This is a genomic window from Streptomyces hainanensis, from assembly GCF_004348415.1.
Lineage (GTDB): Bacteria > Actinomycetota > Actinomycetes > Streptomycetales > Streptomycetaceae > Streptomyces > Streptomyces hainanensis.
Window position 1 is genome coordinate 1 of record NZ_SMKI01000001.1, and the last position, 57,671, is coordinate 57,671.

A 57,671-nucleotide genomic window follows, 5' to 3' on the forward strand; every position below is an offset into this window, starting at 1 on the left:
CCACCAACCCGCCGCCACCCCCCGCTGGGACCGCGACGCCGGCCGCTGGGACATCGCCCAGGGCTGGGACATGGTTGTGAGCGGTCTGGAGTTGCTTGGCCTGATCGAGAACGAACCGTACGTGCCGGACCAGTTGCAGTCAGAGGATCCACAAGGTGGAAGCGGGCCGGGAAGCGGCACTGCTCAGCGCACTATCCCCGACTGCCGGCGGTCCGGAGAAGGTTGGGTCGACTATCAGCCCAGGGACACGGCGCATGGCGGCCGAGCGGTCGGCGTACAGGCCTGCCTTGACGACACCTACCTCAACACTCACGAAGGTAGTCCGGCCGGAAGGCGGAAACCTCCTGGCTACTATTGGGCGCAGAACGAGGCGAGATCCAACAATCTTGTCCCCCAGCAGTCCATAAATAACTGCCATCTCTTGGGGGACCAACTCAGCGGAAGTGGCAAAAATCTGGACAATCTCGCCACGTGCTCGCGGCAGGCGAATGCGGCGGTTCGGGGCGATGGGAGGATCGGCGATTATATGGCGAGCATCGAGACGCGGGTCAGAAGTGCAGTTGAATCGGGGCAGATTGTTCAATACACCGTGACGCCTCAGTATCTTGGGCCAAGAACGGTTCCTGTGTCGTTCGAGATCTCGGCGCTCGGGAGTTGGCCAGGTGGGGCTCCGGGGGTCAGGATTCATGAAGCCGTGCCAAATTCCATCTACTACCCTGGCGTTGGATGGCGAAATCTAGGACTCCGTGATGTCAACGGGAGTCCGGTGCCCGTTGGTGCGATGCGGTGAACCTGCGATAGGAGCGAGTGATCGATGTCGGCAATCGAAGATCTGTCGCGCATTATGCCGCCGCATGACGGTGCTGGTGATGAGATCGACTGGGATCGAGCAGAGCGAACTTGGGGTGTCGCCTTCCCGGCCGATTATCGAGAGTTTGTGGGTGCCTATGGCGAGGGGGTCATCGAAGATTTTCTCGCGCTCTTGATCCCCTATTCTTCACGATTCAACCACGATCACTATGGTATGGCGTACGAAACGGGAAACGCTCGCGAGGCGTGGAGGGCCACCCGTGCCGGTGAGGAGCCTCAGGGTGTCGAGAGGTCTTCGCTCATTGCGTGGGGCGTTGACAGTGGTGCAGACATTCTCTGCTGGGGTGCTGTGTCTCCTGATCCGAACGAGTGGCCCGTTGTCGTATACAGGCGTCAGGGGCGGGACCCGTGGAGGGTTTATCGGTGCGGTATGGTCGAATTTCTATTGAAAACGATCCGAGGTGACCTGGAGGGGTGCCCGCTGAGCGGCGATGATATTTGGGAGTGTGACAACCCGCGTTTCCTTCACTGGCGCGAGGAGGCGAGAATTGTGGAAGCCGGAGAGATCCCCTGGCTGTATTGATCGCGGCGATGGGCGGCGCTGAGTGATGGATCTGAGCGTATTTGTGAGGCTTATTGGGGCGCCGCTCTATGTCGATCGCTCACTCCGGGAGGACTGGAGCGAATATGAGGAAATCGTTGGGTGTGTGCTGCCCTCGGATTACAAACGGTTTATGTCGGCATATGGGCCCGGCTGTATTGGTGACACGCTGCTGCTATTTCATCCGAAAGTGAATCGCGGCGATAGCGACCTCAACTTGTTCGATGAGCTGGAGGGGGTTGCTGGCACCTATGCTGAACTTCGACGTCAGGGAAACTTTGCACATCCCTTTCCGGTGTACCCCGAGAGGGGGGGTTGCCTTCCAGTGGGGCGCACTTCGGGCGGGAATCAACTATTCTTGCATCCGTCCACTTCAGAAAGTGATAACTGGGGCATTGTTCTCGATCTGGGTGAATGGGTGCACTACCCTTGGGGCTTCGCTTATTTCCTTCACCAGGCGTTGAGTGGGTGCTTGGACGTACCGTTCTTGGCGGAGCAGGAGTTGTCCTTTGAGCCTGTGGGAGTCCTGCTGCCGCAAAGCCGCAGTCGATAGGGCCGGTTGGTGATCCGGTGGAGCGTCGGCGACAGGGTCAACGCCAGCCCCGTTTTGGTGCGCCGTAGACTTCGCCAGCGCGGGCTTGACGCAAGATCTGAGTGGGAGTCTCCACGGCTTGGCGGTCACGGTTGTTTGACCGGCTTTTGCCCGCAGATGAACACATCCACACAGATCGGACCCACCGGAGAGAAGCTGCTGCCGCTGCAGGTGGTGAAATGGGGTGCTGACCAGGGGAAATAGACCTGGAGGCCGCGGTTGGTGAGTGTGATGGACGTCACGCTGCTGGTTGGGCGGCGCGTCCGCTGAACGGGTGACGGTGGCGCCCCGCCTCGTAGGGGGCACCATCGCGGCGTGGGGAAGCGGGTCGGATCAGTGCTCCCCACTGCGGAATATGCTCGGGACGTTCTTTGGGCCTTGCTTCTTGGATCGCCGTGGCTTGCACCTCGAACCCACCTCGGTTGATGGCGGGCCTGGCCCGCCGGCGTAGCGGTCCTGGCCGGATACCTATTGTGAACCTGCCTGGGTTGATGACGGACGCAGTATCGCGACCGGCATCATGCAGCGCCGGATCGCGTTGCGAACCCTCCGGGGTTGATGACGGACCCCGGATTGGCGGTGCGTAGCGTCTCCTCGGCGAACGGGTGTTGCGAACCCTCCGGGGTTGATGACGGACACGGCGCCAACACCCCCAAGGAGACCAGCTCATGACGTTGCGAACCCTCCGGGGTTGATGACGGACCCACGGTGTTCTGGTCGCGGGCGCCGTCGAGGTGCAGTTGCGAACCCTCCGGGGTTGATGACGGACAGCGGCCGGCCGCCGAGTACGTCGCGGCGGCGCTGGGTTGCGAACCCTCCGAGGTTGATGACGGACTCCTCATCGAGGGCCCGCTGGCCCTGCCGCCCGGGTTGCGAACCCTCCGGGGTTGATGACGGACCGGAGAGGCGGCGGGGCGGCGACGAGCTCGAGGTCGTGTTGCGAACCCTCCGGGGTTGATGACGGACCCGCTCCTTGGGGCTCAGCCGGAGTTCGTCCTCCGCCTGTTGCGAACCCTCCGGGGTTGATGACGGACCGAGGATCCGGACCGGACGATGTGTGAGTGGTGCGGGTTGCGAACCCTCCGGGGTTGATGACGGACTTGCGGATCAGGTGCAGGTCAAGGGCGAGCAGTACCAGTTGCGAACCCTCCGGGGTTGATGACGGACACAGACCCGCCCGCCCGTCGGCTCCGTCGACCAACCGACGTTGCGAACCCTCCGGGGTTGATGACGGACCTCCACGCGCGCCCTGCGGGCCTTGCCCCGCACGTGTTGCGAACCCTCCGGGGTTGATGACGGACTTTCACCGCCGGTTCGAGACCGGCGGGTCAAGCAACTGTTGCGAACTCTCCGGGGTTGATGACGGACCGTCTGGTTCGAGAGCGACCACCCGGCCAGGACCGCGTTGCGAACCCTCCGGGGTTGATGACGGACACGCCAAGGCCGTGGCCCGCGCGATGGCAGCGCTCGAGTTGCGAACCCTCCGGGGTTGATGACGGACGTCGGCGGCGAGGACGACCCCGGGGAAGCTGCCCGCGTTGCGAACCCTCCGGGGTTGATGACGGACCCGACGGTAAAGGTGCTGGTCAGAGTACTGGCGGGGATCGCTGTGACGCGGCTTTCTGCAGCGACTCGACGGTAGTGCATCGTTGCAGGTCAGAGCGGGTGGGCCCGGTGGCCAGGTGCGGGCACACGAGCCATTGGAATGGGACGGTTCAGGCGTCTCCGTCGGCCCGAAGGGCTTCGTCTTCCAACTCCTCCCACCGGTCGTCGTCGGCGTCGAGCATGCCGGCCTCGTCGTTGACGAAGAAGATGCCCTCGCCGTAGCAGCGGTTGAAGACGCTCAGCATCTGTTCGATGCTCTGGTAGGCGAGGCGCGGTGGGTAGCCGGTCATCACGGAGAAGACGCGTGAGTGAGTTCCTTCAGGGGCAGGGACCGCGGCGTAGAGGTCGCCGCCGCCGGTGGCCAGGAGAGGGAACCAGGTCTTCTCCGGTAGGGGCGGGGAGTCGCCGAAGTCCGCGCGGATCGCTGCGGCTTCCTGGAGGGACAGCGGCTCGTAGCCGGGGATGAAGGCGGCGTCGTCCTGGGTTTGGTCCGGGGTGTGGGTCACGCCGTTGCACAGGGTGAACCACGTGGTGACGTCGGCAGGGACTTCGCCGCTGAAGGCGTCGGCCACCTCCGTTGGGGCCGCTCCGGGGGCACGGTGCCGGATGATCGGGCGGTCGAGTCTTTCCAGGTGGGCCCAGATCTCCCGCATCAGTGTTTCGACCGTGGGTCCGCTCACGACGTCACCTCACCCTCACGAGGTACCGGTCTCCGTCCGCGAGGCCGGCGTTCTCGTAGAACTGTCCAAGCGCGTTTCCGTGGCTGGAGTTTACCGAGTGTGGGCTGAGAGTGAGGGTCGCGCCGGCGCCGCCCTCGTAGGTGCTGGCGAATGGGTACTCCTCCCAGGTGCCGTCCGAGGCGAACCTTCGGGGACGGGGGCGTCCGGCCTGGGCCTGTCGTCTGACCGACCGTGCTTGCCGCTCGGTCAGTTGGCGATAGGTCACCAGGGCCGGTGCCCCGTTCTCCGTGGCGCGGAGGAAGTTGCTGGCCTGTGGTCCCCATCGGGTCGAGTCGATGACGTGGACGGGAAGTGATTCGGCGACGCCGGCGGAGTTGACCGCGAACTCCCGTGGGACGTGAGCGGCGAGGCCGAAGGGGTCGCACCACAGCAGGGGGTTGTGCGGGTACGTCCACGGGTTCGGGGCTGGCAGCAGGCCCAGGGGGTCCTGAGTGACGTACCGCCCGGTGGTCGGGTCGTAGTGGCGGAAGTAGTTGTAGTGCCAGCCGGTCTCGTCATCGATGTACTGGCCCGGAAAGCCGAGGGGGGCCGGTACGGCGTCGTCGTCGGGGCCTGCTCGGAGGCCCCACAGGCTGGTGCCCGCCGTCCAGGCCGCCGTGCCCCGCTCGTCGACGAGTTCGACGGGGCTGCCGACGAGGTCGGTGACGATCGCGAAGAAGCGTCGGTCGATCTCGTCCTGGCCGGAAACATGGTGGGACTGGGTGAGGGGTTGGGCCTCGTGGTGGTTCCAGGTGATCGTGGCACCGGCAGTGGTCTGCTCGACCAGCTCACCGTCGTGCCACGTGAACCACACCTCGTCAAGGATCGTGCCGTCCTCGGGGCGGACCTGGCGCTTGGCCACGCGGCGGCCGAAGGGGTCGTAGAGGTAGCGCCAGACGCTGCCGTCAGGGGTGGTGGTCTCGGTGAGCTGGTTCCGTGCGTTCCAGGCGTAGCGCCAGGTGTCGGGCTTGCGGGAGAGGCGGGTCACCTGGCGGCGCGTCGGTCGGCCGGCGGCGTCATGGGAGTAGCGGGTGCCGCCGGCGCGGGTCAACAGGGTCCCGGCGTAGTCGCGTTCGCCCTCGGCCGGGGTCCCCGTCGCGGTCCAGCGCGCGCTGGTCTGGTTGCCGGCGAGGTCGTAGGCGTAGGTCTCGTGCCGGCCGGAGGAGTGGGTGACGGCGGTCGGCCGGCCGACGGGATCGAGGGCGAAGGTGCTGGTGGTACCGGTCCGGTGGTCGGTGACGGCGGTCGGGTAGTGGTCCTGGCGGTAGGCATAGCTGCGCCCGCTCAGGACTCGTCCCGTGGGGTCGGAGAGGGCGTGCTGCTCGAGTGCGCCGGCTCCGTTCCACTGGTGGGTGAGGGTGAGGTGTTCGCCGATGTGGCGGGCGATCTCGCGCCCGGTGGGGTCGTGGTCGAAGGTGATGGTGCGGCCGTCGGTGCTGAGGGTCGCGGGCCGGCCGTTGGGGGCGTGGGTCCAGGTGCTGGTGTGACCGGCCGGGGTGCGGCGGGCGAGGAGCTGCCCCTCGGAGTCATGGGTGAGGGTCAGGGTGCGTCCGTTGACGGTTTCGCTGACGAGGTTGCCGAGGGTGTCGTGGACGCGGCTCAGCTCGACGCCCGGCGAGGTCGCGGAGACGACGCGGCCCATCGGGTCGTGGACGTAGGCGCAGGTGTCGCCGTCGGAGGTGGTCGTGGCGGTGAGCCGGCCGAGCGGATCGTAGGAGCACGACACGGTCTCGCCGGCGGGGCCGGTGAGTTCGGTGAGCTGGCCGACGGCGTTGCGTCGGTAGGTGGTCTCGCGGCCGTCGAAGTCCGTCTCGGAGGCGAGACGGCCGGTGGCGTCGAAGGTGTAGGTCCAGGTGGCGCCGAGGGCGTTGGTGACCTGGACGAGGTTGAGTTCCGTGTCCCGTGTGAGGCGGTGCGTGGCGCCGTCGGGCGTCGTGTAGGAGGTGAGCAGGTCGAACGGGCCGTAGGTGTGGCTGGTCTCGGCGCCCCTGGCGTCGGTGTGGGTGAGGAGGTTGTCCTCGCCGTCCCAGGTGAAGACGTCGGCGGCTCCGGTGGGGTCGGTGCGGCGCAGCAGCCTGCCCTCGACCGACCAGGTGAACGTCGTCTCCGCGCCGTTGGGGTCGGTCAGGCGTGAGGGACGTCCGAAGGAGTCGCGGACGACGGCGGTGCCGCCACCGAGGGGGTCGGTGACCTCCAACGGCAGCCCGGCGGCGTCGCAGCGCACGTGGGCGGTGTGGCCAAGGGTGTTGGTGACGGAGGTGATGCCGCCGTGCGCGTCGTAGGTGAAGTGGGTGCGCCGGCCGGCCGGGTCCAGGATGGCGACGACGTTTCCGCGGGCGTCGTACGCGCGGCTCCAGGTGCCGCCGTCCGGGTGGACGACGGTGCTGGGCAGTCCGAACTCGTTGTACTCGGTGCGCTGGCTGCTGCCGTCGGGGCGGATGACGGCGACGAGGTTGTCCTGCGGGTCGTAGTCGTAGCGGGTGGTGTGGCCGAGCGGGTCGGTGACGGAGAGCAGGTCGTGGTACTCGGTCCACTCCTTCCGCGTGACGTGTCCCAACGCGTCTGTCTCAGCGACCAGTTGGAAGAAGTCGTTGTACTCGTAGGTCGTCGGGTGCCCGAGGCTGTTGGTGGCGGTGGTGCGCTGGAGCTCGGGCTCGTAGTGGTAGCGGTAGGCGAGGACGCCGTCTGTGCCCGTGGTGAACACGCACCGGCCGCCCTCGTCGTACTCGTACCGGTACCAGGTGCCGTTGCGGTCCTCCCAGCGGGTGATCCGGCGCTCGTGGTCGTACTCGTAACGCAGCGGCAGGCCAGAGGAGTTGTAGACGCCGGCGAGGTTGCCCGCCGTGTCGTACGCGAAGGCGCGCAGGAGCGGCCGGTCGGGATCGTTGAGCAGGGTGAGGGCGGTGACGCGGCCTTCGCGGACCGCGACGCCGATCCGGTAGCCGCCGGAGTGGGCCACCTCGGTCGGGGCACCGTGCTCGTCGTAGACGAAGGTGATCCGGTTGTCGTTGCGATCGGTGATCGCGGTGATCGGCAGTTCGGTGCCCGGCCGGCCGGGGACAGGGGCGAAGTGGAGTGTCAGGCCCGTGTCTCGTTGGCGGATGGTGAGTTCACCGGCGTGGCGACCGTCCCAGGACAGGCCCCAGCGCGGTCCCTCGACCGGCATCACCGGCCGGTCGGGCTCCTTGCGCGGCACCGGGTAGTGGAGGCACATCCCGTCGTCGGCGTAGTAGTCCACGCCGTAGTCGTCGAGCACGAGCCGCTGGTCGAGGGTGGAGGCCCAGGACGGGCCGAACCAGCGGCCGGCACGGTGGGTGCTGAGGTGTTCCCTGGCGAGGGCCAGTGGGAGGACGCCGGGGAGCTCGACGTCGGTCTCGCGCAGGGTCATCTCGCCGGTGATGACGTCGATCGGGTCGCCGATCAGGACCCGGCCGATGCCGCGGATGCCCTGCTGGCGGAACATCGGGCCGAGATTCCTGAAGTTGGCGGCGTACCGCCTGATGCCGGTGGCCAGGCCCGCGGCGGTGGTGAGGCCCTTCAGCCCCGGGATGCAGTCGAGGGCGGCGAACGCGACGTCCCACAGGGTCGCCTCGCCGTTGGCGTAGCGATAGAGGGTGTCGGCGAGGACGACCAGGGCGGCGGCGACGACGACCCAGGCCAGGGGGCCACCGATGATCAGGACGACGATGCCGAGGACGGCGACGACGACCTTGCATACCTCGACGATGGTGTCCCAGTTCTCGGACACCCAGTGGACCGCGTCCTCCCACCAACTCCGGTTCTGAATACCGGCGTCGGACGCTTCGTCGATGTCGCGGGCGGCCTGACCCGCGGCCTCCTCCCGCATCTCGCGGGCCTGCTCGGCCAACTCCCGCGCGGCGGACAGCCGCTGTTCGGCGTCGTCCACCCGGGCCTGTGCCGCCGAGGCGGCCTCGCCGGCGGCGTTCGCGTCGCGGGTGGCCGCCCGCACCTCGGCCTCGGACGGCGGTTCGACCTCGTCGTGTTCGCCCTCGCGCTCCAGGCGCTCGGCCTCCTCGCCGGCCCGGGACACCCAGTCCTGGGCGTCGGACAGCGCACCTTGCGCGGAGCCGAGGTCGGCCTGCGCGGCGATGGCCCGGTCGAGGGCCCGATCCGCCATGCCCTGGGCCGTCTCGAGCTTGGGCCAGTACGTCTGGAGTGCCTGCGCGCATAACGCGTACGATGTCTCCAGCTTCTCCAGATTGCCGGGGACGCCATCGAACTCGCTGCGGAAGGCATCTGCCGACAACCCCGCCCAGTCCTGCACGGCACGGTCGCTGGCCATCCCCCGAACCCGACCGAGCGCCTCACCGACATCGTCGGCGAAGGTCTGTAAGTCGTCGGCCAGGGACCTGACCTCTTCGGGATCCCCTGGCGTCGGATCGGAGTCCATGCCTACGGGACTCCAGTCAGTCGGTCGCATCATCTCGTTCGCCCCCCCCGGGCTTCCGCAGTGACGATCAGATCGTGCTGACTACGCGTCATTGACCATAGATGGGCCGGTTTTGCAGTTCAACAGTCGTGAAGATCGAAATTCCCGCGTTGTCCGACCGGTGGGCATGGATTCTGCGACGCGCCTGCTCGCCGGTTGTCGGACTGGCGTCCTCCCGCAGGCGGCTCAGCCACCATGTGATGAGTGCGGCTTCTAGCGGCTGCCGCTTGCGTGGGGACTGACGGGGCTGCTTGCGGGGGGCGTGGGCTTTTGCGCCCCCTGGGTTGATGACGGACACCTCACGGACATCGTCGGCGGCGGCGCGTTCGCCCGGGCCATGGCTGCCGTGGATGAGAAGCCGCTGCTCGTCGTGCTGAATTCCTGCCACTCCGCCGCCCAAGCCGAACGCCTCGTCGAGACCGTCCCGTTCGCCATCGGCATGGCCGAGTCCATCGGCGACGTCGACGCCATCACCTACGCCGCGCGGTTCTACGCCGCCATCGCCGAAGGGCAATCCGTGCAGGGAGCCCACCTGCTGGGTCGGGCGGCGGTCGAGATGAACGGGCTGCCGGACCACGAGGTCCCCACCCTCACCTGCGCCCTGGACGTCGACCCCAGCGCGACGCGGTTGGTGACGCCGCCGGCGACTTCGGAGATCGCGTAGCGCACCCGACGGTCAGCGGAACCGTCGGGTGTACGCGGCGAGGTCGTGTTGCTCGAAGTGCTGCAGGTTCCAGTCGGTGGGTAGGACGTCCGCGTCGATCGTCCAGAGGTAGGCCATGGCGTGGCTGCCGCTGGCCAGGGTGACTGGGCTGAGTTCGTAGGGCTGGCCCTCGAAGTCGTCCAGTACCCGCCACTCGGCCGGCGTGAGGTCGCTCAGCACGGCGCCTGCGGCGGCGCCCGGGCCGGGAACGAGCCCGGGGTAGACGCGGCCGGCGAGGTTGGCGGCGCGCCAACCCGGTGCGGAGTCAGGGACGCCGCGGGGCGTCCGACCTATGAGCCCACGCAGGACGGGCGCGCAACGCAGCGTGCCGTAAACGAACAACTCCGTGGGCACTTCGCCAAGTGCCCTCACACGGTCATACCGACCTGACGGTGTGGCGTCGGCCTGGCTGGGCTGGTTGGGCACGAGTTCGCTCCTTCGTGACGACGCGTGCTGGCCAGCGGGGACAGGGGCATTGGGCCTCATTGCGCCGCCGGCCTTTCTCCACCGGCCCCGCGCATGTCGACGGGACGCCCGACACGAGCACTGTCTACCCGGCTGAGCGATGCTTCGCGCCAGTAGGCGAGGCGACGGTGTGCTGGCTTCTCGTGCCGGGGAGACAGCGGGTATGTCCCTGGACCTCTTCGGTTACGAGGCTCTGATCTTCGACTTCGACGGCACGCTCGTTGATTCGCAACCGCTGAACCATCGTGCCCTGGTTGCTGCCCTGAGCGGGCACGGCGTCACCGTCGCCTGGGAGTGGTACGCCCAGCGGCTTGGCACCTCCGGCCTCGATCTGCTGGCGCAGCTCGGCGTCTCCCAGGAGGTCGCCGTGGAGGTGATCGAGGTGTGGAGCGAGCTGATCATCCGCGAGGCCGCGACACTGCGGCCCCACCTGACGGTGGTGGGCTGGGCCGAGGAATCGCGTCGAGCTGGTCTCCGATGTGCTGTCGCCTCCGGAGGCGGCGGACCCGTCGTGCGAGCCGGGTTGGCTGCCACGGGACTGGCTGACCTGTTCGATGTCGTGGTGACCCGGGAGGCGGCGGCGAGGGGCAAGCCCGCGCCTGACCTGTTCCTGCTCGCCGCCAGCCGGCTGGGCGTTCTCCCGAGCCGGTGTCTCGTCCTGGAGGACGCGGACGAAGGGCTCGCCGCGGCGCGGGCCGCCGGGATGGACGCCATCGATGTCCGGGCTTGGGTGGGCGACCTCCCGCACGAGACCGGTGATCGTCCCGTCGCGTGAGACGGGAGGAAGGGCAAGGTGGGGCGTGAACGGGCTCGGTCGGACGAGCACCGAGGTGACGGTCGTCGGCGGTGGGGTGATCGGGATGACCACGGCGGTGGTGCTGGCCGAGAGCGGACACCGCGTGCGGGTCGTGACGCGGGAACCCGTCGGACGCACCACGTCAGCGGTTGCCGGCGCTCTGTGGGAGCCCTACCTCGCGGAACCACGGCAGACCGTTGCCGAGTGGGCTCACCGCTCCTATCGGGTCTTCGCCGAGCTGGCGGAGGAGCCGGGCACAGGTGTACGGATGGCGGGAGGAACCAAGGCACACCCGCGGCCTGGGTTGCCCGCTCCGTGGTGGGCAACCAACCATCCCGGCACGGTCCGTCCCGCGGCGCCGGACGAGTTGCCGGCCGGCTACCAGTCGGGTTGGAGCGCGAGGCTCCCACTCGTGGACATGCCCACCTACCTCGACTACCTGACGCGGCGACTGGTTCGAGCCGGGGGCGAGATCGGCCTCGGCACCGTCTCGTCGTTGGCCGAGCTCGACACACCGTTGCTCGTCAACTGCACCGGACTGGGAGCGCGGGAACTGGTGCCCGACCCGATGCTGCGGCCCGTGCAGGGGCACCTCGTCGTCGTCGCCAACACCCCCCGGATCGACCGCTGGTTCGTTGAGGCGGGGGGAGGCGAGGAGACGACCTACATCTTCCCGCAGCCCGGGGCGGGGGTGGTGCTGCTGGGCGGCACCGCCTTCGCCGACCAGTGGGACACCGATCCGAACCCCAAGGTCGCGGCCCGCATCGTCCAACGGTGCGCCCGAGTGATTCCGGCACTCTCCGACGCCCCGGTGCTCGACCATCGTGTCGGACTGCGTCCCGTGCGTTCGCAGGTCCGGATGGAGCGAGAGATCATGCCGTCCGGCGCGATGTGTGTGCACTCCTACGGGCATGGCGGCTGCGGTGTGACGGTGTCCTGGGCGTGCGCCGCCGACGCGGCAGACCTCCTGACCACCCAGTGACGCGGCGCCGGGTGAGGCACGAGTTCGGATCCGAAGGGACGCCCGTAGCTCATCGGGCCGCCAGTACCTGTTCAGGACCACGGCTTGACCAAATGCTCCGGGCTGTCAGGCTGCCAACGCCGCGTGCAGCGCATCGAACTTCTCACGGAGTTCCGACGTGGCGATCGGATCGATCTCCATCTGTACGTGGCACGCGCCGTCGTCGCCGTTGGGAGTCAGGCGCACAAAGAAGGCGAAACCGTCCCCGACTGGCTCCGCCTTCAGCGTCAGCGGATTGTTGCGACCGGAGGTCACCGCAGCCGAGAAGCGCACACCCGACGGGGCGCGTAGACGAGCGAGCATCCGCGTCACGAAGTCCATGACCTCCGTGATGCTGAGATCCGCAGCGAAATCAGCCGTCAGCGAGGAGCACCAGTCCGCCGTGATCCGCCAGCTGTCCGCGTCGGTCCGAGCCAGTTCCAGCCACACATCACCGTCGCCGAGACGTATCCCAGGCTGTTCCACGATCGCCCTCCGACATCCGTAGCCCGGGCTCAAGATCCTATGGGCATGCCCGAAGGACCAGGGCCCGGCGCCGTGGTGGCGTCGGGGCCCTGCTCGCTGTGAGCCGAGAAGGCCGGCGACGTCCTCAGTCCTCGTATATCGGTGTGAGGAAGTATCGGAAGCCGGCTCGCTCCCCGGGCAGTTCCCGGACGCGTTCTGCTACGGCGGTCGTGCTGCGCTCGGGCTGGGCGTCCGAGCGGTCAGGTTGTGCAGCGTGCCCGGTCGTTATGGGGTGGCACTCTCTTGAGGGTGCGTCGCCTGTGCCGTTAGCTCACCTGGGTTGATGACGGACCCCCGCCCCGGGGCACGAGGACAGCCCGGCGCCAGCGTTGCGAACCCACCTGGGTTGATGACGGACCCACCGCATCGCGGAGGCTCTGGTGGTGTCGCCAGCGTTGCGAACCCACCTGGGTTGATGACGGACTGGGCAGGTCCCATCCCGTGGTGGGGATGAGGATGTGGTTGCGAACCCACCTGGGTTGATGACGGACCGGTCGGCGCGGCTGTATCCCGTGCGGTGGTGGCCGCGTTGCGAACCCACCTGGGTTGATGACGGACCGGCACTGCCCTTGATGCGCGACATCGCAGCTCAGTGGTTGCGAACCCACCTGGGTTGATGACGGACAGGCCAGCCGGCGGGCCGACCCCTGCCAGCCCTCCCCGTTGCGAACCCACCTGGGTTGATGACGGACCCGCTGGGACCCCGAATCGTCCGGGCGAGTGGTCATGTTGCGAACCCACCTGGGTTGATGACGGACCCGATGGTAAAGCGCCTGGTTAGAACGGTGCTGCGACCCGGATGGGCAAGGGACTCTGCAGCGACTCGACGGTAGTGCATCACCGCAGGTCAGATCGGGTGTCTTGGCTGATCAGATTGTGTCTCCTGCAGGTGAATCGCCGTTTCGCAGGCCGACCGAAGTGTCTCACGGGCAGGGCGCGGGCGGCAGGAGACGGCAGTAGCGATCAGCACCCCCCCCGTGGGCAGGTCTGCCGGCCGACCACAGCCACCTGGACATGCCATCCGATGATCGCTGATGGCACTGGTCACGGGCGCCGAAGGACCTGTGAACAGACGAGCCGGGGCGTAGTCTATTTGAAATTAAGTGTTGCCATCTTGCGTGATCCGCATCGGCTTGGAATGCTGGCGCCGGCGGGTGGTCGTGCGGCTGCCGGCGTCAGCGACTCGGTTCGTCTGGTCATGCGTCGTACGCACTCTCCCGATGCCACCACGTCGGCGAGCCTGCTGTCGACGCGATGCATCGACGACTCCACGCGCCGCCCACGCAGTCAGGAGCGGAGACAACGATGACTTCACACCAGATTGACCGGCGGGACCTCCTGCGATACTCGGCCGTCGGAGGCATTGCTCTTGCGCACATCGCGCCTGGCCCCTTCGATGCCAACGCACGCGCTGTTGGTGACGCACCCTCGCCAACTCCGAGGATTCCAAGGCACTACGGCGTCGTCTACGACGTCGGCCTGAGATTCAGCCCGGAGAGCCTGTCCGTCGACCCCTTCGACGCGGCGCTCGCCGAGTACGACATCAACACGATCGCGAACGAACTCCATGCCAACGCGGTCCGTATCGAGGGTGAGGTGATCGATCGGCTCTCGGTCACAGCGAGAATCGCCCACGCGGCCGGGCTGACTGTCTACTTCAATCCGTGGAAGATGAACGCGGGCATCGATGAGACCAGGCGGTATGTCGGGCGGGCGGCGCGAGTCGCCGAGCGGCTGCGGCGCGAGGGCGTGGACATCGTCTTCGTCGTCGGGTGCGAGCTCACGATCTTCACCGACGGCATCTACCCTGGCTCTTCGTACATGGAGCGGGGGATGTGGCTCGCGGAGCAGTTGCGACTCGGGAACACCTCGCTCCTGGCGGAAAAGGCCGAGCTTCTGAACGAGACGTTGCACAGCTACGTCGAGACCGTCCGGGCGCGCTTCGGCGGCCTCGTGACGTACGCGTCCGGGCTTTGGGAGGACGTCGATTGGGGCGCCTTCGACGTTGTCGGACTCGATGCCTATCGTGACCGTCAGACCGAGGAAGAGTACGTCGAGATCTTCGAGCGTCATCGGGTGCACGGCAAGCCGGTCGCCACCACGGAATTCGGGGCGTGCAAGTACGTGGGTGCCGGTGCGCTTGGCGCGGGTGGATTCGCCGTCCTGCAGGGTGCGAACGCGGACGGCACGGGTATCTGGGAAGGCGGCGTTGCCCCGACGCGCAGTGAAACAGAGCAGGCCGATTACATCGAGACGCAGGCTGGTCTGATGACGGACGCCGGAGTCGACGCGCTCCTTGTGTTCGAGTTCTCGAAGCCGGCCTTGCCGACCGGCGAGGGAGCGAAGGACCTGGACATGGCCTCCTTCGCGATCGTGAGCACCTTTCCTGCTGAGGACCCGCGGTCACAGCAGATGCCGCCATGGAAGCGCACGGAGGGATTCCGGCGCGTATCCGAGATCTTCGCCAGGTTCGCCAGCCGGGGCTTGTAGAGCCGGCGACCCTGTCTCGTTTTCGGGGTGCTGTTGGTGATCTTCGTTTGCCCTGGGCACGTTGCCTGGGGCCCGCCGTCGGTCCGCGCGGTGCGCTGAGTTCGTTGTGGTGGCCGTGAGGGCGATGGGTTCGAGGTCGGGGCAGTCGACCCCACCGTTGATGGTGCGGATGGAACGGGCGAGCAAGCCGCGGGCACGTCGGCGATGCAGATGCGCAGTGGGGCTGGCGTGGCCCGAAGGGCACGAAGGGCCGGCTCGCGGTCCAGGAGGCGGGCTGCCGGTGTCGTCCGGTTGAGGCGCACTGGCTGACCCGTCACGGAGCTGCGGCGGAGCCCTTGACATTACCTCTATGTTACGACAATAGTCGGTATCCCGAATCCTGAATCCTGAAACTCGATGTTGAGGAGCCGTTCCAGTGACAGTCGCCTTGGATCTGCTCCGTCACGTGGAGGCGAACGCAGGTGCGCCGCCTGACCGGCGGGCTGTGCGGGATTGGGCCTTGCGCCGCCTCTACGAGGGCATCTTCAGCGGCGAGTTCGGCCCGGGGGCGCCGCTGTCCGAGGCTGACCTCGCCAAGCACCTGGGTGTGAGTCGGCAGCCTGTCCGGGACGCGATGCGTCAGCTCGAGGCGGACGGGCTGATCGCTGAGGCCGCGGGGAACGGCGCCCGCGCGGTCGTGGCGTTCGAACGGCATCACATCATCGAGCTCTACACCCTGCGCGCGGCGCTGGAGGCGGTGAGCTTTCGGGCTGCGTGCAGCCGCATCACCGACGAGCAGCTCGCAGCTCTGGCGGAAGTGCAGGAACAACTTGAGGCTCGGCTGAGCCTCGGGGAACCGGCTCCCGGCGAATACGACGCCGCTCCTGACTTCCGTTTCCACGAGATCGTCGCGGAATCAGCGGGCATGCCGCAGCTGCACAGTTTTCTGGTGAGCATCTGGCTCAAGACATGGGCCCTGCTCAACCAAGTGCAGCTCGCTGGTTCCTATCCCAACCAGAGCGAGATCGCCGACTCCTACAGTAACCGCAGACTCCTCCTCAACACTCTGCGCACTCGTGATGGTGACCGAGCCGCGAGCACCGTGGAAGCCCATGTGACGGCGCGCATGAACCAACTGCTGGCGGCCCTGGATTCCGGGCGGGGGAGTTTCCGCTTCCAACCTGCGGTCCCCTCATAAAGGTCGGAGTCCGCTTCGATGCTGGGCTGCGGTTCTTCAGAGAGCAACATGCTGTCGCGCGAGCACCTCGACCCGGTGCGGGCGGAGCACGACATGCACGATCGCCATTGAATCGAGGAGGGTGACATGCGTGACGGAGTGGTCGTGGTGACGGGAGCCGCCGGCGGAATCGGCGCGGCGATCGTGACCGAACTCCTGGCGACGGGGTACCGCGTTGTTGGTGTGGACCGTCAGCCTCGCCAGCTGGTGGACGAGCGACTGGCCTGGGTCCACGGGGATGTCGGGAAGCCCGGCACCCACCGACTGGCCGTTTCGGCTGCCGCGGAGATCGGCTTGCTCGAGGGCTGGGTGAACAACGCGGGAAGGATCGAGAACACTCCACTGCACGCCCTGTCCGACGCCGAGGCCGAGGACACTCTGCGGTGCAATCTCTATGGAACGCTTGCGGGAACACGTGCCGCGCTGCAGTCCTTCGTGGCCACCGGTGTCCAGGGTTCCATCGTCAACGTCAGCTCCATCCATGCCCGCGGCGCCTTCCCCGGCACTCCGGCCTACGACGCGACCAAGGGCGCGATCGAGGCGCTGACCAGGAACGCGGCGGTCGAGTACGGACATCTCGGTATTCGCGTCAACGCGATCGCGCCGGGCGCGATACGAACGGCAATGATCATCGACGCGCTCAAGGCCGCGGACGAACCGACCCGCCTTGAACGTGACTTCGCCGCACTGCATCCCCTGGGACGCCTCGGAGAGCCCCACGAGGTGGCCCGCGCGGCCAGGTTTCTCCTGTCGGCTGACGCGAGCTTCGTCAGCGGAGCGGTTCTGGCCGTCGACGGTGCGGCGGGAGCGCGCGTGTACCCGTTTCCTCCGCATGCGGACGTCCCGATCCGGGCAGCCGCGGCACCGGCTCCGGAGGAGTGAGAATGACCAGCGGCGGACCGCTCACGCGGTTGCCGGACGATGGCCGGGCCCGCTTCGGGACGACGGTACGGCCGCACAAGGCGGCGGGACATCAGCACGACCAGACCCACCGGCCACCGACTCGTCGCGAGCCTCAGGGCGACCTCTTATCTGGCAGTCGAGCGGCCTGACACCGTGACCGTCCTCGGCGGACGTGCCGTGTATCCCGACCATCGAGGTCACCGCGTTCGTCAGCGGCGTCGAAAAGGGGCGCTCCTCACTGAGTAGCGCGGGACCCAGGCGACCCGTGTCGAGGTCGCATCACGCCCGGACGATCGACATCGCCCGACGCGACGCCGACGGTGGTCGCCGAGGTGGACGGGGCGGCGTTGCTCCAGGCGCTCGGAACCGCACACCTTCCTGCGAACCGCATGACCTATCAGGGCAAGCGCCTGGCACCGGATAGGGCGGATGTTGCTGGCGGAGCCCAGGCCCGGCGTTGCTTTGGCCCCCGCGGGCGGCTCCATGGTCGGACACCGCCTCCAGCTCGCAGAGGAGAAGAACGCCTCGCCCTGCGAGAACAGAGCCGGTCCCTTGTGCTCCGAGCAGGGGTGCCAGTGGGCCCACGCACAGGTCAAGGGGGTCAGGCGTTCGCCCGCCAACGCGTGGAGCCCTTCTCCAACCCCCGCCCATACTTTCAGCATATGTAGCGCACTTTCATAGTGTGAGTATCTGCGTGTAAGGTCTTCGTGTTGCAGGTCCTACCGGAGTCGAATCCGGGAACCGGGAAGCCGACCGAGGAGGGTTGGATGCGCGGCGATGTCGTGGCTACCGCGTGGTCGGCGTGCATCGCTCGGCGCCATCGACCGAACCGCCGGACGGGCGGCATCCCATCGGTCGCTCGGGACGCGGCGGCCGAGTTCGGCGAGTGCGCGGAGGTCGCCACCGTGGCGTGCTTCCCGCTCTCCGACGCGTCGAGGGGTGCGTGCGGTGCCGTCGTCCAGGCGGCAAGGGAGCGGCCGGACGCGTCCATGCCTTCCTACCGCATCAAGACATGCCGGCGACGTTTGTCGGTACCGAACGACAGGAGCCGATGACGTGGCTGTTCGCACGATCTCGACCGGGCACACCTTCCTGGAGAGCCCGCGCTGGCACGACGGGGACCTGTACGTCTCCGACTTCTTCGTCAACCAGGTGCTGCGCTTCCCAGGTGGCGAGGGCGAACCGGAGGTCGTGGCGACGGTGCCGGGCATGCCCTCCGGTCTCGGCTTCCTCCCCGACGGCGAGTTGCTCATCGTGTCCATGGGCCGCCAGACCGTCTACCGCAACACCCCGTCCGGCCTCGTGCCCTACGCCGATCTCCGCGGTCGGGTGCGAGGCAACCTCAACGACATGCTCGTCGACGACGAGGGGCGCTGCTACATCGGCGGCGTCGGCCATTCCAACGGTGACGAGAGCGACTTCGACGGCACCTCGCTGCTCGTGGTGCAGCCCGACGGCGAGGTGCACGAGGCGGTCGGGGACCTCAACTTCCCCAACGGCGTTGTCAAGCCGGATGCCGCCAGCCTGCTCGTGGCCGAGACCTACGCGGGCACGGTGCGCGAGCTGCGGCTGGATGATCGTGGCGTGCCGATCTCCAGCAGCGTATGGGCGCACTGGGGTGCCGAGATCGACTACTTCGACATCGAGCGCGCGCACGCGGTGCTCGATGTCGAGCCCGACGGCCTCTCGCTCGGGCGGGACGGCACGCTCTGGGTGAGCGACGCCAACGGACACGGCATCGCCCGGGTCAGGGAGGGCGGCGCCGTCGAGGAGTTCGTCGACACCGGCGACCTGAGCGTGTTCGCGGCGCATGCCGTCGGCCAGCGCCTGTACCTGTGCTGCTCGCCGCGGAACCGCACGGTCGACTGGAGCACCCTGCGCAGCAGCGAGCTCCGGGTCGCGGACATCTCCTGATCCGCCCGCACACGGACAACCGAAAGCATCGAGAAGGACGAATTCCCATGGTCGGAGTCAGTGAAGGGCCCGTCGCCCTGGTGATCGGCGGCGCGAGCGGGATCGGTGAGGCGACGATCGACGAGCTGGTGCGGCAGGGCTGGCGTGTGGTCGTGGCCGACCGAGACGTCGAGGGAGCCGAGCGCGTCGCCGCCCGCATCAACGCGTCGGGAGCGGCGGCCCATTCGGTCGCCGTGGACGTCACCGACACGCCGTCGGTGGAGGCCGCGACGCGCGCCGCCGCGGAGCGCTGGGAACGGCTGGACGCCGTGATCCCGTGCGCCGGCATCATCGACCCGTCGCCGTCGGACACGCTTGAGGATGCCGCGCTGCTCCGGATGCTCGACATCCACCTGGTCGGGACCGTTCGCTGTGTGCGTGCGGCCTTCCCCTATCTGCGCGAGGCCGCCGAGCCGGCGATCGTCGCCGTCTCCTCGGTGGCGGCCCACATCGGCACGCCACACCGCCTCTCGTACACGGCGGCCAAGGGCGGTATCGAGGCGGTCGTGCGCACCCTGGCGGTGGAATGGGCGCCCTACGGAATCCGGATCAACGCGGTCGCTCCGGGGTGGGTCAGGACGCCCATGATCGCCCGGGCGATCGGCGAGGGCCGTCTCGACGCCGGGACGCTGGAGAAGCTCAGCCCGTTCGAGCGGTTCGCCGAGCCCGTGGAGGTCGCGGGGGCGATCGCCTTCCTGGCCTCGCCCGCCGCGAGCTATGTGAGCGGCACCACGCTCCTCGTCGACGGCGCACTCACCGTGCGCGGGCCGTGGCCGCAGGGGGTCGTGCCACCGCCAGTCCGCGGCCGCGAGAACTGACCAGAGCATCCACAGAGAAAGGTAGTGAGGGTGAAGTACTACGGAGTTGTCTACGACGTCGGCTTTCGCGTGCTCGGGGAGGATCCGTCGTCGGTCGAACCCTTCGTGCCGGAGGTGGTCCGCAACGACATGCGGATCATCGCCGAGGAACTGCACGCCAACGCGGTGCGGATCGAGGGCGAGAACATCGAGCGGCTGCTGATCGCGAGCCGGGCGGCCCTTGACGCGGGACTCGCGATCTTCTTCTCGCCGTGGAAGATGAACGTCGACCTCGAGACCTCAAAGGAGTACATCGCCGAGGCGGCCGCCGTGGCCGAGCAACTCCGCCAGGACGGCGCGGACATCGTGTTCGTCACCAACTGCGAGTACTCGATCTTCTGCGACGGCGTGTACCCCGGCTCGAACATCTTCGAGCGCAGCGCGTGGGCGAAGGGCTTTTTCGAGGGCGGGGCGCTGCCGCTGACGCCGGAGGGGCTGCACAGCGATCTCGACGCCCCACACCGGCGGCTCAACGAGGCCCTTCGTGAACTCGCCGGCACCGTGCGGGAGTCGTTCCACGGCCCGGTGACCTACTCCGCCGCGTCGTTCGAAGACGTCGACTGGACCATCTTCGACCTCACAGGACCGAACTTCTACCGTGAGCGCCAGAACGACGAGGAGTACCTCGCCGGGCTCGAGTACTACCGCTCTTTCGGCAACCCGGTGACCGTGCCGGAGTTCGGATGCTGCACCTACGTCGGCGCGGCGGACCTGGGCGCCCGAGGCTGGCGGGTCGTGAAGGACGTACTTCCCGACGGCACCGGTGTGTGGGTGGACGACGTCGTGCCGACGCGCAGCGAGCAGGAACAGGCCGACTACATCGAGCGCCAGCTCACCTTCTTCGAGGAGCACGACGTTCACGCGGCGTTCGTGTTCATCTTCTCGCAGATCTCCCGACCTGGCGGCGAAGGGCCGCGGGACCTCGACCTGGGTTCCTACTCACTCGTGCGGTTCTACCCGCCCGAGGATCCGCGGTCGCTGGGTACCCAGCCGTGGCAGCGCAAGGAGTCCTTTCACCGGGTGGCCGAGATGTTCCAGAAGCTGGGCGCCGCGAGCGACTGACGCTCGCAGCACACGTGGAGGGTGGGCCGGGCCCGATCCCGGTCCACCCTCCACGTCACCCACGCCTGGCGTTACGACACCGCGATCCGCGCGAGGCCTTCCGCGACGCGGTGGAACGACTCCTTGGGCTCCCACGGCGGCATCTGCCGCGAGCGTGAGTCCTGTGCGGGATACGTCTTCACGATGGCGAAGTTGACCATGTCGAGGTCGTTCGGCCCCTCGCCGAGCGGATAGGTGGGAAAGGAGAAGACATAAACGAACACGCCGTCCACCTTCCCCTTGAGCAGGTCGAGTTGACGCCCGACGTAGTCGGCCTGCTCGCGCTCGCTGCGCGTCGGTGCGACGCCGTTCTCCCACTGGGCGGTGCCGTCCGCGTTCACGCCCCGCAGGATGGCGAAGCCCCCGTCGCCTTTGACGGCCGCGCCCTCGTAGGCGCAGCAGCCGACCTCCATGACGATGAGTTCCTTGCCAGCGCGGCGGTAGGCGTCGAGGGCGCCGACGTACTCCTCCTCGCTCTCACCGCGGCGGTAGTGGTCGATGCCGACGATGTCGAACGGCTCCCAGTCGACGAACTCCCACGCGCCGGCCGAGTACGTGACCCGGCCTTTGAAGCTCTTGCGCGTGGTCTCGACGAACCTGCGCAGCGCCGCGTTGAGCTCAACCGACTTCTGGACGAGCTCCTCGCTCGGGTCGGAGTGCGCCCCGCCGAAGGAGAACTGGCCGCCCAGCCACGCGCCGCGATCCATGTAGGAGTCGCCGGGGAAGATGCCGTTGGCGAAGAAGGAGATCTCGCATCCGGTCACGAACACGATGTCGACGCCCTCGTCGCGCAGCTTCTCGGCGACGACTGCCGCCTCGCCGAGGTAGGCGTCGATCTCGTCGAGGCCCGTATCGATCAACCACGGGTTGAAGAAGACCTTCAGCCCGGCGGCGTGCGCCAGGCGAGACGCTGTCTCGAGCCGATCGAGCTTCTCGCCCTCGATCCGCACCGTGTTCGCGTGCAGGTCGCTCGCGATGACCTGCATGTCGTGCGCGACGAGAGCCGGGTCGAACGACTCGACCGACAGTTGGTCCGGGACGAATCGAAGACCGACATCGTAGGCGACACCGTAGTGCTTCATCGCGTTCTCTCCTCGTTGAGCGATGGCGTCAATGATCACTATTTGAAGCAGCACTCGACTATTTGTCAATGCTGCTGGTAGGTTGAGGGCGTGACATGGGTGATGGGCTGGGTGTATGACTCACAGTGACAGGAAGGTGGCGACTCGCGCCGTCGAGCGTGCGGATTGCCGCGTGGCGTTCGCCGAGATCGCGGTCTGCTCGCTCGAGCTCCCGGCGCCGGTACGTCTCGGTGACTCGATCTATCCCACTCGCGACTACGTCGTCCTGCGGCTTGTCGACGGCGAGGGCACGGAGGGCTTCGCTTTCGGATACTCGCGGGGCACACCCCTCGCGGCCACTCTCGAGTCGATCCTCGGCTCCGTGGTCGGAACACGGGCCGGTGCCCGGGCGGGAACGGTCCAGCGGATCCTGTCCGCGAGCCCGGCGGTGCGGCCGTTGCTCGTCCGCGCGGTGAGTCTCGCCGACATCGCGCTCTGGGATCTCACCGCGAAGTCCGTCGGCGCCCCGCTCGTCGAACTGCTCGGCGCGACGCGCGACCGAGTGCCGGTGATGCCGGTCGCCGGATACTTCCGCGACGTCCGTGGTGATGACGCCGTCATCGAGGAGATCGCGGAGTTGGAGCGGCGCGGCCACCGCCAGATCAAGCTCATGGTCGGTGCCGTGGGCTCTCCGCAGGCGATCGCGTTTCTCGGCCGTGCCCGTGAGGCGCTCGCGTCGGAGACCCGGCTGGCGGTTGACGCCCACTACTCCCTCTCGACCGTGCCCGAGGCCGTCCGCACCGCCCGGGCGCTCGAGGATGCCGGGGTCACCCTGCTCGAGGACCCGTTCGTGCCCACCGAGTGGCGCAAGCTCCGCGAACTGCGCCGGGGATCGCGGATCGAGTTGGCCGCCGGTGAGGACGTCGTCGATCCGGTGCAGTACCTCGACCTCCTGGAGAGCGTCTCGGTCCTCCGGGTCGACCCGACGACGTGCGGCGGTGTTCGCGCGGCGCTCAGCGGGATCGAGGCGGCGAGCCATCGTGGGGTCGAGGTCATCCCGCACGTGTTCACCGCCATCGCCGCACAACTGGCCGGCGCCTTCCCGATCGTCACCAGCGTCGAACACATCTCGGTGGCGAGCGGATCGGACCCGATCGACCGCTACTTCGACGGCGAGCTCGCGATCGAGGCGGGCGAGGTGGTCGTGGACCGCAGACCCGGTGTCGGCATCCATCTGGACTGGGAGCGGCTGCGCCGCGAGGCCGTCTCCGTCGTCCGAATCGACGCGGCATGAGCCGCGAAGGGGGAGCAGCGTCATGAGTTCACCGGTTTTCCGCCACTGCGGGCTCACCGTGTCCGACATCGACCGGTCGCTCATGTTCTGGCGCGACGCCCTGGGGCTCGAACTCGTCGCTCGGCAGTCGCAGGACCGTGGCTACATCGAGGTCATCACGCAGGAGCCCGGCGCGCACGTGCACCAGGCGCACCTGCGGTTCCCCGGCAGCGACGACTTCATCGAACTGCTGCAGTACGTCACCCCGCGGGGCGAACCCAGGAAACTGCTGCCGCGCGACCCGGGTGGCGGCCACGTGGCGGTGACCTGCGACGACCTGCCGGCGCTGCTCGCCCGGCTCGAAGCGGCCGGCGGCCGGCGGTTCGCCGACCCCGTCGCACTCGATCACGGCATCAACGCCGGCGCCCTCGTGGTCTACCTCCGCGACCTCGACGAGCACATCGTGGAGCTCGTGCAGCCCCCGCGCCCGCGGGCCGAACCGGATCACGGCGGGAGGAAAGCCGCGACCGGCTCTCCATCCGACCCGGCGGAGCCGGAAGCCGTCCGCGATGTCAAATGATGAACGCTACATTTGAGAGTATGAGTGAACGAGGGGCGATCGACGAGCCACGGAGTCAGACTCGGATCCAGTCCGTCAGCCGGGCGGTCGGGCTGTTGCTGGCGATCGCCGAGAGCCCGGACGGCGAGACCGCGAAGCAACTCGCCGATCGGGCCGGACTGTCGCTGGCCACGACCTACCACCTCCTGACGACCCTGTGGGCCGAGGGCATGCTGACCAAGGACGAGTCACGCGTGTTCCGCCTCGGGCCGAAGGCCATGGTCATCGCCGACGCCTACCAACGGCTCACCTGGGTGCCGGCCGAGTACCGCACGGCCCTGCACTCGGTGGCGCGCAAGACGGGTGAGGCCGTGTACCTGGGTGTCTGGCGCAACGGCGGGGTGCAGGTGATCGACAAGGTCGAGGGGGCCCACGCGGTGCGGGTCGTCGGCCTGGACGTCGGGTTCACCGAGGACGTGCACGCCCGCGCGAGCGGCAAGCTCCTGCTCGCGTTCGCGCCGGACGAGCTCAGGACCGCGATTCTCAACCGGTCCCGCCTCCGGCCGGTGACCGCGCACACGATCACGAAGAAGTCCGACCTGCTCGCCGAGTTCGCGACCATCCGCGAGACGGGCCTCGCGTACGACCGCGAGGAGTTCCAGATCGGGGTCAAGTGCGTCAGCGTCCCGTTGTGGCGTGCGGGCGAGGTCGCGGCATGCCTCACCGCGTCGGCGCCCAGCCAGCGGTTCGACGCCACCAAGGACGCGGTGATCGCGGCGTTGCGTGAGGCCGCCTCGTCCGTCTAGCGCACGCGAGCGCCCCGCATCAGCCGCGGTCCCCGCCATCGGCGGGGCCGGGGTGCCTGTGCCCTTTCGGTCGACGGCCAGCATCGACAATATGAAATGCACTATCGCTATCTTTTCTTCCGAGGTAGGCTGTCGGCGCTGGTGGTGATCGTGCGCCATGCGCGGTGGTGAGCGGTGCCGAGCCGACGTGCCCGCGTGACCTCCGTCGCAGTCCTCGCGTCGTCGACCACCGGCCACCGCGTCGAACCGATGAGTTCGACGCGGCCTCTCGAAGCCGACCGTGTGGCGTCAACCAGGGAATCGCGTGACCAGAGCGTCGCTTGGCCGCGCCTGCTCGCGCGGCAGGAAGGAGCGCGTGGGGCATGCGCAGCATCATCAGTCTCGACGGTGTCTGGAAGGCGGCCGAAGGAAACCTCGCGGAGGTTCCCGCGAACTTCGCCCACACCGTGCCGGTACCAGGTCTGCTCGACATGGCGTCGCCTCCCTTCGCGGAGATCGGACTGCGGAGCACCCTGCGTGAAGCGTTCTGGGTGCGCCGTGAGTTCGACCTCGATCGCGATCCCGCGCCGCTGAATCTCCTGCGGATCGGCAAGGCGCGCTATGGCACGAAGGTGATCCTCAACGGTGTGGAGATCGGCGAGCACCGTCCCAACCACACCGTGGGTGAGTTCGACCTCGGTGGTGCGCTCAAGCGCGGCCGCAACGAGCTGCTCGTGCGGCTCGGGCCGTGGCGCGACGACGAGCCGACTTCGGTGCCCGATGGGCGCGACATTGAGAGCTACCTCGCCGTTCCCGGGCTCTACGACTCGGTCGAGCTCGTTCTCGCCGACTATCCGTACATCGACGTGGTGAAGACCGCGCCCGACCTGGATGCCGGGTCGGTGCGTGTGCTCGCCCGGCTCCGCGCCGGGGCCGAGTCGACCGTGTTCGCGCTGGACGCGGTGGTCCACGAGGTGGCCTCCGGTGTCGAGCGCGGCAGTGGGAGCAGCGGTGAGCTCACGCTCGCCCCGCACGAGACGCGCGAGGTCGAGTTCGAGGTGGCGCTGGAGTCACCGCGACTGTGGAGCCCCGAGGATCCATTCCTCTACGAGCTGCGACTCAACACTCCCGCCGACTCGCGAAACGTCAGGTTCGGCATGCGCTCGTTCGCCTTCGACAAGGCGTCCGGGCATGCGCTGCTCAACGGGCAGCGGTACCCCATGCGCGGTTCGGCGTCGGCGATCTTCCGATTCTTCGAGGATCCCGACCGAGGCGACCGGCCGTGGGATCCCGCGTGGGTTCGCAAGCTGCACCGTCAGTTCAAGGCGATGCACTGGAACACCATCCGCTACGCCATCGGGTTCCCACCCGCCTTCTGGTACGACATCGCCGACGAGGAGGGCCTGCTCGTCATCGACGAGTTCCCACTCTTCTACATCTACCTCGCCGATGACGCCCCCGCCGTCGAAGCCGCGCTCGCTCTCGACCCGAGCGTGCGCAACTACGGTCTGCGCAGCATCACCGCCGGGCAGCCGCGCACGACCGAACCGGCGCGGGTGGAATGGCCGGCGGCGCTGACGGCCGATGCGCTCGAAACCGAGTTCTCCGAGTGGGTCGACGGCCACTGCAACCACCCGTCGGTGGTGATGTGGAGTAGCAACTGCGAGGGCCGGTCCCCCGAGACCGGGGTGCTCGTCGAGCGGATCCGTAAGCTCGACCCGCAGCACCGGCCGTGGAGCGACGGCTGGAACGGTCCCCCTACCGACGCCGACCCGTACATGGTGCACTGGTACCTCCAGTGGAACGCCGCGATGCGCGGGGAGCCCACCGGACTCGGGATGCTGTCCGCGATGCGCAAGACCGCGATCGGCTATCCCCTCGGTGGGGCCCCTGAGGAGTTGCTCCCGCACCTACGCACGCCGAACAAGGACTTCGACGGAGTGCCGGTCAACACCGGCGGCAACACCGTGTTCCTTGAGGAGTACGGCTGGCTGTGGCTCACCCGCGACGGCAAGCCCACGCGGCTCACCGAGCCGATCTATGAGTCGATGCAGGGCTGGCCGGTCGCCACCGCCGACGAACGGCGGTACACCCGCGCGCGCCTCACAGCCGCGGAGACCGAGTTCTTCCGCTGCAACCGCACGCTGGCGGGTCTGCTGCTGTATTGCGCGCTGTCGAGTTCCCACGATCGGGTCTCGACCGCGGACGCGTTCACCGACCTCGACTCGCTGGACTACGAGCCGCACTTCTGGGAGTACGTGCGCGACGCGTTCGCACCCGTCGCCCTGATGGTCGACGTCTGGGATCGCGAACTGGCCGGCGGCGTCCTCCACGAGATACCGGTCACCGCCATCAACGACCTGCCCGACGACTGGAACGGCGAGCTGGTCGTGCGTGTGGTTACTGCCGTCACCGGCGTGGTGGTCAGCGAGCACCGGCGCGCCATCCGCATTCCGGCGCTCGGTCAGGAGCGCCGGTACTTCGGCCTGACGACCGTGATCCCCGACGGCGAGCACCAGATCGTCGCGGAACTCACCGACGGCGACGGCTCCTCGGTGCGGAGCGTGCGCGATGTCCGCGTCGTCTCGGGCTGAGGTCGGCACCCGGTCGCTGATCGTGCTGCGGTACGACCCCGCCGTGTCGTAGAGCCCTCCACACATTCTGTCGTCGACGCTCCCCCGGCCGCGAATGCGGCCGGGGGCCTCCGGCGACGGCCTGGCCGAGCGTGTCGCCTTCGGCTTTGGCGACCAGTGCGCCGTCGGCTGCGGCTTCCGGCCAGCGGCGCCGCACATCCAGACTCCAAAGACTTGAATAGTATGAACTGTTCCTTCATAGTGTTGAAGGCCGCGAGCGCTGTGTGCGCCGTGTGCGCCGGCCCAACGTCGTCGTGGGCGAGCGAGGAAGTGGAGCGATGGTGATCGAACGGCTCGAGATGTATCGGCGTATGGCCTTCATCCGGAGGTTCGAGGAGCAGGTCCTCGAACTCGGGCGGGAAGGACACGTCGCCGGATCCATCCACCTGTGTCTGGGGCAGGAGGCGATCCCGGTCGGCGCCATGGCGGCCCTGCAGCCGGGTGACCGGGTGCTGTCGACCTACCGCGGACACGGCTGGGCGCTCGCGGCGGGTGCCGATCCCTTCGCCGTCATGGCCGAGATCGCCCAGCGGGCGGAGGGCACCAACGGCGGTCGCTCGGGTTCGCCGCTGCTGAGTGCCCCCGAGGTCGGATTCCTCGGCGAGAATTCCATCATCGGCGCCGGCCTGCCCATAGCCGACGGTGTGGCGATGGCCTCCCAGTTCCGCGGCGACGGCAAGGTCGTGCTGACGTCACTCGGCGACGGCGCCATGAACCAGGGTGCTACCACCGAGGCGATGGTGTTCGCGGCGGCGAAGAACCTCCCGGTGATCTTCGTCTGTGAGAACAACGGGTGGTCGGAGATGACTCCGATCACCACCACGACCCGCGGCGAACACCTCGCGACCCGGGCCCAGGGAATCGGCATCGAGAGCCACGTCGTCGACGGCAACGACCCGGTCGCGGTGTACGAGGTCGTGCGTGAAGCCGCGCAGACGTGCCGCGAGGGCCGCGGCCCGGTGTTCATCGAGTTCAAGACGGCGCGGCTGTCCGGTCACTACAACAAGGACATTCAGCACTACCGTCCCGCCCAGGACATCGAGGCGGCCCAGGCGGTCGACCCGCTGACACGGTTCCGCGAACTCGAAGGGTCGTCGGAGGCTGACATCGCGCGGGTCGACGCCGAGGTGGCCGAGCGGATCGCCGCGCTCGCCGAACGCACCCGACAGGCGCCGGCGCCGTCCGGCGAGGCCGTCTTCGAACACCTCTACGCGCCTGACCTTCCTTCGCCTGCCGTGACCGCGTCGGTCGAGCCCAAGGAGGTCCCGTACTTCCGTGCCGTCAACGAGGCGCTCAAGGACGCGATGACCCGCCGCCCCGAGGTGCTGTTGTACGGCGAGGACGTCGGGGTCGCCGGCGGCATCTTCGGCGTGACCCGCAAGTTGCAGAAGGAGTTCGGCTCCGAGCGCGTCTTCGACACGCCGATCGCCGAGGCCGCGATCCTCGGCTCGGCGGTGGGTGCCGCGATGGAGGGGATGCGCCCGGTCGTCGAGATCATGTGGGCGGACTTCGTCTTCGTCGCGCTCGACCAGATCGTGAACCAGGCGTCCAACGTGCGGTACATCAACCGGGGCAAGGCTTCGGCGCCGTTGGTGATCCGGATGCAGCAGGGGGTCACGTCCGGTTCGTGTGCCCAGCACTCCCAGAGCGTCGAGGCGATCCTCGCTCACGTGCCCGGCATCAAGGTCGGCCTCCCGGCGACACCACAGGACGCGTACGCGATGACGCTCGCGGCGATCGAGGATCCGGACCCGGTCGTGCTCATCGAACACCGCTCGATGTACCAGGACGTCGGGCTCGTGCGGTTCGAGGGCCCGTCGGAGATCGCCGCGGGCGCGAAGTTCCACCGCGACGGCGACGACGTCGCCATCATCACCTGGGGCTCGATGGTCGCGCCGGCGCTCCAGGCCGCCGACCAACTGCAGGCGGAGGGGCTGAGCGCGACGGTCCTCGACCTCCGCTGGGTACGCCCACTCGACAAGGCGGCGATCGCCCGAGCCGTGGCCCAGTCCGGCGGCCGGGTCGTGGTCGCGCACGAGGCCTTCCTCCACGGCGGGTTCGGCGCCGAGGTCTCGGCGGTGATCACCGAGAGCCACTTCGATCAGCTGCGGCACCCGGTGGTGCGGGTGGGCACGCCGGACGTGCGGATGCCGTCCGCCCCCGCCCTGCAGGAACTGCTCCTGCCCAACGCGGACTCCATCGCGGCGGCCGCTCGGGGAGCGGTGGGCAAGTGACCGATCTCGTCGAGTTCCTCGTCACCATCGAAATCGACACCGGCGCTCTCGGCCCCGACGCGGTCGACTACCTCCGCGCCGCGGAGGGCCGGCGTGCCCGCGAACTGACGGCGGACGGCAGCATCGTCGCGCTCTGGCGGATCGAGGGACGGTGGGCGAACGCGGGGATCTGGCGCGCTCGCGACGAGGCGGCACTTCGGCGAATCCTCGACAGCCTGCCGCTACGGCCGTACATGCGGTTCGAGTGGGTCCGGGTCACCGAACATCCGAGTGATCCCCGCCTCGCGCGCCAGGACGTGACGGATACGAACCCGCGCGGCCGGATCGCGCTCGACCCCATGCCGTCACTGAGTACGGAGGCGCGCGGCAACGGCACGCGGCGCGGCCGCGTCGAGCTGCGGGAGCTCCCCGGAGCGCCGGTCCGCGCGCGGAACGATCGGACATTCGGCTCGCCGGCGGTGACCGCGCCCGGCCGCCGCGCCGACACGGCCGATCGGATCACCGCCCGCGTCGAGGTGGATGTCACCGCGGCGGCCGATTCCGCGAGCGCCGTCTCGGCGATCGCGCGGAGCATCGAGGCCACGGCGCACGCCCTGGGCGAGGCCCGTATCGAATCCTCCGGCCTCGCCTGCTGCGCCGACCAGACCACGCCGGTCGTGGTCGCACCGGCCGACGCCGCGATCGTGATCGGCCTGGCACATTCGGGGTGCCGCGACGGCATCGAGATCCGCCAGGAGCACGCCGACCGCGACCTCGACATCCACATCGGCCCACTCACCCCGCGCGTCGTCGCCAGGGCGCTCGACGGTCACGACGACGTCATGCGGATCCGTCGCCTCATCACGATCGACGTGACCGCTCGAACGGCGCGGCTCTCCGCCGACCAGGTCCGGTCGTTCCTGCGCGACATCACCTCGCGGGTCGACACGTGGGCGGCCGGCGGTCATCCGTAGACGCCTGCGTGATGCCCACGGAGCCCCCCCGCACACACCACTCAGCGAAGAGTAGGAGAACCCCATGAGACGGCAGCAACCGTCGTGGAGCTCGGTCACCAGTCTCACCGACAGGGTGATCGTCGTGACCGGCGCCGCCTCGGGCATCGGTCGCGCCACCGCCAAGGAGTGCGCGCTGGCCGGAGCCCGGGTCGTCGCCGTCGATCGGAACGCGGAGGGCCTCAAGGAGACCCGCGGGATGATCGAGCAGGCCGGTGCCGCGGCACCCATCGGTGAGGTCGTCGCCGATCTGGCCGATCACGCCGCGGTCGAGTCAGCGGTCGCGGACCTCGCGCAGTATGAGCCCGACCATCTGTTCCACGCCGCCGGCATCGTCATCCGTCGCGACGACATCGAGGACGTCACCCTCGACGACTGGGACACCCAGGTCGCGGTCAACCAGCGCGCGTCCTGGTTCCTGACGCGCGGATTCTGCCAGCAACTCGTCGCCCGGGAACGCATCGGCTCCGTCGTGCTTGTGTCGTCCATCTCCGGCCACCTCGGGGTCATGTCGGGTTCGTGGGTCTACGCGTCCACGAAGGCCGGCGTCACGTCGATGACCAAGGGTTTCGCGAAGACGTTCGGTCCACACGGCATCCGGGTCAACGCGGTGGCCCCGGGGCTCGTCGAGACGCCCATGGTGCGCGGCGGCGTGCGCGGCCAGGAGGTCGACGACCTGATCAACACGAACGTTCCCCTACGTCGCACTGCCGATCCTGTCGAGATCTCCCGGGCCTCCATGTTCCTGCTCTCCGACGCGGCGAGCTTCGTCACCGGCGCCACGCTCGAGATCGACGGCGGGTGGCTGCGCCGATGAACGCCGACACCGGGATGTTCGCCGACGTACTCCACGTCGGCTTCACGGTCACCGACATCGAGCGCTCGGTCGACTGGTACGGGCGAGTACTCGGCCTCGAACTGATCCATCGCCAGCGCAGCGACAACGAGTACACCCGCACCCTCGTCGGCGTGTCGGATGCCGTTCTCGAGGTCGCGCAGTTCGCCCTGCCCGGATCGCCGCCGCGCTTCTCCACCCACGTTCTGGAGCTGATCCAGTACGTCGAGGGGCCGGGCGAGCACGCTGTCGAGCTCGGAGTGAACCAGGCCGGCACCGCCCACCTCGGCTTCGTCGTGGCCGATATTCACACCAAGTGTCGCCAACTGCTCGCGGAGGGAGTCGACTTCGTCAACCTGCCGGTACTCGTGACCGAGGGCGCGAACGTCGGCGGCTACGCCTGCTACCTCCGCGACCCCGACGGCATCGTGCTCGAACTGATGCAGTTCGCCCCGGAGCGAGCGCAACGCCTGGGGATCGCGCTGCCGCAGTCCCCCTGAGCGGCCGATGCCGCTCTCGAACACCACCTACTTTCACTTTATGGAATATCGACTCAAACAGCTCAACTGCTGACGCATCCGTCAGCGACACGATGACGTGGAGTTAGCGATGCACATTCCGAGCCCCCTCAACGTGACCCCAGTGCGCGGCGAGGTCAGCGCATGATCCCGTTCCTCCTGCGCAGACTCGTGAGCGGGATCGTCGTGATCACCGTCGTCACCTCCATCGTGTTCTTCCTGACCTACGGCACGAGCGTCCAGATCGCCCGCAACATCCTCGGCCCCTCCGCGTCCGACGAACAGGTCGCGATCCTCAACGAGGACCTCGGTCTCGACCGACCGCTGGTCGAGCAGTACCTCGACTGGATCACGAGCGCGGCGCGCGGCGACCTGGGCGCGTCGTACTTCACCTCCGAGCCCATCACCGAGGCTCTGGCCAACCGGCTACCGGTCACGTTCTCGATGGTGATCGTCGCGGTCCTGATCACCCTGATCGCGAGCCTCGCACTGGGCATCACGGCGGCCGCCCGGGGAGGCGTCGTCGACCGCGTACTCCAGTCGATCGGCACCGTCTCGTACGTCTTCCCGGTCGTCATCATCGCGATCGGCATGGTCTACCTGTTCGCCATCGTGCTGCGGTGGGTCCCCGCCATCGGGTTCGTACCGATCACCCAATCCCCCGGCCACTGGCTGGCGTCGATCATCCTGCCCTCCATCACCCTGGCCATCGGCGGTATCGCCGGTCTCGCCGCGCAGATCCGAGGCTCGCTCGTCGACGAGCTCGGTCGCGACTACATCCGCACGCTCCGCAGCCGAGGGGTCTCCGAGCGCGCGATCCTCTGCAAGCACGCCCTGCGCAACGCCGCCGGGCCGGCGCTCACGGTGTTCTCGCTCCAGTTCATCGGCATCTTCGGAGCCTCGCTGTTCATCGAGCGGATCTTCGCACTGCCCGGATACGGCGCCTACGCGATGAACGCCACCGTGCAGGGCGACTTCCCGGTGCTGCTGGGGGTCACGCTCGTGAGCGTCGTGCTCGTCGTCGCCGTGAACCTGGTCGTGGACGTCGCGCAGGGGTGGCTGAACCCGAAGGTGAGAGTCTGATGTCCCAGCAACTCGGAGCCCTCGGACCCGATCAGACAGCCGTCGCGCCGACAAGACGCAAGTGGCGCGTCACACGTGCGCTGCTGCGCAACCCCATGGCGGTCGGGTCGGTCGTCACGCTGGCCGTGATGACGCTGCTGTGTCTGCTGGCACCACTCATCACCGGCCACGACTCGATGTACAGCTCGGTCGACCACGTCAACGCGCCGATCGGCACGGAGGGATGGCTGCTCGGCGGCGACGCCCAGGGGCGCGACATGTGGTCTCGTCTGCTCGCCTCGATCAGCGTCTCCCTGACGGCGGCACTCATCGGCACCGGGGTCGCGGTGATCATCGGCGTCGTCTTCGGCCTCGTCGCCGGTTACGTCGGGCGCACGATCGACTCGATCGCGTCGTGGGTCTTCGACCTCGTGCTGGCGCTGCCGTCTCTGCTCATGCTCATCGTGCTACTACCCGTCACTCGTGGGTCGTATCAGCTGACGATGATGCTGCTCGGCATCATGCTCTCTCCCGGGGTCTACCGCCTGGTGCGGAACATGGTGATCGGCATCCGGCGTGAGTTGTACATCGACGCCGCGAAGGTGGCGGGGCTGTCGACCTGGCGGATCCTGACACGCCACGTCTTCTTCGTGGTGCGTGGTCCGATCGTGATCCAGGCCGCGTTCATCGCCACCATCTGCATCAACGTGCAGGCGGGCCTCGCGTTCCTCGGCGTCGGCGCGAACACGCCGAGCTTCGGTTCGATGATCTCCCTGGCGTTCACGAATCTGTACGGAGAGCCGATCCAACTGGTGTGGCCGACACTCGGGCTGGTCGCACTCACCGGTGCTCTGATCCTGTTCGCGAACGCCTACCGGGATGCCCTCGCCGGCACGACCACCGCCGCGCGGCGACGAAGCCGTCGTGCGCTCGCGGATGTCGTCAAGCGCGCCGACGAGGCCGCTCCCACCACGGAGAAGCCGACCGAGAAGGCGCTGCTGACGGTGCGAGACCTTCGCATCGCGTATCCGCGTTCCGACGGGTCGCTCAACGAGGTCGTGCACGAGGTCTCGCTGACCGTTGACAGCGGCGAGATCGTCGGCCTCGTCGGCGAGTCGGGCTCCGGCAAGACCCAGACGGCGTTCGCGATGCTCGGTCTGCTTCCCCACGAGGCGGTCGTCAGCGCCAAGGAGTTGTCGCTCGGTGGCCGGCCCCTGCTCGGGCTGACTCCGACGGAACTCCGCGAACTGCGCGGCCCCGACCTGGCGTACATCCCGCAGGAACCGATGTCGAACCTCGATCCCTCGTTCACCGTGGGCAGCCAGCTTGTAGAGCCGCTGCGGCGCACGATGCCGCGCGCGCAGGCGAAGCAGCGCGTACTCGAACTGCTGGCGCGCGTGGGCATCCCCGACCCGCCGCGCACGTTCCACTCGTATCCGCACCAGATCTCGGGCGGCATGGCCCAACGCGTCCTGATCGCCGGCGCCGTCGCCACGCAACCGAAGGTGCTCATCGCCGACGAGCCGACCACCGCGCTCGACGTGACGGTCCAGGCGGAGATTCTCGACCTGCTCCGCGAACTGCAGCACGAGTTGAGGATGGGCGTGCTCCTCGTTACGCACAACTTCGGCGTCGTCGCCGACCTGTGCGACCGGGTGGTGGTGATGCGGGACGGCCGCGACGTCGAGACCGGCGAAGTGCGGCAGATCTTCCACCACCCCGCGCACGAGTACACGAGGTCGTTGATCGACTCGATCCTCGACGAGGAGACCGTCCGCACCGACGCTCCGGCGTCCAGGGCCAAGGAAGGCGTGCGATGAACCACCTCCTGCATATCGACGGCCTGCGGCTGCGCTATCCCGGTGTCGGGTTCCGTCGCCGGATGCCCGAGGTGCTCAAGGGCGTGTCCCTGCACATCGAAGCCGGTGAAACCCTCGGGCTGGTAGGGGAGTCCGGGTCCGGCAAGACGACCGTCGGCCGCGCCGTACTGGGGCTCGCACGGGCGACGGGGGGCACGATCACCTTCGACGGCCAGGACATCACCCACCTGCCGGCCGGTCGGCGCCGAGGGGACGCGCGCGAGATCCAGGTGGTCTTCCAGGACCCCTACACCTCGCTCACCCCGGCGTTGCAGGTGCGCGGCATCCTCACCGAGCCCCTGATCGCCCAGGGGATCGCGCGCGCTGACGCGGAGCGGCGGGTGTCCTCGCTACTGGATCGCGTGGGGCTGCCGAAGGACAGCGCCGACCGGTTCGCGCGGGAGTTCTCCGGGGGCCAGCGTCAGCGCATCGCGATCGCCCGAGCCCTCGCGCTCGAGCCGCGACTCATCGTGTGCGACGAGCCGGTCTCAGCACTCGACCTGACGACGCAGTCGCGCGTGCTGGATCTGCTGATCGAGCTGCAGCGCAACACCGGGGTCGCCTATCTCTTCATCACACACGACCTGGCCGTCGTGCGCCATATCAGTCATCGGGTGGCGGTGATGTACCAGGGCGAGATCGTGGAGACGGGCCCGGCGGCCACGGTCACGACCCATCCTCAGAACGACTACACCAAACGCTTGTTGCTCGCGGCTCCCACCGCGGACCCGGAAGCGCAGGCCGAGCGCCGAGCCGCCCGGCAGGCGCTTCTCCGCCGGACCAGGACTCCGGCGACGACCTGAGCCCCCGACCGGACGGCACTCGGAAACGCAGCGGTTTCCTCTATTTCAAATGAACGAACATCGCTATCATCATCTGTAATCACTGGTGTCGCGACGGCACGACAGCGCAAGACAAAGGGGTCACACATGCGCGATTCACTTCGGTATCGCGGGATCGGCCTGGCCGCCATCGCTGCCATCGCCACACTGGCTCTGAGCGGATGCTCGGGCTACGCATCCCCAGAGAACGAGAACCACCACGTGCTCAGCCTCTCCGCCCGCCAGGCGCCGGCGAGCTTCGCCATCGGCGCGTATGGCGGCGGTGAGATCATGATCCAGACCTCGATCTTCGACACCGTCCTCGCCTTCGACCTGGACGGGGAGATCGTCCCGAACCTGGCGCGGGAGTTCGAGTACAACGAGGACCGCACGATCCTCACGCTGGCCATCCGGGACGACGCCGAGTTCTCCAGCGGCGAGGTTGTCGACGCCCAGGCCGTCGTCGACAACCTCACGGCGACCATGAACGCGGCGAGCACCGCCGGCCTCGTGGGCGTCGAGACGATCGAGGCGACCGACGAGTACACGGTCGTGGTGACGCTGTCGGAGCCCAACGCCTCGCTCGTGCCAAGCCTGGCCGGCGTCGGCGGTTTCGTCGCGGAACCGTCGACGATCGGGTCCGAGACCGAGGCGACCCAGCCGGTCGGCTCCGGTCCGTACGTCCTGAACCGCGGCGAGACCCAGATCGGTGAGAAGTACGTGCTCGACAAGGTCGAGGACCACTGGCGGGCCGACGACTACCCGTTCGACCGCATCGAGATCTCCGTGATCCCCGACATCACCGCGGCGGTCAACGGCCTGCAGGCCGGTCAACTCGACCACGCGACCGGGCTCAGCCTCGACCAGTCGGAAACCCTCGAGGGGCAGTTCGTCACGGGCACCGACAACCCCACCACCTGGGGCAACATCTGGATCGCCGACCGAGAGGGCGAACTGGTGCCGGCGCTGGCCGACGTCCGCGTGCGCCAGGCCATCAACATGGCACTGGACCGCACCGCCGTCGAGAGGCTCGCTCCCGGCCAGCGCCACGGTGTCGACCAACTCTTCAGCGCCGACGGCGGAGCGTACCTGCCCGAGCTGGAGGGGAACTACCCGTATGACGTCGAAGCCGCCCGTGAGCTGATAGCCGAGGCGGGATACGCCGACGGATTCTCGGTGACCATGCCCAGCACGATCGCCTCGACCGAATTCGAGCCGTTCCTCACCCAGTCACTCGCCGAGATCGGCATCACCGTGAACTGGGAGACCGTGTCGCTGCAGGACATCGTGGCCAACCTCTCGTCGAAGGAGTTCGCGATGTTCTTCTTCCCCTCCACGTACTCGGGCTCGGACGCGCTCGACGTGGAGTCGGCGCTCGGGCCCGTGTTCAACCCGTTCGGCACCTCGACCCCGGAGCAGACAGAACTGCTCGACGCGGCGAACGCGTCCGGTGAGCGCGACGCGTTCGCCGACCTGAACCGGTACTTCACCGAGGAGGCGTGGTTCGCACCGGTGATGGCGAGCACGTTCCTCTGGGCGCACAGCGACTCGGTCGACTACATGCCGCCCACGCTCTGGGGCTACTCGGTGCTGCCGTGGACCGTGGCAGAGGACTGATCACCAGCCGTTGACGGCATCGACCTGCCGCCGGCGACCGGCCGGCGGCAGGGACAAGGGCCGGAGCCAACACCCCGAGCGTGCCGGCACTCCGCGGCGTGCCGAGGTGGACCCGCGTCCCGTTCCACGATCGCAAGAGAGATACAGAGAAACGAGGACGTGACATGAGCCGGTTCGACGGCAAGGCGTATCTGATCACCGGCGGCGGCAAGGGCATCGGTGCCGCACTGGCCGACGAGGTCGCGGCGGGCGGCGGCGCCGTCGCCGTGTTCGACATCGATGGCGATGCGGCGACCGAGAAGGCCGCCCAGATCCTCGCCGGCGGGGGGCGTGCGCTGGCCATCAAGGGGGACGCGCGTGACGACGCGGCGGTGCGGTCCGCGGTCGCGGCCGTCGTCGACGAGTTCGGGCGGATCAACGGACTCGCGGCCATCGCGGGTGTGTTGCGCCTCGCGCCGATCGCGGAGGTCCCCGACTCCCACTGGCGCGACGTCGTCGAGACCAACGTGTTGGGGCCCTTCCAGTTCGTCCGTGCGGTCGTGCCGCACCTGCGTGCGGCCGGCGGCGGCTCGATCGTGCTCGCCGGCTCGGCGATGGCCTTCGCCAGCAACCCGACCGCCGCGCTGTACTCCGCCTCGAAGGGGGCGATCGTCGCGATGGTCAACTCGCTCGCTGTCGAGCTGGCCACCGAGGGCATCCGGGTCAACTGCTTCGCCCCCGGCACGGTACGCACGCCCATGGCGCGTGAACTGGCCCAGATGCAGGGCACCTCCGGCGACATCGAAGCCGTCGTCGACTCCTTCGGGCAGGGGCATCCGATGGGCCGGGTGATCGAGGCCGAGGAGGTCGCCCGGGTCGCGGCCTTCCTGCTCAGCGACGAAGCGAGCGCGGTCACGGGATCGTGCTACGGCGTGGACGCGGGCATGCTCGCGAATCTGGCGTGATGGACATGCCTGAGCTCACGGTGATCAAGACCGGCCTTGCCTTTCCGGAAGGACCGCGCTGGTACGACGGCTGCCTGTACTTCTCCGACATGTACGGGCGGGAGGTGTTCCGCTACCGCGACGGCATCGGTGTGGAACCGGTGGGTGCGGTGCCCGAACGGCCGTCCGGGCTCGCCCGGGACGCGAACGGCGACCTGCTCGTCTCGTCGATGCTGGATCGGCGGATCGTCCGTTTCCGCGATGGCGAGTTGGAGACCTTCGCCGACCTGCGGGGGCTGTGCCCCGGCCCGGTCAACGACATGGTCGAGGACGGCCACGGCGGGGTCTACGTGGGCAACTTCGGGTTCGATTCCGAGTCGCCCGACGAGGTCATGGCCCCGACGCGCCTGGTGCACGTGAACGCCGACGGTCACGCCACCCAGGTGGGCGACCCGATCATGTTCCCCAACGGATCCGTGGTCACCGACGGTGGCGCGACACTGCTGGTCGCCGAGACCTTCGACTGCCGGATCCTCGCCTTCGACATCGCCGACGACGGCTCGCTCGGCAATCGCCGCAACTGGGCCGTGTTCCACGAGATGCGGACCGAACACGACCTCGAGGAGGCGCTCGGCAGCGGCTCGATCCTGCCGGACGGCATCTGCCTCGACCGGGAAGGAGCGCTCTGGATCGCCGACGCCGGCGGCCAGGGCGCGGTGCGGGTCGCGCGGGGCGGAAAGATCCTCGACCGTGTTCCGGCACCGGAGGGGCAGGCCGTGTTCGCCGTCGCGCTCGGCGGCGACCAGGGCGACACCTTGTTCCTGTGCGTCGGGCCCGCGATGGGGAGCGCCGACCTCACGGCCACGACGCTCGGCAGCCTCGTCTCGTGCCGCGTCGACGTGCCGCGGGCATGAGAACGCACTTCAGCAGAACATCCGTCGTCACGGGGCGAACACAGAGAGGAACATCCACGACATGAAGTACTTCGGCGTCGTCTACGACATCGGATACCGGGTGCTCGGTGAAGGCGACTCGTCGGTCGAGCCGTTCGACCCGGAGCTCGCGCGCTACGATATGAACGTTATCGCGGCCGACCTGCGGGCGAACGCGGTGCGGATCGAGGGCGAGGATCTGGAACGACTGGAGATCGCCAGTCGGGCCGCACTCGACGCGGGCCTGGCGATCTGGTTCTCGCCGTGGAAGATGAACGTCGACTTCGACGCCACGACGGAGTACCTGGTCAAGGCGTCGAAGATCGCGGAACGTCTGGCGCGGGACGGCGGCGACGTCGTCTTCATCGTGTCGTGCGAGTACAGCATCTTCTCCGACGGGGTGTACCCGGGGAACAACATCTTCGAGCGCAGTGCGTGGGTGAAGCAGCACTTCGGGGCGATCGAGTGGCCGAACACCCCGGCCGGTCTACCTGAGCCACTCCCACAGAAGGCGGGGATCCTCAACCAGTACCTGAAGTCGTTCCGGGACACGGTGCGGGAGCACTTCTCCGGGCCGGTGACCTACTCGGCCGCCATCTTCGAAGAGGTCGACTGGACGCTGTTCGACTACGCCGGTCCGAACTACTACCGCGAGACCCAGAGCGACGAGGAGTACGCGGCCGGATTCGAGTACTTCCGCACCTTCGGCAGGCCCATCGCGATCCCGGAGTTCGGCTGCTGTACGTACGCCGGCGCCGCCGATCGTGGCGCACGCGGCTGGCGCCTGCTCCAGGAGCAGTTCCCGGACGGGTCCATCAAGTGGCAGAACGACGACGTACCGGCGCGGTCGGAAACCGAGCAGGCGGACTATGCCGAGCGCCAGCTCCGGTTCTTCCACGACCAGGGCGTCGAGGCCGCGTTCATCTTCCAGTACAACGCGCCGGCCTACGTACACGACCAGGGGCCGCGCGACGCCGACCTCGGTTCGTACGGCATGGTGAAGTTCCCGCCGCGTGGCGACGCCAGGTGGCAGCAGATGCCGCCGTGGGAACCCAAGGAGGTCTACCACCGCGCGGCGAAGCTCTTCCGCGAGCTGCGCGAGACCGCGGAGAACGGGAAGTAGGTTGCGGCGGGGCTGATGCCGTCACCGCGCGATGAGCATGCGCGGCCCCGGAATCCTGACACTGGTTCGGGGCTGCGTAGGTTGATCCTGACCCACGCTTCGCGACCCGGCCGGCATCGGCCGAACACCCGGTCGCCCTACCGGTGGCCAGGGGCTTGCAGCTCGACGCGCGCTTGAGCCCGCAGATGAATACATCCATACAAATCGGACCCGCCGGGAAGAAGCTGCTGCCGCTGCAGGTGGTGAGGTCGGGCGCTGACCAGGCGAAATAGACCTGGGGGCTGCGGTTGGTGAGTGTGATGGACGTTACGCGGTTGGTTCGGCGGCGCGTCCGCTGATCGGGTTACGGTGGCGCCCCGCCCCGCCTCGTGGTGGGCGGGCCGGATCGTCTGCTCTCCGCTGCGGAACGCGCTCGGGACATCTCTCGGTGCCTGTTTCTTGGGCCGTCGTGGCTTGCACCTTGAGCCCGCCAGAGTTGATGACGGATTCGAGTCGCCGCCGCAGGTCCTCGCCGCCGACGCCGTCACGTTGCGAACCCACCCGAGTTGATGACGGACCCCAGCCTGCCGGACCCGGCCCTCGGCTGGCGAGTGTTGTGAACCCACCTGGGTTGATGACAGACGCCTTGACCGCCGCTGGAAGCAGGCCCGCACGCTGGCGTTGCGAACCCACCTCGGTTGATGACGGACGGACGTCGCGGCGACCTGTACGCGGGTGCGGTCGTGTTGCGAACCCACCTGGGTTGATGACGGACCGTAGGAGGTGGCGACCGTGCCGTTCTCGTGGCACACGTTGCGAACCCACCTGGGTTGATGACGGACCCGCCTCTTGTACCGTCAGTTCGCGCGCCAGCCGGTGTTGCGAACCCACCTGGGTTGATGACGGACGCGCACTGAAGAACTCCGATTGGTGGCGCGAGAATAGGTTGCGAACCCACCTGGGTTGATGACGGACCCCGAACACTGCGTCGGTATCAACCCGCTTGCACGGCCGTTGCGAACCCACCTGGGTTGATGACGGACACCTGTTGGGGGCCGCCCCGTCCGCGACGGTCGCGGGTTGCGAACCCACCTGGGTTGATGACGGACCGTCCATGGCCGAGCCGGCGGCCGAGGTGAGCCGCTGTTGCGAACCCACCTGGGTTGATGACGGACCTGTTCTTGACGTAGGCAACCCGAAGATCCCCCTGCCAATGTTGCGAACCCACCTGGGTTGATGACGGACTGGGCTACATGGCGCTGCTGCGGAACCTGCGGAACTTGTTGCGAACCCACCTGGGTTGATGACGGACGTCCGGGGGCGCCACCAGGGAGGGACAGCACATGAGGTTGCGAACCCACCTGGGTTGATGACGGACCCGCGCCGCGAGCGCCTGGAGCTCCTGGCCGAACTCCTGTTGCGAACCCACCTGGGTTGATGACGGACCCGCATGGTCCTGCACCAGCAGCAGGCCGACGAACCCCGTTGCGAACCCACCTGGGTTGATGACGGACCCGAGGGTAAAGCCGCAGGTCGTCGGCACGCTAAGACGCCTCTTGACGAGCGGTTCTGCAGCGGTTCGGGGGTAGTGCATCAGTGCTGGTCAGAGCGTTGAAGATGATGGGTTGGAGCGCTCCTCGGAGGCCATTGTCAGTGGGCCTCGCTAGCTTATGACGGCTGGGCTCGGCACAGACAGGCGTCCAACACCACGAGCACAAGCGCGGCCAGCGCATATCACAACTTAGGTGGCTTCACTGTGTTTTGCGGGTAATGGCTATGGTTCGCTCCATGTTCGGTTAGAGTGCGCAGTGGCTGCGGCCGCTTCTCTCGGTATCTCGTTGGTCACTTAGGGCGCCGCCAGGGGGTGTTGATGCGGATCAGGGTGGACGTGGAGACGGATGCCGCGAGCCTGCGTTGGGAGGACGTGCACGGTCCGGCGCGTGGGGTGGTGTACGCGTTGCTCGGGAGTGAGGACGCGGACATGGCGCGCTCGTTGCACGACAACGGGTGGAAGGGGCATCCGCTCAAACCGCTCGGGCTGACGAGTCCGCAGTTTCGTGGTGCTCGGCCGGTGGACGGCGTCTACACCACATCCCGCGACGGGGCGATCTGGTTCGGCTCGCCCGTCCCGGAGATCGCCTCGGTGCTCGTGAAGTCGTTGGCCTCGCGGACGGAGATCGTGTGGGGGAGTACCCGGTTAAAGGTCCGCGGCTTCCAGCTCGACTTCGGAGCTACCCCGCAGGGCAAACTCGTTGAGCTCGCGACTGCCACTCCCGTCATCCTCAAGCGAGAGAACCGGTTCCTCCTGCCGGGGGAGCCGCACTTCATGGAGTGCCTGGAGCGCAACCTGGCCCACAAGGCGGATGTGCTCGGCCTTCCCGCCCCGCGTTCCGTCCAGCTTCTCGAGGCGGGGCCGCGACGACGATTCACCGTGCGGGGGGCGCCCCGGCACGGGGCGCAGGTGCGCGTCGCCATGGAGGCGGACGGTCGGTTCGTCGGGGCGCTGCGCTCGTGGGGCCTCGGTTTGGACACCATCCAGGGCTTCGGATGGATCCGATGAGCAGCGTCACCGCCACCGATGCCGTTCTCGTCGCCACCGGGCACCCGCTCCAGCGGGCCGGCGCGTGGGCCGTCGCGGTGCTGGCTGAGCAGCCGAGTCCGGGCGATGTCACCGACCAGCACCTTGACGATGTCGCCCAACGCCTGGTGGACGATGTCTGCGCCGCCGCGACGGCACCCAGCGACAGCGACGCCTACGACTGGTGGAAGGTGCTGTTCGCCCTCTACCCGAACTCCAAGGCCACCCACAGCAAGAGGTCCAGGCTGCGCCGCGACCTCGAGCCGGAGATCGCCGCCCTCTTCGCCCGCGACGAGCCCCGCGGGACGGCCGTGAAGGCGTACCCCTGCACCTTCTGCGGGACGCCCGCCACAACGCTCTGGACGAAGTCGAACCTGCCGATGTTCGACACCAACAAGGCATTGAACACGCTGCCCGCGGCCGTCGCCGGGTGGCCGGCGTGTCGGGGCTGTCGGATCGCGGCGTGGGCGCTGCCCTACGGGGCCTGGGTGACGGCCGGCTCGGCGACCGTGCTGTCGTGTGAGACCGAGGCCGCCGAGCGTCGTTTCGCCGAGCGGAACGTGTTGCGGGCCCGCCGTGTCATGCAGCTCGGGTTCGGCAAGCTGCGGGTGGGCTCACGCCCCGAGCTGGTCGCCCTGAACGCCCTCCGCTACGCGGACGTGGAGCTGGCGGCCACGACCCTGTGGAGCTTCAAGAACGACAATCAGGAGCCGTGGCTCCGCGTCACGCACGCCCGCCGCGCGGTGCCCCGGTTCCTCGCCATCGTGCAGGGCAACGCCCCGCTGCGCCGCGGCTGGCGGCTGCTTGAGGTGGCGCTCACCCAGCGGGACGCCGACGGCGCCGTCGTCAGGAGCGGCCCGGCCGAGGCGGCGCGCCTGCTGTTCGAGTCCGAGGACGGCGACGGCCGGTCGCTGCTGGTCCAGCTGAACCGGGTGCTGGGAGATCCGGACCGCCGTCTGCCCTTGCGCCACCGGGTCGACGCGACCCGACTCGCCTTCACCTACGCCAAGGAGATCTTGGGCATGGAACCGGATCTGACGCCGGTGGCGACCATGGTCGCCGACTGGATCGAGCACGGCGGTGGCGGCCCCCGTGGCCGCTGGGCCGAGTTCGAGAGCGCGCACCTGCGCCCGCACCAACTGGGCCAGGTACTGGACCTGGCCAAGCGCCGGCTGTACGCCACCGGCCGCGAGGTGCCCTGTACCGAGGACGACTGGCGGCCGTTCATCCTCAACCGCCCCGGCGGCTGGGCGCAGCGGATGCTGCTGAGCATGGCCGTGGTCCGCATCCTCCAGGAGCGGGGCGTCGCGGTCAGCCAGGCGCCGGCGGACCCGAACGAGGAAGCGCGGGTGGAGCAGCTGTTGAGCCAACCGATGCTCAGCAGCCAAGAGGACGACGACTACCTGATGGGAGCGGTGTGATGGCGTATCTCGCGGGCAAGATGGTGCTCTCGGTGCGGGCCGGCGCCCCCAACAACGGGAAGGGGGAGGCGACGACGGCCCGGGTGAAGCGCGCCCGGGTGCGCGGCGCCTCGTACCCGTACATCTCGGCCCAGGCGGTGCGCCGTTGGACCCGGGAGAGCATGGTCGAGCTGGGCGCGGTCCCGTCTCCCGTCACCCGGATCGGGAAGTCGCAGAACAAGGCGCAGAAGGCGAACACCGCGGCCGATCCGGTGCGGTACGCCGACGACGACCTGTTCGGCTACATGAAGGCCGGGTCAAGCAAGGACAACGCGGCGACCACCCTCCGGGACAGCCCCTTCATGATGGGCACCCTGATGGCGGTCGAACCCGCCTTCCCCACCGAGGACTACGGGGTCATGGCCCGGGGCGTGATCGAGCCCGTCCTGCACGGCCACGAGTTCTACACCGCCGACCTCGCCGCCCCCTTCCTCCTTGACCTGCCGCACATCGGCACCTTCACGCTGCCCGACGACGCCGGGGTGGGTCGCCCCAACTACCTGACCAAGGAACAGGCGCTGCAGGTCGCCGAGGCCGCCGCCCTTGGCGCGACGACCGCCACCTTCCGCGACCGGCCGGCCGTCCGTCTCCCGATCGAGGAGCGGCGAAAGCGCGCCGCGCTGCTGCTGGAGGCGCTGGCCCAGCTGAGCGGCGGGGCGAAGCAGGCCCTGCACTACGGCGACCGCGTTCCCGACCTCGTCATCCTGGTGCCGTTCAAGGGCGGCATCAATCCGCTGGCGCACTGCGTCGACGGCGAGCCCGGCGTGGGGCTGCGGGTGCGCGGCGACGTGCTCCGCAAGGAGTTGGAGGCGTGGGCGGGGGAGTGGGAGGCGCCGGTGCGGATCGGCTGGCGGCCGGGCTTTCGCGACGAGGTGCGGCATGCCTTCGAGAAGCAGTGCGCGCGTGAGCTGGAGGCCGGCACCATGGTCATCGAGCACCCGCGCACCGTCCTCCGCGGTCTGGCCTCCGAGATCCGCGACGGCAAGCTGGACGACTGGTTCGACGACCCCCGCCGATGACGACCGCCACCCTGGCCACCACCGTGATCCCCGCCCAGCGCGAGCCGTTGCGGGCCTGGCGCGCCGAATTCCACGCCCCGGTGGCGTCGTTCCGCGACCCCCTCTTCCCCGGGCTCAGCCGAGGACTTCCGCTGCCCTCTCCCTCGACCGTCCGCGGGCTGCTGGCCGCCGCCACCGGCGCCGACGCCGAGCGGCTGCCGTTCGGCATGGCGGCCTGGGCCGCGGGCGGCGGGGTCGACGCGGAGACGTACCACCCCATCAACGCCGACGGCTCCAACCCGGCCGTCGCGGGCCGGGTGCGGGCCGGCAAGGGCGGCATGACCCTTCGCGAGCGGCCGTTCCTCGCCGACGTCCAGCTGACCCTGTGGCTGCCGGGGCCGGAGGGCGGGCGCGTCGCCCAAGCGCTCAGGCGGCCGTGCTGGCCGCTGCGCCTGGGCCGGTCCCAGGACGTCGTCCACCTCACGGCGCTGCGGGAGGTCACGTTGGAGCCCGCCGCCGAGGCCGTCGTCGGCCGGGCCCTGGCACCCGCCGGTGGCCATGACGTCGGCTCGGCCCGCCTGTACCGCATGGCGGCCAGCGTCTCCGTCGACCGTCTCGTCACCTCGTGGGGCGACTACCTGTGGTGCGACCTGACAGCCGGCCGCTCCCGGCTGCGCGGCGCCTACCGCGAAGCGCCGTCAGCCGAGGAACAGGACCAGGCCGTATGGCTCCTCGACCCGTGACTCAGCCACCACAGCCCCGCAGCCTGGCCGATGTGCGCGCCAAGTCCCGCCCGCGCGAGGACCCCGAGCGGCTGACCACGCACTCGCGCATCGTCCGCGACACCGTCGACGCCATCGAGGCGCGCGTCGCCGACGCCGGGATCTTGGCCACCGAGCCCGGCTTCTGGCGGCGCGTGCGCCGGGCCGCCGTCCTGCACGACACCGGCAAGATCGCGGCCGGTTTCCAGGAGCAGCTCAGGCCGGGCGGACAACCTTGGGGCCAGCGGCACGAGGTGCTGTCGCTGGCCTACGTCGCCCTGCTGGCCGGGGCCGCGGGGTGGGGCGAGGCGGAGCGGCTGCTGGTCGGCACCCTCGTCGCCTCCCACCACCGGCCCCTGCACCCGACGTCCGCCCTCGCCTCGCAGCGCATGCTCAGCCTGGCCGAGCAGTACAACACCCACACCAACTGGAAGGAGGCGTTCACCGAGACCCCGCTGCCCGGCGGCCAGCCCCTGGTCCAGGTGCGGCGTGGCCTCCACCAGGAGCTGACGGCCTGGCTCGCCGGCATGTTCGCCACCGACCCGACGCCGCCGTCCGCCGCTGATCCGCCCCTGGCCGACCGGGCCCGAGACGGCCTCGAGGAACTGCTCGCCGCCTGGGCCCTGCCGGTCAAGCCCGACGTCGGGCTCCTGGCCGTCCTGGCCCAGGGCGCGTTGACCCTTGCCGACCACGCCGGCTCGGCCCACGTGCCACTCCAGACCCATATGCCGCTGGACGCCGACTACTTCGCCCGACTTCCGTACCCGCCCTATCCACACCAGCGGCGGGCCGCCGCCACCGACGGCCACCTCGTGCTCGTCTCCCCGACCGGCAGCGGCAAGACCGAGAGCGGGCTGGCCTGGGCCGCGCGCCAGACGCCCACCATGCCCGGGCAGCCCCGCGTCGTCTGGACGCTGCCCTACCGCGCCTCCCTCAACGCGGCACGCCTCCGCCTGCGACGGGACCTCGTCCCCGCGCCCGGCGAGCGGCTCGCGGACATCGGCCTGCTCCACGGCACCGTCGCCCACACGCTGCTCAACCAGGCCGTCGCCGACGACTGCGGCACGAACCACACCACTGGCGAAGCCACCGCCGCGCAGGCCGATCAGGCCCGCGACAGGGCCAACGCCATGCGGCTGTTCAGCCAACGCGTCCGGGTCTCCACCCCCCACCAGCTACTGCGCGGCGCCGTCGCCGGCCCGGCCTACTCCTCCGTCCTGCTCGAACAGGCCAACTCCCTCTTCGTCCTCGACGAACTACACGCCTACGAGCCCGAGATCTTCGGACGACTGTGCGCCGCGATGGGACTGTGGGAGCGGCTGGGCAGCCGCGTCGCCGTCCTGTCCGCCACGCTCGCCCCGCCCATGATCAGCCTCATCGACGACAGCCTCGCCCGCTCCGTCACCCTGCACCGCGCCCCACCCGGCACCAGCCCCGTCCGGCACCGGCTCGCGCTGGACGAGACTCCGCTCGAAGGAGCCGACGGCCTGGACCGCCTGCGCGGCTGGCTGGGGGAGGGGCACAGCGTCCTGGCCGTCGTCAACACCGTCGCCCGCGCTCAGCGGCTGTTCGAAGCGCTCGCCGAGGACGCCCGCGACGCCCGGCCCGGCGACCCGAACGCCGCCCTGCTGCTGCACTCACGCTTCAAGAACCGCGACCGCGACGCCGTCGAACGCAACCTGCTGCGCCGCCACCCCGAGCGCGACGTGAAGGAGACCGGTCCGCGCGGCGGGCTCGTCGTCGCCACCCAGGCCGTCGAGGTCTCGCTCCAACTCGACTTCGACCGCGGCGCCGTCGAGTGCGCCCCGATCGAAGCCGTCGCCCAGCGGGCCGGCCGCGTCAACCGGCGCGGTCGACACCCCGAAGGCGCCGTCGAGTTCCGCGTCCACCGCACCGACGGCGACCGCCCCTACGAGCCCGCGGCCGTCGCCGCCGCCTGGGCCGCCCTGACCCGCCTCGTCGAGGACGGGGCCACCGACCTCAGCGAGCAGGACATCGACCGCCTCCTCGACCTCGCCTACGAGACCGAGTGGGGGTCCGACTGGCTCAGGCGCGCCCGCCGCGCCCGGGACGAGTTCGCCACCACCTTCCTCACCTTCACCGAGCCCTTCCACGACCGCTCCCAGTTCGCCGACCGACTCAGCGAGAAACTCGACGGCGTCGAGGTCCTGCACCACGAGGACATCGACGAGTACCGCAGGCGCACCACCGGCAAGGACGGCGCCCAGCTGCTCGCCGCCGGCCTGCTCATCCCGCTCCGCTACCGCGACCTCAAGACGTACCGCGCCCAGTACGACCGAGGGCTGCGCGTCCACGTCATCGAGGGGGACTACGACCCCACCATCGGGCTGCGCCCCACCTCGGAAGCGGAGACCATCCTGTGAGCGAGCCACCCGAGACCGGCGCGTCCGAGATCGGCGGCGTGCACATCAAGTACCTGCACCACTGCCCTCGACAACTCTGGCTCTACGCCCGTGGCTACCGCCCCGAACAGCGCAGCGACCTCGTCGCCTTCGGCGAGGTCGTCGACGACACCACCTTCACCCGCCGCCGCGACGTAGACCTCGGCGAGGCGAAGATCGACTGGGTGACGACGGGCGCCGTCGTCCACGAGACCAAATCCTCCCGAGCACCCTCCGAGGCGCACGCCGCACAGGTCCGCCACTACTGCCTGCTGCTGGAACGCCGAGGCGTCGCCGTCCGCGGCGGCATCGTCCACTACCCGCTGGTCCGCCGCACCATCGACGTCCCCTGGGACAAGGACGCCAGGGCCCAGGCCGAACTGGACGAGGCCCGCGCCCGCGAGGTCATCGCCGCCGACACGACGCCGGCCCGCCTACCGCGTGCCCGCTGCCGCGGCTGCTCCTACCTCGACTACTGCTGGGGAGACTGATGCCCGCCGCCGGCCGCACCTACTGGCTCACCGAACCCTGCCGCATCCGGCGCGAGGACAACAGCGTCCGCGTCGAGCGCGCCGACGGCAGCCCCGTCCGGATCCCCATCACCGACATCCGCGACCTCGTCACCTTCGACCACGTCGACATCAACACCTCCGCCCTCTCCCTCCTCAGCCGCAACGGCGTGACCGTGCACGTCCTCGACCACTACGGCAACCACGCCGGCCACTTCGCCCCCTCCGAGTCCATGGCCTCCGCCACCGTCGTCCGCCGCCAGGTCGAACTCACCGCCGACCCCGACCAACGCACCGCCGTCGGCCGGTCCCTCGTCCTCGCCACCGCCGAGAACCTCCGCTGGGCCCTGGACACCGACCTCCTCGACACCGCCCTGGACACGCTGCGCGGCGCCCTCCCCGACTGCAAGGACAGCGACACCCTGATGGGCCAGGAGGGCAACTACCGCCGCACCGGCTGGGCCGTCCTCGACACCATCCTCCCCACCTGGCTCCGCCTCAACGGCCGCACCCGCCGCCCCCCGACCAACGCCGGCAACGCCTTCATCAGCTACCTCAACGCCCTCGTCTACGCCCGCGTCCTCACGGCGCTGCGCACCACGCCGCTCCACCCCGCCATCGGCTTCCTCCACGCCGACACCGACCGCCGGCGCAACACCCTGGCCCTCGACCTGGCCGAGCCCTTCAAGCCGCTCTTCGCCGAACGCCTTCTGAAACGGTGCGCCGCCCAGCGGTCTCTGAAGACCTCCGACTTCGAGACCGAGGTGGGACGAGCCTCCCTGAGCCGCGACGGACGCAAGAAGGTGGCCGCCCTGATGCGCGAGGAACTGTCGACGACGGTCTACCACCGCAGCCTGAAGCGGAAGGTGAGCTACGAGGAGCTGATCCACCTGGAGGCCCTCAAGCTCGTACGCCTCTGCCTCGAAGGCACCCTTTACAAGCCGTTCCGCCCCTGGTGGTGATCCCGATCTTCGTCATCCTCGTCTACGACACCGCGGCGGAACGCAACCCCAAGGTCCTGAAGACCTGCCGCAAGTACCTGCACTGGACCCAACGCAGCGTCTTCCAGGGCGAACTGTCCGCCGCCCAGTACCGCGCGCTGATGGGCGCCCTCACCACGATCATCAACCCGGCCCACGACAGCATCGTGACCTACACCGCCCGTGAGCCTGGGCTGGTCCGGTCGGCGACGCTCGGCCTTGAGCTGGGTGGGCCGGGGGAAATCCTCTGAGCCAGCGGGTGTGAGGGATTCCTGTCTCTTCTTCTCAATTGAGCGCTGATGATCCACGTAGGCAGAGCACTGGCGCTCGCATTGGAAACCCTCCTGGGTTGATGACGGACCTGAAGACGCTGGCGGACCAGCGCGACGCCATCAGGTTGCGAACCCCCCTGGGTTGATGACGGACCGACGGCGCCACCGCCGAAGTCACCCGCACCGCGACGTTGCGAACCCTCCGGGGTTGATGACGGACGGAGTGGCCGATGCCGTCCGTGATCGCCCCGGCGAGTTGCGAACCCTCCGGGGTTGATGACGGACCCGGCGAACCCCCGTCCCACCGACCCGAGGAGACCGAGGCCGTTGCGAACCCTCCGGGGTTGATGACGGACCCGGGTCATCACCCGAGAGACCTCCCTGGTCTCCCGTTGCGAACCCTCCGGGGTTGATGACGGACGCTGCGGATGGCGGCCGGCCCGGCCGGTTCAGGAATTGTTGCGAACCCTCCGGGGTTGATGACGGACATCAGGCAGAGGGTATTCACCATCCCCCTGATGTGCTTGTTGCGAACCCTCCGGGGTTGATGACGGACGACGGGCTGACGTTGACGGAGAACCGACGGCAGCGGTTGCGAACCCTCCGGGGTTGATGACGGACGGCCTGCTCGGGGGTGCAGGCGCGGGGGAGTTGGTCGGGTTGCGAACCCTCCGGGGTTGATGACGGACCCGAGGGTAAAGTAGCTGGTCAGCCTGACGATCGCACCGGTGGCGAGGCTCGGTTTTGCAGTGACTCGGCGGTAATGCATCAGTGCAGGTCAGGGCGATGTGTGCGACTTAGCCGCGCGGGGCGTCGGTGCTAGTTCGGGACGGGATCCAGCTTAGAGGTCGATGCTCACGCAGAATCCCAGCGAGCGCCCTTGTTGGCGGGGATGACGAGCCCCCGACAAGCGGTGCTTGCCGGGGGTGCCGGTGGTCCGGCTCTTGGTGCGTCGCTCAAAGTCGGTCGGCGAAGTCGTCTTCCTTCACCAGGAGGCGCTCTCGTACGTCTTTGGGGATCGACAGCTTCATGTGGATCTTGGGTGCCCGCATTCTGGGGATCTTGGTTCGGATGACCTCGCACTTGATGCCCACGCGGAGGAGGTCTTCCACCATCGCCTGGACGCCGCCCTCCTCCCAGCGCTGGCGGAACGTCTTGCCGTTGTCGACCTTCACCCACCGGTCCTCGGTCAAGGCCGGGTCGATCTGGTCCAGGTCGGAGATGAGCTTGTCCAAGGTGGTCTCGGCCTGTTCGCGGGTGAAGCGGGTCTTCTGGAAGCGGCCGCCGGGCTCGAGTTCCCTCATGTAGTAGGAGATGGAGCTTTCCAGCCGCTTCAGCTGCTTCTTGGCCTCGGCGCCCTTCACGTACTCGCGGGTCTGAACCGGCTCGTCGCCGAGGACGGTGAGGACGTCGTCGGTCAGCCGCTGGTAGACCGCTTCCGGGTTGGGCGCGCCGCGGCCGCCGCCGGGGCATTCGGCGCAGCGGAGGTAGGCGTAGGGCTTGCCCTTGGTCGTGGTCTTGTGGACGGTCAGGTTGGTGCCGCAGTCCACGCAGACGAGGACGCCGAGGAAGCGGGTGGAGCCGCCGGGGGTCCGGCCGGGCTGGTCCTTCGAGCGGCGGTCGAGCGCGGCCTGGAGTTCGTGGAACTCGTCCTCGGTGAAGACGGGCTCGGCCACTCTGACGGGCTTGCCGTCCGGACCGAGGACGAGTTTCGAGCGGCGGGCCCCGCTGCTTCTGTCCTCTTCCACCCGGTAACCCATGAGTGCGGGGTTGCGGAGGCGGCGGAGGAGCGTGCTGGCGGTGAGTCCGTCTCCGACGAGGCGGGAGCGCCTGAGGATGGTCGTCATCCGGCGGGCGGAGACGCCTCGAAGGGCGGCGCGCCGGCACCAGTGGAGGATCCGGTACGCGGTCCGGTCGATGCGGAGGCGGACCTTTCCGTTCTCGTCCTCGAAGGTCTCGTAGCCGTAGGCCGGTTTTCCGACGAGCCAGTCGGTCTGGGTCTTGGCGTAGTTCCAGAGGCTGGCCACCCGGGTGCTGGTGTTCGCGGCCTCGATCTCGGCCATGCCGCCGATCAGGGTGATGATGATCTTCCCGATGGTGGTGGTGAGGTCGATGGAGTCGTGCTTCGAGACCAGGTTCTTCTGGTACTTGAGGCACCAGTCGATCATGGTTGAGAGGTCGGAGATGCGGCGTACGAAGCGGTCGAGTTTCCAGAAGAGGAGGACGTCGAACTCGGGTGCCCGGTTGTTGAGCCAGTCGCCGAGCTGCTTCCGCTTCCACGGCGGGACCTTCGTGGCCGACACGTTGAGGTCGCTGGCGATGCCGACGACCCGGTAGCCGCGCTCTCGCGCGAGGAGACGGAGGTCGAGTTCCTGGCGGACGGGGGAGGTGGTGTCGTCGGTGAGGATCGAGAGGCGGACCGAGAGGAGAGCTCGGGGAGCGTCCTCGGGGAGGAGATCCTCGGCTCGCCTGAGTTCTTCGAGGAGGGTCAGGTCGGCGGCCGACCATTCCGCTTCCAGGGTGTACTGCTGCTTGCGCTCGGGGGCCGTGCGATGGTTCTTGCGTCGCCGCATGAGCGCAGGTTAGAGCGGTGGCGGACGATTGTGGACGTGTCGGCTTTTGCCCGCAGATGAACACGGAGATCCAGATCGGCCCGACGGGCAAGAAGCTGCTGCCGTTGCAGGTCGTGAAGTCGGGCGCCGACCGGGGGGAGTAGGCCGGGGGGCTGCGGGCGGGATGATCTGCTCCCCGTTGCGGAACGTGCTCGGGGCGTTTTTCGGTCCTCCGACCGGGCGCTTGTCGACTCCTGGCACCCGCTGCCCCGCAAACTCGCCCTGGGCAACTGAGCGGCGGCACCCGGAACCGTATGAGCAGTCCTCACCCCGGGCGGGTTCGGTTCCCCGGGGTGAGGGCGCGCGCACCTGATCCGGTCCGGCGTTCCGCACCACCGGCCGGTGACCCGCGGTGGGGATCGCCGGGTACGGAGAGGCCGGGACGACTGCGACGGCCCTCCCGGGGAGGGGCGCGCCGTCGCCCACGGCGACGAGTCGCAGCGCGGGCACGGTCAGGGCGATGCCGGACCAGGCCAACGGCGTCGGCCGGTCGCCGAGGAGGCACACGCCACACGGCACCGACGGCGCGCCCCCCGTGACGGCACTCACGGGGACCACGACGCTCATGGGCCGCCATTCTCGCGGCCGCCGAGGAACTCGTCGCGCGCGAGGGCAGGACGGCGCTCGCTCCGGACGTCGTCGGTGGCAACGAGGCGGCCATAGTGGCCGCGAGGTGTCATCGAGGGCCTGTGAGGCGTGGATCGGGTCTCGTCATGCGCCGCGGTGCGCGGTGAAGAACAGGTCCGGGTCGACGTCGAGCGCCTCGAAGACGAGTGTGTCGTCCTGCGGGTACGTGGCGTAGCCGACCTGGGCGGGTCGGATGTCGCAGTTCTCGCTCCACCGGGATTCCACGAACGGGCTGAGCAGAATGTTCTGGATGGAGCCCACCGTGGCCAGGTACGCCTCCCACGAACAGCCGGAGTTCTGGGAGGCCGGCGGCTGGAGTGAGACGACGGCGGCACCGAGGCCACCACCGGTGACGGTCACCTGGTAGGGATCGCCGTCCGGTTCACCCGGAACGCCGAGCAGGCCGGCCAGATCCTGCTGCGCGACCTCCCACTGGCCGTTGATCGGGGGGAAGTCGATGTTCTGCGGCGCCCACGTCGACTCCAGGTCGACGCCCCCGCCGCTGGCCGGGATCCACCAGTACATTGTCCCGTCCGCCGCGGCTGCCAGGCCCTGTTCGCCCGGGCAGGAGTCCTCCGGCGCGTCCTCCGGAACCATGCGGACAACGTCCGGCGTGAAGCGCCACGCCCCCCGCCCGTCGTTGTCGTCGGGATCCCAGGACGACTCCACGATCGTCATCTCGCACAACACGTCGGTGGCCAGCAGCCGGACGGTTCCCGCCGGACCTCCTTCGAGGTCGGGCTCCACGTGGACGCGCACCGCCCAGTTGTCGTACTCGTCGCCGTAGTCCCAGGACGCCGTCCCCTGCCAGTCGCCCACGTACTCCTCGGTGTTCGGTTCGACCGTCGTCTCCTCCCGACCCTCCTGGGGCGGTGTGTCGGACGGGCCCGCCGAGTCCTCCGCCCCTCTGTCGTCCCCCTCGCCCGCCATGGTGATCAGGCCACGGACCAGTGCCCCGACGCCGATCACCAGGATGAGCACGGCGAACACCAGCACCCGCACCCGGCGGGTGGCCACGAGTGAGGAGGGTTCCGCCGACGACGCGGACGAAGCGGGTGGGCCGAAGCCGGCGGGCGGGAGCCCGATCGGGGCGGTGGGAAGGGCGGAGGCGGTTCGAGCCCCGTCCGCCGTGGGCGCGTAGGGAGTGGCGGGAGCGGGAGGCGTGGACACCGGGGCTCCGGCCTCCGCGTCGGCGACGAACGCCCGTACCGCGGCGTCGTGGTCCTGGATCGCTTGCAGGGCCGCGGGTGGTAGCCAGGGCCCCGGCGGCTGCGACTTCAGGTAGTCGAACGTCGTGGCGAGTATCGTCTCCGGGCTCGGCCGGTCGGCCGGATTCCTGTCCAGGCAGCTGGCGATCAGCGGGCGTATCCCGGCTGGCAGGTCGTCCAGACGCGGCGTGCCGCGGGTGATCTCCAGCATCAGCGCGTACAGGTCGCTGTCCAGCGGACCGAAGGGCGTGGCCCCGGTGGCGGCGTAGGTGAGGACGGACCCCAGCGCGAAGACGTCGCTGGCCGGGGTCAGGGCCGTGGGGGTCTCGAACTGCTCGGGTGACATGAAGGCGGGTGTGCCGACGGCTGCCCCCGTCCTGGTCAGCCGCCGCTCGGCCGACTCGACGGCATACGCGATGCCGAAGTCGATGACCCGAGGGCCCTCGACGGTGATCATCACGTTGGACGGCTTCAGGTCGCGGTGCACGAGTCCGGCGGCGTGCACGGCAAGGAGCGCCTGCCCCAACCCGTTGGCCAGCGCGAAGAGATGATGCTCGGCCAGCCCTCGCCCGAGCCGCGTCAGCAGGCTGTCGAGCGGCAGGCCGGGAACGTACTCGCTCACCACCCACGGCATGGCGGCCTCGACGTCATGGGCCCGGACCGCCGCGACCCACTCACCCTCCACCCGCATCGCCGAGCGGATCTCCCGCTCCAACCGCTCCTGGAGCAAGTGGTTGCTGGCCAGGTCGGGCCGCACCAACTTCACGGCGACCAGCCGGCCACGCTGCGAGCGCGCCAGATAGACCGCCCCCATGCCCCCCGAGCCGAGCGTTCCCAGCAACCGGTACCCGCCCACCTCACGCGGATCCTGATCCCGCAGTGGCCTCATATCCCCGTCCCCATTCAGCCAGTGCTCGAGACCGGCACACCTTGTCGCCCCACGCGCACGCGGAGCCGACGTTCAGACCGCGTCGGCGCGTCCGAACAGCGGCGCATCGGCGAAGCGCGTGGGACCGGCCCATGACGCCAACCGGGGCGCCCCGGCCCCACCGATGCCCGGCCGACCGCCGCCGCTCGAACGCGGCGCGGCCACGCCGTACGGGCCTCTGTTCTCCCGGCGGCCCCACGCGCCGACGACACCACGAAGCCGTGGCCGCGAACCGGACCACGCCCTCGCCATCGTCCCGCGCAGCCGTCAACCACGCGCTGACCCGCGAACCTACCACCCGGCCACACCGACCGGCCGAACGTGGTCCCGGTGCCGCTCGGAACGACCGAGCCAGGGTTGGCGAAGGGGCCGCTGCCGGCAAACACCGGCTGACGGGGAGGGTTCGACGATGCGGAGCAAGGAGAGCGGCACCACGCGCGGCGCGGCACGCACACTGGCGGAGAAGCCGCGGTGGCCGCGGGACATCAGGACGCCCCGGGGTGAACAGCCGCCCTCCTACGAGACGGCGGCACGGCAGATCGGCGAACTCACGGGCGTATCGATCTCCGGCCGTATTCCTGGGAGCCCGTCACCGGCCGGACGGCCAACCCGAAGCTCCATCACCTCCAGGCCCTCGCGCGGTTCTTCCACGTCCCCGTCGGATATCTCGCCGACCCGGAAGCCGATGGCGACCAGTTCGAGTCCGAGCAGCGAGAACTCGTGGACGGGGCTGCCGCCGACAGCGGGTTCCTCAGGGCTCTGGGGACTGATCGGGTGCGAGAGATCGCCGTTCGCGTCTCCCGACTCTCCAACGCCGGTCATCGACCGCTCACGGGGAGCGGGCCTTGCGGCCCGTGCCGTCGCGTTGACCTGTCGCCTACGGGCGACGGCGTGCCGCGGCATGCGCGGACCGTTGACAAGTTCGCAGTACGGCTGAACTCTCTAACTACTTCGTGCAAGCGCTCAACTTTTTTGCTTAATTTTCCGCAAGTTGAACGCAAGTTCGCGGCAGGCGTCCTGTTCGGCCTCTGTCCCGCCCGGCCGTTCCGCGCGCCGCGCAAGGCACTGGCTCTGTCGTTCCCACAGAACAGAGGACCCCCCATGAAGTGGAAGCATCACGTCCGGAGACTGCTGGTCGGCGCGGTCGTCGCAGGCCTGGCCGTCGTCGGACTCGTGCCGGGCGCCGCCTCGGCCGACGGGCCCGACCTGGCCCCTGGCAAGGCCGTCTCGGCGAGCGGATCCCATGCGAGCCATCCGGCGCGCGACGTCAACGACGGGAACCGGGGGACCTACTGGGAGAGCCCGTCCCACGCGTTCCCGCAGTGGCTCGGGATCGACCTGGGCGAGAGCACCGAGGTCGGGCAGGTGGTGCTGCGGCTGCCCTCCTCGTGGGAGGCCCGCACCCAGACCCTGAGTGTCGAGGGCAGCGCCGACGGCGGCGACTTCGCGACGCTGTCCGCCTCGGCCGGCCGCTCGTTCGACCCGGCCACCGGCAACACGGCCACCATCGACTTCCCGGCCACCAGCGTCCGTTACCTCCGGTTGAACGTCACCGCCAACACCGGCTGGCCGGCGGCCCAGGTCGCCGAGTTCGAGGTCCGCGGGGTCGACGATCCCGGCGGCGAGGACCCCGGCGGGGAGGACCCGGGCGGGGAGGACCCCGGTGCCGAGGAGCCGGTGGGTGCCGACCTGGCCCGCGGCAAGCCGATCGAGGCGTCCTCGACCACCCAGAACTACGTGGCCGCCAACGCCAACGACGGCGACGTCGGCACCTACTGGGAGTCGGGCGGCCACCCGGCGACGCTCACCGTCAGGCTCGGCGCCAACGCCGACCTCACCGGCATCGTGCTGCGGCTCAACCCCGACCCGATCTGGGGCACCAGAACCCAGACGCTCCAGGTCCTCGGCAGGGAACAGAGCGCCAGCGGCTTCGGCTCGCTGGTCGCGCAGGCCGGCTACGTCTTCAACCCGGCGACCAACCAGAACACGGTGACCATCCCGCTCACCGGCCGCGTCGCCGACGTCCAGCTGCGGTTCACCGGCAACACCGGCGCCCCCGGCGGCCAGGTCGGCGACCTCCAGGTGATCGGCGCCATGGCGCCCAACCCCGACCTCGCCGTCACCGACGTGACGTGGAGCCCGAGTTCCCCCACCGAGAGCGACCGGATCGCGCTCAGCGCGCGGGTGGCGAACATCGGCGCCCTCGGCGCCGCCGCGACCACCCTCGACGTCAGCCTCGGCGGCGCGGTCGTCGGCAGCGCCCCGGTCGCCGGGCTCGCGGCGGGCGCCTCGACCACCGTCGTCGTCGACGTGGGGACCCGCGCCCAGGGCAGTTACGTCGTCT

44 protein-coding genes and 4 CRISPR repeat arrays (1 of these 48 running past the window's edge) are annotated in these 57,671 nt (G+C 68.9%); of the genes, 36 read left to right on the forward strand and 8 right to left on the reverse strand.

Annotation, left to right across the window (positions count from 1 at the left end; translation table 11 throughout):
- The 3 genes from E1283_RS00005 to E1283_RS00015 form a co-directional block, all read left to right on the forward strand.
- Positions 1-790, forward strand: a 790-nt coding sequence (locus E1283_RS00005) for a DNA/RNA non-specific endonuclease (RefSeq protein ID WP_207930235.1), incomplete at its 5' end; no start/stop codon positions are given.
- A 24-nt stretch (positions 791-814) separates the two neighbouring features.
- Positions 815-1,393: an SMI1/KNR4 family protein gene (locus E1283_RS00010; RefSeq protein WP_132815136.1), complete on the forward strand. Its 579-nt coding sequence runs from the start codon at positions 815-817 to the stop codon at positions 1,391-1,393.
- Between the two features lie 25 nt (positions 1,394-1,418).
- Entirely contained in the window at positions 1,419-1,964 is a 546-nt protein-coding gene (locus E1283_RS00015) for an SMI1/KNR4 family protein (RefSeq protein WP_132815138.1), read from the forward strand.
- 509 nt (positions 1,965-2,473) lie between these two features.
- Positions 2,474-3,570: direct repeats of the CRISPR family, unit length 30 nt; unit sequence GTTGCGAACCCTCCGGGGTTGATGACGGAC.
- A gap of 148 nt (positions 3,571-3,718) precedes the next feature.
- Here E1283_RS00015 and E1283_RS00020 read toward each other — a convergent pair.
- Both E1283_RS00020 and E1283_RS00025 read right to left on the reverse strand, forming a co-directional pair.
- Positions 3,719-4,288, reverse strand: coding sequence for an SMI1/KNR4 family protein (locus E1283_RS00020; protein ID WP_132815141.1), 570 nt, complete (start codon positions 4,286-4,288; stop codon positions 3,719-3,721).
- Between the two features lie 4 nt (positions 4,289-4,292).
- Positions 4,293-8,771 carry a DUF6531 domain-containing protein gene (locus E1283_RS00025; RefSeq protein WP_341829894.1) on the reverse strand — a complete coding sequence of 1,493 codons (4,479 nt, stop codon included), beginning with the start codon at positions 8,769-8,771 and terminating at the stop codon, positions 4,293-4,295.
- 343 nt (positions 8,772-9,114) lie between these two features.
- Between E1283_RS00025 and E1283_RS00030 the strand changes: the two genes are divergently transcribed.
- Positions 9,115-9,441: a hypothetical protein gene (locus E1283_RS00030; RefSeq protein WP_243744500.1), complete on the forward strand. Its 327-nt coding sequence runs from the start codon at positions 9,115-9,117 to the stop codon at positions 9,439-9,441.
- 12 nt (positions 9,442-9,453) lie between these two features.
- On the opposite strand, the gene E1283_RS00035 is transcribed toward E1283_RS00030, so the two are convergent.
- The gene (locus tag E1283_RS00035; RefSeq protein WP_243744501.1) at positions 9,454-9,834 is read right to left on the reverse strand and encodes a gamma-glutamylcyclotransferase family protein; all 381 of its coding nucleotides are present in this window, start codon (positions 9,832-9,834) and stop codon (positions 9,454-9,456) included.
- A 274-nt stretch (positions 9,835-10,108) separates the two neighbouring features.
- Here E1283_RS00035 and E1283_RS00040 point away from each other — a divergent pair, with 274 nt between their 5' ends.
- Complete coding sequence (locus E1283_RS00040; protein WP_165955953.1) at positions 10,109-10,720, forward strand: HAD family hydrolase; 612 nt, start codon at positions 10,109-10,111, stop codon at positions 10,718-10,720.
- The gene (locus E1283_RS00045) at positions 10,662-11,723 is read left to right on the forward strand and encodes an FAD-dependent oxidoreductase (protein ID WP_132815153.1); all 1,062 of its coding nucleotides are present in this window, start codon (positions 10,662-10,664) and stop codon (positions 11,721-11,723) included. The genes E1283_RS00040 and E1283_RS00045 overlap by 59 nt, the downstream gene beginning before the upstream one ends.
- A 105-nt stretch (positions 11,724-11,828) precedes the next feature.
- On the opposite strand, the gene E1283_RS00050 is transcribed toward E1283_RS00045, so the two are convergent.
- Entirely contained in the window at positions 11,829-12,227 is a 399-nt protein-coding gene (locus E1283_RS00050; RefSeq protein WP_132815156.1) for a hypothetical protein, read from the reverse strand.
- Between the two features lie 301 nt (positions 12,228-12,528).
- Positions 12,529-13,024: a CRISPR direct-repeat array (repeat unit 30 nt; unit sequence GTTGCGAACCCACCTGGGTTGATGACGGAC).
- 547 nt (positions 13,025-13,571) lie between these two features.
- Between E1283_RS00050 and E1283_RS00055 the strand changes: the two genes are divergently transcribed.
- The 6 genes from E1283_RS00055 (at position 13,572) to E1283_RS00080 (ending at position 20,747) form a co-directional block, all read left to right on the forward strand.
- Positions 13,572-14,756 carry a twin-arginine translocation signal domain-containing protein gene (locus E1283_RS00055; RefSeq protein ID WP_207930236.1) on the forward strand — a complete coding sequence of 395 codons (1,185 nt, stop codon included), beginning with the start codon at positions 13,572-13,574 and terminating at the stop codon, positions 14,754-14,756.
- A 415-nt stretch (positions 14,757-15,171) separates the two neighbouring features.
- On the forward strand, positions 15,172-15,933 hold the full coding sequence (locus E1283_RS00060; RefSeq protein WP_132815159.1) for a GntR family transcriptional regulator: 762 nt from the start codon (positions 15,172-15,174) through the stop codon (positions 15,931-15,933).
- A gap of 126 nt (positions 15,934-16,059) precedes the next feature.
- A complete protein-coding gene (locus tag E1283_RS00065) occupies positions 16,060-16,854 on the forward strand; it encodes an SDR family NAD(P)-dependent oxidoreductase (RefSeq protein WP_132815162.1) in 795 nt (264 codons plus the stop codon).
- A gap of 1,077 nt (positions 16,855-17,931) precedes the next feature.
- Entirely contained in the window at positions 17,932-18,789 is an 858-nt protein-coding gene (locus E1283_RS00070; protein WP_165955954.1) for an SMP-30/gluconolactonase/LRE family protein, read from the forward strand.
- A gap of 47 nt (positions 18,790-18,836) precedes the next feature.
- Positions 18,837-19,646: an SDR family NAD(P)-dependent oxidoreductase gene (locus tag E1283_RS00075; protein ID WP_132815168.1), complete on the forward strand. Its 810-nt coding sequence runs from the start codon at positions 18,837-18,839 to the stop codon at positions 19,644-19,646.
- 30 nt (positions 19,647-19,676) lie between these two features.
- Positions 19,677-20,747, forward strand: a complete 1,071-nt coding sequence (locus tag E1283_RS00080) for a hypothetical protein (RefSeq protein ID WP_132815171.1) — start codon at positions 19,677-19,679, stop codon at positions 20,745-20,747.
- Positions 20,748-20,818: 71 nt separating this feature from the next.
- On the opposite strand, the gene E1283_RS00085 is transcribed toward E1283_RS00080, so the two are convergent.
- Positions 20,819-21,868 carry a hypothetical protein gene (locus E1283_RS00085; protein ID WP_132815174.1) on the reverse strand — a complete coding sequence of 350 codons (1,050 nt, stop codon included), beginning with the start codon at positions 21,866-21,868 and terminating at the stop codon, positions 20,819-20,821.
- Between the two features lie 172 nt (positions 21,869-22,040).
- Here E1283_RS00085 and E1283_RS00090 point away from each other — a divergent pair, with 172 nt between their 5' ends.
- The 23 genes from E1283_RS00090 to cas2 all read left to right on the forward strand — a co-directional run bounded on the left by E1283_RS00090 (position 22,041) and on the right by cas2 (position 49,931).
- Positions 22,041-23,141: a mandelate racemase/muconate lactonizing enzyme family protein gene (locus E1283_RS00090; protein WP_165955955.1), complete on the forward strand. Its 1,101-nt coding sequence runs from the start codon at positions 22,041-22,043 to the stop codon at positions 23,139-23,141.
- Positions 23,142-23,163: 22 nt separating this feature from the next.
- Positions 23,164-23,700: a VOC family protein gene (locus E1283_RS00095; RefSeq protein ID WP_132815180.1), complete on the forward strand. Its 537-nt coding sequence runs from the start codon at positions 23,164-23,166 to the stop codon at positions 23,698-23,700.
- Positions 23,701-23,720: 20 nt separating this feature from the next.
- On the forward strand, positions 23,721-24,485 hold the full coding sequence (locus E1283_RS00100; protein WP_207930237.1) for an IclR family transcriptional regulator: 765 nt from the start codon (positions 23,721-23,723) through the stop codon (positions 24,483-24,485).
- 362 nt (positions 24,486-24,847) lie between these two features.
- The gene (locus E1283_RS00105) at positions 24,848-27,058 is read left to right on the forward strand and encodes a glycoside hydrolase family 2 TIM barrel-domain containing protein (RefSeq protein WP_132815183.1); all 2,211 of its coding nucleotides are present in this window, start codon (positions 24,848-24,850) and stop codon (positions 27,056-27,058) included.
- Positions 27,059-27,375: 317 nt separating this feature from the next.
- Entirely contained in the window at positions 27,376-29,331 is a 1,956-nt protein-coding gene (locus E1283_RS38435) for an alpha-ketoacid dehydrogenase subunit alpha/beta (RefSeq protein WP_132815186.1), read from the forward strand.
- Positions 29,328-30,284 carry a muconolactone Delta-isomerase gene (locus E1283_RS00115; RefSeq protein WP_243744502.1) on the forward strand — a complete coding sequence of 319 codons (957 nt, stop codon included), beginning with the start codon at positions 29,328-29,330 and terminating at the stop codon, positions 30,282-30,284. The genes E1283_RS38435 and E1283_RS00115 overlap by 4 nt, the downstream gene beginning before the upstream one ends.
- A 124-nt stretch (positions 30,285-30,408) precedes the next feature.
- The gene (locus E1283_RS00120; protein ID WP_165955956.1) at positions 30,409-31,140 is read left to right on the forward strand and encodes an SDR family NAD(P)-dependent oxidoreductase; all 732 of its coding nucleotides are present in this window, start codon (positions 30,409-30,411) and stop codon (positions 31,138-31,140) included.
- Entirely contained in the window at positions 31,137-31,658 is a 522-nt protein-coding gene (locus E1283_RS00125) for a VOC family protein (RefSeq protein ID WP_132815192.1), read from the forward strand. The genes E1283_RS00120 and E1283_RS00125 overlap by 4 nt, the downstream gene beginning before the upstream one ends.
- Positions 31,659-31,820: 162 nt before the next feature.
- A complete protein-coding gene (locus E1283_RS00130; RefSeq protein WP_132815195.1) occupies positions 31,821-32,759 on the forward strand; it encodes an ABC transporter permease in 939 nt (312 codons plus the stop codon).
- Positions 32,759-34,558 carry a dipeptide/oligopeptide/nickel ABC transporter permease/ATP-binding protein gene (locus E1283_RS00135; protein ID WP_132815198.1) on the forward strand — a complete coding sequence of 600 codons (1,800 nt, stop codon included), beginning with the start codon at positions 32,759-32,761 and terminating at the stop codon, positions 34,556-34,558. Before E1283_RS00130 ends, E1283_RS00135 begins: the two co-directional genes overlap by 1 nt.
- Positions 34,555-35,400: an ATP-binding cassette domain-containing protein gene (locus E1283_RS00140; RefSeq protein WP_132815201.1), complete on the forward strand. Its 846-nt coding sequence runs from the start codon at positions 34,555-34,557 to the stop codon at positions 35,398-35,400. Before E1283_RS00135 ends, E1283_RS00140 begins: the two co-directional genes overlap by 4 nt.
- A gap of 126 nt (positions 35,401-35,526) precedes the next feature.
- The gene (locus tag E1283_RS00145) at positions 35,527-37,035 is read left to right on the forward strand and encodes an ABC transporter substrate-binding protein (RefSeq protein WP_132815204.1); all 1,509 of its coding nucleotides are present in this window, start codon (positions 35,527-35,529) and stop codon (positions 37,033-37,035) included.
- Positions 37,036-37,199: 164 nt separating this feature from the next.
- Positions 37,200-37,979: an SDR family NAD(P)-dependent oxidoreductase gene (locus E1283_RS00150; RefSeq protein WP_132815207.1), complete on the forward strand. Its 780-nt coding sequence runs from the start codon at positions 37,200-37,202 to the stop codon at positions 37,977-37,979.
- Between the two features lie 5 nt (positions 37,980-37,984).
- Positions 37,985-38,872: an SMP-30/gluconolactonase/LRE family protein gene (locus E1283_RS00155; RefSeq protein ID WP_132815210.1), complete on the forward strand. Its 888-nt coding sequence runs from the start codon at positions 37,985-37,987 to the stop codon at positions 38,870-38,872.
- Between the two features lie 61 nt (positions 38,873-38,933).
- Complete coding sequence (locus E1283_RS00160) at positions 38,934-40,013, forward strand: hypothetical protein (protein ID WP_132815213.1); 1,080 nt, start codon at positions 38,934-38,936, stop codon at positions 40,011-40,013.
- Between the two features lie 527 nt (positions 40,014-40,540).
- Positions 40,541-41,506: direct repeats of the CRISPR family, unit length 30 nt; unit sequence GTTGCGAACCCACCTGGGTTGATGACGGAC.
- A gap of 356 nt (positions 41,507-41,862) precedes the next feature.
- Positions 41,863-42,552: a CRISPR-associated endoribonuclease Cas6 gene (locus E1283_RS00165; protein WP_132815216.1), complete on the forward strand. Its 690-nt coding sequence runs from the start codon at positions 41,863-41,865 to the stop codon at positions 42,550-42,552.
- Positions 42,549-43,991, forward strand: coding sequence for a hypothetical protein (locus E1283_RS00170; protein ID WP_207930238.1), 1,443 nt, complete (start codon positions 42,549-42,551; stop codon positions 43,989-43,991). The genes E1283_RS00165 and E1283_RS00170 overlap by 4 nt, the downstream gene beginning before the upstream one ends.
- Entirely contained in the window at positions 43,991-45,049 is a 1,059-nt protein-coding gene (gene cas7i, locus E1283_RS00175; RefSeq protein ID WP_132815222.1) for a type I-B CRISPR-associated protein Cas7/Cst2/DevR, read from the forward strand. The genes E1283_RS00170 and cas7i overlap by 1 nt, the downstream gene beginning before the upstream one ends.
- A complete protein-coding gene (cas5, locus tag E1283_RS00180; protein ID WP_132815225.1) occupies positions 45,046-45,771 on the forward strand; it encodes a CRISPR-associated protein Cas5 in 726 nt (241 codons plus the stop codon). The genes cas7i and cas5 overlap by 4 nt, the downstream gene beginning before the upstream one ends.
- Positions 45,768-48,173 carry a CRISPR-associated helicase Cas3' gene (gene cas3, locus E1283_RS00185; RefSeq protein WP_243744503.1) on the forward strand — a complete coding sequence of 802 codons (2,406 nt, stop codon included), beginning with the start codon at positions 45,768-45,770 and terminating at the stop codon, positions 48,171-48,173. Before cas5 ends, cas3 begins: the two co-directional genes overlap by 4 nt.
- A complete protein-coding gene (locus tag E1283_RS00190; protein WP_132815231.1) occupies positions 48,170-48,682 on the forward strand; it encodes a CRISPR-associated protein Cas4 in 513 nt (170 codons plus the stop codon). The genes cas3 and E1283_RS00190 overlap by 4 nt, the downstream gene beginning before the upstream one ends.
- Positions 48,682-49,662, forward strand: coding sequence for a type I-B CRISPR-associated endonuclease Cas1b (cas1b, locus tag E1283_RS00195; RefSeq protein WP_132815234.1), 981 nt, complete (start codon positions 48,682-48,684; stop codon positions 49,660-49,662). Before E1283_RS00190 ends, cas1b begins: the two co-directional genes overlap by 1 nt.
- Positions 49,659-49,931 (forward strand): CRISPR-associated endonuclease Cas2, encoded by a 273-nt coding sequence (gene cas2, locus E1283_RS00200; RefSeq protein ID WP_243744504.1) that lies wholly within the window; start codon positions 49,659-49,661, stop codon positions 49,929-49,931. The genes cas1b and cas2 overlap by 4 nt, the downstream gene beginning before the upstream one ends.
- A gap of 80 nt (positions 49,932-50,011) precedes the next feature.
- Positions 50,012-50,641: direct repeats of the CRISPR family, unit length 30 nt; unit sequence GTTGCGAACCCTCCGGGGTTGATGACGGAC.
- Between the two features lie 267 nt (positions 50,642-50,908).
- Here the strand turns inward: cas2 and E1283_RS00205 are convergent.
- The 3 genes from E1283_RS00205 to E1283_RS00225 all read right to left on the reverse strand — a co-directional run bounded on the left by E1283_RS00205 (position 50,909) and on the right by E1283_RS00225 (position 56,149).
- Positions 50,909-52,525 (reverse strand): recombinase family protein, encoded by a 1,617-nt coding sequence (locus E1283_RS00205; RefSeq protein WP_132815237.1) that lies wholly within the window; start codon positions 52,523-52,525, stop codon positions 50,909-50,911.
- 750 nt (positions 52,526-53,275) lie between these two features.
- The gene (locus E1283_RS00220) at positions 53,276-55,240 is read right to left on the reverse strand and encodes a serine/threonine-protein kinase (protein ID WP_165955957.1); all 1,965 of its coding nucleotides are present in this window, start codon (positions 55,238-55,240) and stop codon (positions 53,276-53,278) included.
- Positions 55,241-55,843: 603 nt separating this feature from the next.
- Positions 55,844-56,149, reverse strand: a complete 306-nt coding sequence (locus E1283_RS00225) for a hypothetical protein (RefSeq protein WP_132815241.1) — start codon at positions 56,147-56,149, stop codon at positions 55,844-55,846.
- Between the two features lie 279 nt (positions 56,150-56,428).
- On the opposite strand from E1283_RS00225, the gene E1283_RS00230 reads away from it, so the two are divergent.
- Positions 56,429-57,671: the 5' end (the start) of a CARDB domain-containing protein gene (locus E1283_RS00230; RefSeq protein WP_132815243.1), read on the forward strand. It continues 2,192 nt past the right edge of the window; only the first 1,243 of its 3,435 coding nucleotides appear in the window; its start codon is at positions 56,429-56,431; the stop codon falls past the right edge of the window.

What these genes read in the sequence shown, in the direction of transcription:
- E1283_RS00135 (WP_132815198.1), top strand. Translation starts at nt 32,759, where the DNA reads ATGTCCCAGCAACTCGGAGCCCTCGGACCCGATCAGACAGCCGTCGCG.
- E1283_RS00160 (WP_132815213.1), top strand. Translation starts at nt 38,934, where the DNA reads ATGAAGTACTTCGGCGTCGTCTACGACATCGGATACCGGGTGCTCGGT.
- E1283_RS00125 (WP_132815192.1), top strand. Translation starts at nt 31,137, where the DNA reads ATGAACGCCGACACCGGGATGTTCGCCGACGTACTCCACGTCGGCTTC.
- E1283_RS00030 (WP_243744500.1), top strand. Translation starts at nt 9,115, where the DNA reads ATGGCTGCCGTGGATGAGAAGCCGCTGCTCGTCGTGCTGAATTCCTGC.
- E1283_RS00055 (WP_207930236.1), top strand. Translation starts at nt 13,572, where the DNA reads ATGACTTCACACCAGATTGACCGGCGGGACCTCCTGCGATACTCGGCC.
- E1283_RS00065 (WP_132815162.1), top strand. Translation starts at nt 16,060, where the DNA reads ATGCGTGACGGAGTGGTCGTGGTGACGGGAGCCGCCGGCGGAATCGGC.
- E1283_RS00145 (WP_132815204.1), top strand. Translation starts at nt 35,527, where the DNA reads ATGCGCGATTCACTTCGGTATCGCGGGATCGGCCTGGCCGCCATCGCT.
- cas5 (WP_132815225.1), top strand. Translation starts at nt 45,046, where the DNA reads ATGACGACCGCCACCCTGGCCACCACCGTGATCCCCGCCCAGCGCGAG.
- E1283_RS00015 (WP_132815138.1), top strand. Translation starts at nt 1,419, where the DNA reads ATGGATCTGAGCGTATTTGTGAGGCTTATTGGGGCGCCGCTCTATGTC.
- E1283_RS00085 (WP_132815174.1), bottom strand. Translation starts at nt 21,868, where the DNA reads ATGAAGCACTACGGTGTCGCCTACGATGTCGGTCTTCGATTCGTCCCG.
- E1283_RS00170 (WP_207930238.1), top strand. Translation starts at nt 42,549, where the DNA reads ATGAGCAGCGTCACCGCCACCGATGCCGTTCTCGTCGCCACCGGGCAC.
- cas1b (WP_132815234.1), top strand. Translation starts at nt 48,682, where the DNA reads ATGCCCGCCGCCGGCCGCACCTACTGGCTCACCGAACCCTGCCGCATC.
- E1283_RS00040 (WP_165955953.1), top strand. Translation starts at nt 10,109, where the DNA reads ATGTCCCTGGACCTCTTCGGTTACGAGGCTCTGATCTTCGACTTCGAC.
- E1283_RS00140 (WP_132815201.1), top strand. Translation starts at nt 34,555, where the DNA reads ATGAACCACCTCCTGCATATCGACGGCCTGCGGCTGCGCTATCCCGGT.
- E1283_RS00010 (WP_132815136.1), top strand. Translation starts at nt 815, where the DNA reads ATGTCGGCAATCGAAGATCTGTCGCGCATTATGCCGCCGCATGACGGT.
- E1283_RS00225 (WP_132815241.1), bottom strand. Translation starts at nt 56,149, where the DNA reads ATGACCGGCGTTGGAGAGTCGGGAGACGCGAACGGCGATCTCTCGCAC.
- cas7i (WP_132815222.1), top strand. Translation starts at nt 43,991, where the DNA reads ATGGCGTATCTCGCGGGCAAGATGGTGCTCTCGGTGCGGGCCGGCGCC.
- E1283_RS00075 (WP_132815168.1), top strand. Translation starts at nt 18,837, where the DNA reads ATGGTCGGAGTCAGTGAAGGGCCCGTCGCCCTGGTGATCGGCGGCGCG.
- E1283_RS00130 (WP_132815195.1), top strand. Translation starts at nt 31,821, where the DNA reads ATGATCCCGTTCCTCCTGCGCAGACTCGTGAGCGGGATCGTCGTGATC.
- E1283_RS00155 (WP_132815210.1), top strand. Translation starts at nt 37,985, where the DNA reads ATGCCTGAGCTCACGGTGATCAAGACCGGCCTTGCCTTTCCGGAAGGA.
- E1283_RS00165 (WP_132815216.1), top strand. Translation starts at nt 41,863, where the DNA reads ATGCGGATCAGGGTGGACGTGGAGACGGATGCCGCGAGCCTGCGTTGG.
- E1283_RS00105 (WP_132815183.1), top strand. Translation starts at nt 24,848, where the DNA reads ATGCGCAGCATCATCAGTCTCGACGGTGTCTGGAAGGCGGCCGAAGGA.
- E1283_RS38435 (WP_132815186.1), top strand. Translation starts at nt 27,376, where the DNA reads ATGGTGATCGAACGGCTCGAGATGTATCGGCGTATGGCCTTCATCCGG.
- E1283_RS00150 (WP_132815207.1), top strand. Translation starts at nt 37,200, where the DNA reads ATGAGCCGGTTCGACGGCAAGGCGTATCTGATCACCGGCGGCGGCAAG.
- E1283_RS00100 (WP_207930237.1), top strand. Translation starts at nt 23,721, where the DNA reads ATGAGTGAACGAGGGGCGATCGACGAGCCACGGAGTCAGACTCGGATC.
- E1283_RS00095 (WP_132815180.1), top strand. Translation starts at nt 23,164, where the DNA reads ATGAGTTCACCGGTTTTCCGCCACTGCGGGCTCACCGTGTCCGACATC.
- E1283_RS00045 (WP_132815153.1), top strand. Translation starts at nt 10,662, where the DNA reads ATGTCCGGGCTTGGGTGGGCGACCTCCCGCACGAGACCGGTGATCGTC.
- E1283_RS00205 (WP_132815237.1), bottom strand. Translation starts at nt 52,525, where the DNA reads ATGCGGCGACGCAAGAACCATCGCACGGCCCCCGAGCGCAAGCAGCAG.
- E1283_RS00025 (WP_341829894.1), bottom strand. Translation starts at nt 8,771, where the DNA reads ATGATGCGACCGACTGACTGGAGTCCCGTAGGCATGGACTCCGATCCG.